This is a genomic window from Streptomyces sp. NPDC085481, assembly GCF_044541845.1.
GTDB lineage: Bacteria > Actinomycetota > Actinomycetes > Streptomycetales > Streptomycetaceae > Streptomyces.
This window is the reverse complement of sequence record NZ_JBITTJ010000012.1, coordinates 230,687-287,576: the sequence shown is the minus strand read 5'-3', so window position 1 is coordinate 287,576 and position 56,890 is coordinate 230,687. Positions and strand designations below refer to the sequence as shown.

Sequence of the window (56,890 nt, the reverse complement as noted above, 5' to 3'; positions counted from 1 at the left end):
CGGCCCCGGTCGGACGATCCGCCCTCGTTCAGGAGGCCCGCCTTGCGCAGGGCGTCGGCCATCGCGCTGTTCGACGGCGCCGGGGCCGAGGACTGGCCGCGGTCACGGTCACGCTCCCGGCCGCGGTCACCACCGCCTCCTCCGCCGCTCCCGCGCCGCTGCTGCGGCGGACGCCCCGTACGGTCGCCGCGCTCGGCCCGGTCCCGCTTCGGCGCGCGCTCGCCGGAGCCCGAGCCGGACGCCGCCGTCGCCTCGTCGTCCAGGCGGAGCGTCAGGGAGATCCGCTTGCGCGGGATGTCGACGTCGAGGACCTTCACCTTCACCACGTCGCCCGGCTTCACCACGTCCCGCGGGTCCTTGACGAAGGTCTTCGACATGGCCGAGACGTGCACCAGACCGTCCTGGTGCACACCGACGTCCACGAACGCCCCGAACGCCGCCACGTTGGTGACGACGCCCTCCAGGACCATGCCCGACACCAGGTCGCCGATCTTCTCGACGCCCTCCTTGAAGGTGGCCGTACGGAACGCGGGGCGCGGGTCGCGGCCCGGCTTCTCCAGCTCCTTCAGGATGTCGGTGACCGTCGGCAGACCGAAGGTCTCGTCGACGAACGCGTCCGCCCGCAGGGAGCGCAGCACGCCGGTGTTGCCGATCAGCGCGCCGACCTCGCCGCCCGCCGTCTTCACCATCCGGCGCACCACGGGGTACGCCTCCGGGTGCACGGCCGAGGCGTCCAGCGGGTCGTCGCCGCCACGGATGCGCAGGAAGCCCGCGCACTGCTCGTACGCCTTCGGGCCGAGCCGGGAGACGTCCTTCAGGGCGCGGCGGGAGCGGAACGGGCCGTTGGCGTCCCGGTGGGACACGATGTTCTCGGCGAGGCCGGCGCCGATGCCCGAGACCCGCGAAAGCAGCGGCGCGGAGGCCGTGTTGACGTCGACGCCGACTCCGTTCACACAGTCCTCGACGACGGCGTCGAGGGAGCGCGAGAGCTTCACCTCGGACAGGTCGTGCTGGTACTGGCCGACGCCGATCGACTTCGGGTCGATCTTCACCAGCTCGGCCAGCGGGTCCTGCAGCCGCCGCGCGATCGACACGGCGCCGCGCAACGACACGTCCAGGTCCGGGAGTTCCTGCGAGGCGAACGCGGAAGCCGAGTACACCGACGCGCCGGCCTCCGACACCATCACCTTGGTGAGCTTCAACTCCGGGTGCTTGGCGATGAGTTCACCGGCCAGCTTGTCCGTCTCGCGGGACGCGGTGCCGTTGCCGATGGCGACCAGCTCGACCGCGTGCTCCTTGGCGATCCGGGCCAGCTTGGCGAGGGACTCGTCCCACTTGTTGGCCGGCACGTGCGGGTAGATCGTGTCGGTGGCGACCACCTTGCCCGTCGCGTCGACCACGGCCACCTTCACACCCGTACGGAAACCGGGGTCGAGGCCCAGCGTGGCTCGCGTGCCCGCGGGCGCGGCGAGCAGCAGGTCGCGCAGGTTCGCGGCGAAGACCCGGACCGCCTCGTCCTCGGCGGCGGTGCGCAGCCGCAGCCGCAGATCGATCCCGAGGTGGACCAGGATCCGGGTCCGCCAGGCCCAGCGGACCGTGTCCTGGAGCCACTTGTCGCCGGGGCGGCCGCGGTCCGCGATGCCGAAGCGGGCGGCGACGATCGGCTCGTACGAAGACGACGCCGCGGATGCCCCGGGGCCCTCGGCGGGCTCCTCCGGCTCCAGGTCCAGGGTGAGGACGTCCTCCTTCTCGCCGCGCAGCATGGCGAGGACGCGGTGCGAGGGCAGCGCGGTGAACGGCTCGGTGAAGTCGAAGTAGTCGGCGAACTTCGCGCCGGCCTCCTCCTTGCCCTCACGGACCTTCGCCGCGAGCCGGCCCCGGCTCCACATCCGCTCCCGCAGCTCGCCGATCAGGTCGGCGTCCTCCGAGAACCGCTCGGCGAGGATGGCCCGCGCGCCCTCCAGGGCCGCCGCCGGATCCGCGACCCCCTTGTCCGCGTCCACGAACGCGGCGGCCGCGGCGGCCGGTTCCACCGACGGGTCGCCGAGCAGCCCGTCGGCCAGCGGCTCCAGACCGGCCTCGCGGGCGATCTGCGCCTTCGTCCGCCGCTTCGGCTTGAAGGGCAGGTAGATGTCCTCGAGCCGCGCCTTGGTGTCGGCCGCCCGGATCTGCGCCTCCAGCTCGGGCGTGAGCTTGCCCTGCTCGCGGACGGAGTCGAGGACGGCGCTGCGCCGGTCCTCCAGCTCGCGCAGATAGCGCAGCCGCTCCTCCAGGGTGCGCAGCTGCGCGTCGTCGAGCATCTCGGTCGCTTCCTTGCGGTAGCGCGCGATGAACGGCACGGTGGAGCCGCCGTCGAGCAGCTCGACGGCCGCCTTCACCTGTCGCTCGCGTACGCCGAGCTCCTCGGCGATCCTTGCCTCGATGGACTGCGTCACGGTGTGCCGACCCGCCTTCTCGTGCCTCAAGCTTGCGGAAGCATTCTGCCGGGTCGCTCACCCGTACGCGGCAACCGACCCGCCCCGGACCGGCCCAGGACCGGCCCAGGGCCGGCACAGGACCCGTCCCGGACCGGCCCCAACCCGCCGGGGACCGTCCTAGGCCTTGCCGGTGAGGTCGGCCGGGAAGGCGCCCGCGCCCACCGCCGCCACCAGGAAGCCCTTGGCCAGCTGGGTGAGCCGGGCCACGCCCTCCGCGCCGAGGTGCTCGTACGGGGCGCTGTCGAGCCGGTCCGTCTCGGCCTCCAGGGACTCGCGCAGGGCGACACCAGCCTCGGTGAGCTCGCCCTCGGCGTCCAGCAGCCCGCGCCCGCGCAGCCGCTCCACCGCCGCGTCCCAGTCGGCGCGCTGCCAGCCGCGGGTGCCGAGGACCCAGCGCGGGGCCATGCCCTTGCCGGTCGCGGTGTGGCTGGCGAGGGCCTCCACCGGGTCGAGCCCGGCGCTCAGCAGGGCCACCAGGTGACCGTCGCCGCGGTGCTCGCGCAGTAGCGTCGACGCGTGCCACAGCCGCAGGTGTGGGGCCTCGGGGGTGGCCAGGTCGGCGTTGCCGGCGTACAGCGGGCGGGCGTGCCGGGTGCAGGCCTCGGCGGCGCGCAGCGCGAGCTCGGCGGCCTCGGCCATCTCGGGCGAGGCGACGGCCTCGTCGCCGAGCAGCCGGCGCAGGGTCACGTCCATGACCCGCAGCCGGGCGTCGAGGACGGCGGCGGGGGAGGCGGTCTCCCAGACGGCGGGCAGGTGCCGGGCGAGCAGCTCGTGGTTGTAGTTGTAGAAGGCCGCGGCGACCGTTCCGGCACCGACGGCTCCCAGCGGAGCGCTGCGCGCGGCCAGCCGCATCGCGCCCGGGTCCTCGATGCCGAGCTCCTGGAACGCGGGGTCCAGGTCGGGCGAGAAGAACAGCGTCGCGTGCAGCAGGTTGATCGAGTGGGCGCAGCGGCGGCCCGCGCGGGGCGGCAGGTTCGTCATGCTGCCGCACCTTACCTACCGGTCGGTACGGAGGAAACGCCCGGGCGAGGACGAGCTGCGGCGCGCATGGCAGAAAAGGTGGGGAGCTCGTCGTTGCGGCCATCCACGGCCGCGCCAAGGATGGAGGACATGACGCAGCGATCCGTCCTCGTCGTCCTCTTCGAGGGCGCACAGAGCCTCGATGTCACCGGCCCCTACGAGGTCTTCGCCGGTGCCGCCCAGGCGTCCGGGCGGCCCGACGCGTACGCGATCCGCACCGCCTCCCTCGACGGCGGCCCCGTCCGCACCCACAGCGGATTGCGGATGCTGCCCGACACCTCGCTCGCGGAGGCCGTCGCCGACGGCCCCCCGCACACCCTGCTCGTCCCCGGCGGCGAGGGCACCCGCGCCCCCGACCCGGCGCTGGTCGCCTGGCTGCGCCGGCACGCCCCCGAGGCGGATCGGCTGGTCTCGGTCTGCACCGGAGCACTGCTGCTCGCCGCGGCCGGACAGCTGGACGGCCACCGGGTCACCACCCACTGGACGGTCTGCGAGCACCTGGCCCGCAACCACCCCGAGGTGACCGTGGAACCGGAGCCGATCTTCGTACGGGACGGCCGGCTCGCCACCTCCGCGGGCGTCACCGCCGGCATCGACCTGGCGCTCGCCCTGGTCGAGGAGGACCTGGGCCGTGAGGCCGCCCTGACCGTCGCCCGCCACCTCGTCGTCTTCCTGCGCCGCCCGGGCAACCAGGCCCAGTTCAGCGCCCAGCTCGCCGCGCAGACCGCCAGCCGGGCGCCGCTGCGGGACCTCCAGCACTGGATAGCCGAGCACCCCGGGGGCGACCTGTCGGTCGAGGCCCTGGCCGCCCGCGCCCGGCTCTCTCCGCGGCACTTCGCGCGCGCCTTCCACGCGGAGACGGGCACGACCCCGGGCCGCTACGTGGGCCGGGTACGGCTCGAACACGCCCGCCGGCTCCTGGAGGACTCCACCCAGGGCGTCCAGGAGGTCGCCCGCGCCGCCGGATACGGGACTCCCGAGGCCATGCGCCGTGCCTTCGTCAAGGCGCTCGGCACCGCGCCCGTCGACTACCGCCGCCGCTTCCACGCCCCGGTCGACCGACCCCGGGCTGCCACCGACCCGACCGCATGACGCACCACGCTCGCACGTCGCACCACGCTCGCCTCATCACGCTCGCATTGCTCACCAAGACCGCGCTGCGCGCCAAGAGCGCATTGCTCACCAAGACCGCGCTGCGCGCCAAGGCCGCAGCACGTCTCACGACACCCCCACAGCAAGGGACCACCATGCAGATCGCCATCCTCCTCTACGACCGCTTCACCTCGCTCGACGCCGTCGGCCCCTTCGAACTGCTCGCCCGGCTCCCCGGCGCCGAGACCGTCCTCGTGGCCAAGGAGGCGGGCCCGGTCCGCAACGACCAGGGCAACCTCGCGCTCGTCGCCGACCGGAGCCTCGCCGAGGTGCCCCGCCCCGACATCCTCGTGGTCCCCGGCGGCCCCGGCTCCCGGGTGGCCATGCACGACCCGGAGATCCTCGCCTGGCTCCGTACCGCCGACGCGTCCAGCACCTGGACCACCTCGGTCTGCACCGGCTCCCTGGTGCTGGCCGGAGCGGGCCTGCTCAAGGGCCGCCGGGCCACCTCCCACTGGCTCGCCCTCGACGAACTGGTGCCGCTGGGCGCCGAGCCCACCGGCGAGCGGGTCGTCTTCGACGGCAAGTACGTGACGGCGGCCGGGGTCTCCTCCGGCATCGACATGGCCCTGCACCTGATCGGCCGGGTCGCGGGCGACGCGACCGCCCAGACGATCCAGCTCCTCACCGAGTACGACCCGCAGCCGCCGTACGACGCGGGCTCCCCGGACAGGGCCCCGGCCGCGATCGTCGCGCACTGGCGCGACCGGTCGGAGAAGGTCCTCGCGGAGCAGCAGGACTGAACTCGTCAGAGCCCGTACGTGAACCGGGGCGCGCGCCGCTCCAGGAAGGCGGCGACGCCCTCGGCCGTGTCGCCGCTGCGGTGCGCCTGCTCCGTCCAGTGCGCGTCGCGGTCGGTCCGCCCGTCGGCGAAGTCCTTCGCCGCGGCCTGGGTGAGCAGGGAGCGGGAGACGAGGGTGCGGGTGAACTCGGCCACCCGCTTGTCGAGTTCGCCCGCCGGGTGGACCTCGTCGACGAGCCCGGTGCGCAGCGCCCGCTCGGTGTCGATCAACTCGCCAGAGAACAGCAGGTACTTGGCGGCGGATGGGCCCACCAGGGCGGCGAGGCGACGGGTGGAGGAGGCCGGGTAGACGATGCCCAGCTTCGCCGGTGTGACCCCGAAGCGCGCGCCGTCCTCGGCGAACCGCAGGTCGCAGGCGGCGGCGAGCTGGCTGCCGCCGCCCACGCAGTAGCCGCGGACGGACGCCAGGGTCGGCTTGGGGAAGGAGGCGAGCGCCTCCTCGGCCCGTACCGCGAGCGCCTGTTGCTCGTCGCCCGGCTCGCGCAGGGTGGAGATGTCGGCGCCGGCGCAGAAGGTCGCGCCCTCACCCGTCAGGACGAGTGCGCGCACGGCCGGGTCGGTGGCGAGCGGGGCGAGGAGCTCGGGCAGCGCCCGCCACATCCCGGCGGTCATGGCGTTGCGCTTGGCCGGGTTCGCGATGACCAGGGTGGCGACCCCGTCGGCGACGGTCGACGTCAGCCGGGGAAGCGCGGGTCCGGTCGGCTCGGTCGGCTCGGTCGGCTCGGTGGGCTTCATGCGCCGGATGCTATCCGGGCACCTCCTCCGTACGATCAGGAAGGGGGCGGGAGTGGGGGCGCATGGCCTCGGACGTCGGCCTGGTCGCGAGGGGGTCGGGGGGGCCGCCGTAGACCTTCGGCCAAGCCTCCGAAGCCGTCAGCGGAGGATCAAGAGCAGTCGAACAACTGACGTTGGCATACTCACCCGATCAGAAGTCGGTCGATAAGTGTCGACTTCTGGTCAGTAGCCCGGTGGGCACCCCCGGATTATCAAGACTCGACCTCGTGGCGACAATCGAGCACGAGGGCGGGAGCCGGACTATGGAGAGCCGCGGGAGCGTCCCCGCCCGGCCACCGTCCTACGAAGGGGTCTGGCGCTTCACCGCTCCCGCGGTCGACGTCTCCGTGCCGCAGGCCCGGCACGCCGTACGCGACCTACTGATCCGGCAGTCCGTCCCGGTCCATGACGACTCTCTCCAGGGACTGCTCCTCATCGTCTCCGAGCTGGTCACCAACGCGGTCAAGCACGCCGCGTTGCTCTCCCCGGAGATAGCGGTGGAGGTGGCGATCGGGGCGGAGTGGATCCGGGTGTCCGTCGAGGACAACCATCCCTACCGTCCCAAGGCGCTGGAGGCGGACTGGGGCCAGACCGGCGGCCGCGGCCTGCTCCTGGTGCGCGAGATCGCCAAGGAGTCCGGCGGAGCCTGCGACGTCGAGCACACCGCGAGCGGCGGCAAGATCATCTGGGCGGCGCTGCCCATGAACCCGTTCGTCCCGGGCCGGGCACCGGCCGGGCCGGTGGTGCCGAGTGCGGTGCCGGGGCCGATGCCCGGCACCGCGCGGGGGATCCCCGGGGTCACCAGCCCCCAGCCGGACCCGTCAGCTCCTTGATCGCCGGACGCGCCGCGTCGAGCACCGTCATGAACCAGGCGGAGAACGGCGCGGACGCGTGGCGCTCGGCGAGCTCGGCCGCGGTCACGAAGGCGGTCTCCTCGACCTCCTCCGCGTCCGGCCGCAGCCCGGTCTGCACCATGCCGACGAAGAGGTGGTTGTACTCCTGCTCCACCAGGCCGGAGGCCGGGTCCGGGTGGTTGTAGCGGACCGTCCCCGCCTCCGCGAGCAGCGAGGGCGAGACGCCCAGCTCCTCGTACGTGCGCCGGGCGGCGGCCGCGAACGGTGCCTCGCCGGGGTAGGGGTGGCCGCAGCAGGTGTTCGACCAGACTCCGGGGGAGTGGTACTTGCCCAGCGCGCGCCGCTGGAGCAGCAGCCGGCCCGACTCGTCGAAGAGGAAGACCGAGAACGCGCGGTGCAGCTGCCCCGGCGCCTGGTGCGCGGCGAGCTTCTCCGCCGTGCCGATCGTCACGCCGTCCTCGTCGACCAGTTCGAGCATGATCGACGCCTCGGCCGCGGTCGGCTGGACGCCGTTCGACGAGTTGTGGGCCACGGTGGCTGGTGTGGTCGGCATACCCATCCTTCGCTTCGGTCCTCGCCCTGGTGGGGGCCACCTCAGTCTGCCGTACAAAAGCGGCTTGTCCGTACTTCGGCGGCCGGACATGACCGCTCCCACCACTCCGGAGTACACCCGATGCGGTGGGAGCGGCCCGTGCCTCAGACGCCGAAGGCCGCCGGATACGAGATCGTGCCCGGGGGAACGGCCCCGGAACCGTCCAGGTCGAGCGCCATCATGGCCTCGTCCGGAACCTCGAAGGTCGGCTTGATCCCGTACGCGGACGCCCGTACGAATCCGAACCTCGGGTAGTACTCCGGATGGCCGAGCACGAGGACGAGCCGCTCCCCGCGCAGCCGCGCCGCGTCGAGCACGGCGCGCACGACGGCCTGTCCGGCGCCCTTGCGCTGGTAGGCCGGGGCCACCGCGACCGGTGCCAGGGCCGCCGCCGGAACGCCGTCCACGTGGCAGCGGGTGATCAGGGCGTACCCGGCGACCGTGCCGTCCGGCGCCTCGGCGACGTACGAGAGGCCGGGCAGCCAGGCGGCCGGGTCCTCGCGCAGGGCGTCGACGAGACCGGCCTCCTCGGGTGTCGGGAAGGCCGCCGCGTTGACGTCCCGTACGGCGGGAATGTCGGCCGGGGTCTCCTCTCGGGTCCGCCAGAGGCGGTCGGGGGTATCGGGCTTGTCAGGGTTGTCGTGGATATCGGACACCGTGGGAATCCCTTGGGTGAGAAAGGACGGACACGTCGCTCAGAGGCAGAGCTTGGCCTCGTGCTCGGCGTGGCCGACCGGCTCCAGCTGGAAGGTGCAGTGTTCGACGTCGAAGTGGGAGCCGAGGCAGCCCTGCAGGTCGTGCAGCAGCTTCTCGTGCCCGACCTCGTCCAGGACCTCCTGGGTCACCACCACATGGGCGGAGAGCACCGGCATGCCCGAGGTGATCGTCCAGGCGTGCAGGTCGTGGACGTCCTGGACGCCCGGCAGGGCCAGGATGTGCGCCCGTACCTCCAGCATGTCCACGCCCTTGGGAGCCGCCTCCAGGAGCACGTCCAGGGTCTCCCGGAGCAGCTTCACCGTACGCGGGACGATCATCAGGCCGATCACGATCGAGGCGATCGGGTCCGCGTACTGCCAGCCGGTGGCCAGGATGATGCCGGCCGCGACGATCACCGTCACCGAACCCAGCGCGTCGGCGAGCACCTCCAGGTAGGCGCCGCGCACGTTCAGGCTCTCCTTCTGGCCGCGCATCAGCAGGGACAGGGAGACGATGTTGGCGACCAGGCCGATCACGGCGAAGGCGATGGCGAGCCCGCCGCGGGTCTCGGCCGGCTCGAGGAAGCGCTGGATCGCCTCGTACAGGACGTAGCCGCCCACACCGAGCAGCAGCAGGCAGTTGGCGAGCGCGGCAAGGATCTCGGCCCGTGCGTAGCCGAAGGTGCGGTTGCCCGAGGGGGGCCGGTTGGCGAAGTGGATCGCCAGCAGGGCCATGGCGAGGCCGACGGCGTCCGTCGCCATGTGCGCCGCGTCGGCGATCAGCGCGAGCGAGTCGGAGACGATGCCGCCGATGATCTCGATCACCATCACGGAAAGCGTGATGCCGAGCGCGATCCGCAGCCGGCTCCGGTAGGCGGCGCCCGCGGTGCCGGTCGGCGGCGGGCCGCCGTGGCTGTGCCCGTGGTCGTGTCCAGCCCCCATGACAAGGCCTCCCGGTCGTGTCGACAGTGTGCTCGGTGGTGGTCCCCGATTCGCAAGTGAACTACGGGTGGGGGGTATGTGCAACACGGTACTGAACACCGTTGTCATATGCTCTGACCTGCGGTTATGTGGTTCGCGTCGAAGGTGGTGCGAACCTCGTGCCGATCATGTCCGAATCCCTTCCCGCAACGCTGCGCGCGGCGCCGTGCGCCCTCGCCCCGCACGCGGTTTGTGAGGCGGGCCGCCGATCACCCATGATGATCTCCACAAGGACACGGCGCACGCGCGCGGACGCGAGTGGGCCCGGGGGAGTCCTGCCCGCGAAACCTCGGTGAACTCACGCTTCCGTTCATCCGATAGCCTCAGCCGACGTGCCGCCGCCCGGTGCCGGGCCGCATGAACGCGCCCGGGGCCGTGCCCCTGGCCCCGCCGGCCCGCCCGTCAGCTCCAAGGAGTGAGTTCGTCCTGTCGACCGCCATCCTCACCGGTCCGCCGGTACCCGGATCGTCGCTCGACGCCGATCTGCGGTCCCTCGGCTTCGACGTCGAGGTCGCCTCGGGCCCCCACGACACCGGCGCCCTGCTCGCCGCCGTACCCGCCGGACAGCGCGTCGCCGTCGTCGACCCGCGCTTCGTCGGCCACCTCCACGCCCTGCGGCTGGCACTCACCGACCCCCGCTTCCCGGCCGCCTCGGCCCCCGGAGCCCTCACCGCGCAGCCCGAGGCCCGCCCGGCCCTGGCCCGCGCGCTCGCAGCGGCCCCCGGGACGACCGTGGCCGCCGGCGGTACGCACGCCGTCGTGGTCAACCTCCCCGACACCCTCGCCGAGGCGCTCGACGCCGACGGCGTCGCCGTCCACCGGCCCCCGCTCGGCTCGCTCGTCGCCGCCGTCCCCGCCGACGCCGAGGCCCGCCACGAGGCGCGCGCCGCCGTCGCGGCCGTCGACGACGAGGCCGTACGGCTGCGCTCCGCGGTCAAGGCCCACGACGGGTTCTTCACCACCTTCTTCATCAGCCCGTACTCGCGCTACATCGCCCGCTGGTGCGCGCGCCGCGGCCTGACCCCCAACCAGGTCACCACCGCCTCGCTGCTCACCGCGCTGCTCGCGGCCGGCTGCGCCGCCACCGGCGAGCGCGGCGGCTACATCGCGGCCGGCGTGCTGCTCCTGGTCTCCTTCGTCCTCGACTGCACCGACGGGCAGCTCGCCCGCTACTCCCTGCAGTACTCGACGATGGGCGCCTGGCTCGACGCCACCTTCGACCGCGCCAAGGAGTACGCCTTCTACGCCGGTCTCGCCCTCGGCGCCGCCCGTGACGGCGACGACGTGTGGGCCCTCGCACTCGGCTCGATGGTGCTCATGACCTGCCGGCACGTCGTGGACTTCTCCTTCAACGAGGCCAACCACGACGCCACGGCCAACACCAGCCCCACCGCGGCCCTCTCCAGCCGGCTCGACAGCGTCGGCTGGACCGTCTGGGTCCGCCGCATGATCATCCTGCCGATCGGCGAGCGCTGGGCGATGATCGCCGTCCTCACCGCCACCACCAGCCCCCGGATCGTCTTCTGGGCGCTGATCATCGGCTGCGCCTTCGGCGCCTGCTACACCACCGCGGGCCGCGTGCTGCGCTCGCTGACCCGCAAGGCCGAGCGCACGGACCGGGCCGCGCAGGCGCTGGCCGACCTCGCCGACAGCGGGCCGGCCGCCGGACTCCAGGCCCGGCTGCTGCACGGCCGCGCCGGCGTCGTCGGCCCGGTGTACGCCGCCGCCCTGGGCGCCGCGCTGATGATCGCCGGCGCGCTGTACCTGCCGTTCGGCGACGCACGGCTGATCGCCGTCGCCGTGATCTACGCGATGACCGCGGGCGTGGCCGCCTCCCGCCCCCTCAAGGGCGCCCTCGACTGGCTCGTCCCGCCGGTCTTCCGGGCCGCCGAGTACGGCACGATCCTGATCCTCGCCGCCAAGGCCGGCTCCGCCCAGGCGCTGCCCGCCGCATTCGGGCTGGTCGCGGCGGTCGCCTACCATCACTACGACACGGTGTACCGCATCCGCGGCGGCACCGGCGCCCCGCCCGCCTGGCTGGTGCGCACCATCGGCGGCCACGAGGGACGCACCCTCGTGGTGGTCGTACTCGCCGCTCTGCTGGCGAACCGCGGCAACGACTTCACCTCGGCGCTCACCGCTCTGGCGGTCGCCGTCGCCCTCGTGGTCCTCGTGGAGTCCATCCGCTTCTGGGTCTCCTCCGGAGCACCCGCCGTACATGACGAAGGAGAGACAGCATGATTGGCCTCGTACTGGCAGCCGGTGCCGGACGGCGTCTGCGCCCCTACACCGACACCCTTCCGAAGGCCCTCGTGCCCGTGGACCCCGCGGGGGACGGTTCGCTCACCGTCCTCGACCTCACGCTGAAGAACTTCGCCGAGGTCGGCCTCACCGAGGCCGCGATCGTCGTCGGCTACCGCAAGGAGGCCGTGTACGCGCGCAAGGAGGAGCTGGAGGCCAAGTACGGCCTGAAGCTCACCCTCATCGACAACGACAAGGCCGAGGAGTGGAACAACGCCTACTCCCTGTGGTGCGCCCGTGAGGTCATCAAGCGCGGAGTGATCCTCGCCAACGGCGACACCGTCCACCCCGTCTCCGTCGAGAAGACCCTGCTCGCCGCCCGCGGCAACGGCCGGAAGATCATCCTCGCCCTCGACACGGTGAAGAACCTCGCCGACGAGGAGATGAAGGTCGTCACCGCCGAGGGCAAGGGCGTCCAGAAGATCACCAAGCTGATGGACCCGGCCGACGCGACCGGCGAGTACATCGGCGTCACCCTCATCGAGGCCGAGGCCGCCGAGGAGCTCGCCGACGCCCTGAGGACCACCTTCGAGCGCGACCCCGACCTCTACTACGAGGACGGCTACCAGGAGCTCGCGAACCGCGGCTTCACCGTCGACGTGGAGCCCATCGGCGACGTGAAGTGGGTGGAGATCGACAACCACGACGACCTGGCGAAGGGCCGTGACATCGCGTGCCAGTACTGACCCGGCTCATTCCGTCGCCGGTCGTCGTCGACATTCGCGGAGGAGCGCTGGACGACCTGTCCGCGCTCCTCGCGGACCAGCGGATCTCCAGCAACGGCCGGATCGCCGTCGCCATGAGCGGCGGCTCCGGCCTGAAGCTGCGTGACCGCTTCGCCCCCGAGCTCCCGGACGCCGACTGGTACCCGGTCTCGGGCGGCACCATCGACGAGGCCGTGAAGCTCGCCGACGCGATGCGCGGCAAGCGGTACGACGCGGTCGTGGCCCTCGGCGGCGGCAAGATCATCGACGTCACCAAGTACGCGGCTGCCCGGGTCGGCCTGCCGCTCGTCGCGATCGCCACCAACCTGTCGCACGACGGCATCTGCTCGCCGATCTCCACCCTGGACAACGACAACGGCCGGGGCTCCTACGGCGTGCCGACCCCGATCGCCCTCGTCATCGACCTGGACGTGATCCGCGACGCCCCGGTGCGCTTCGTCCGCTCCGGCATCGGCGACGCGATCTCCAACCTCTCGGCCATCGCCGACTGGGAGCTCTCCCACCGCGAGACCGGCGAGAAGGTCGACGGCCTGGCCGCCGCCATGGCCCGCAGCGCCGGCGAGGCGGTGCTCCGCCACCCCGGCGGCGTCGGCGACGACGACTTCCTCGTCACGCTCTCCGAGGGCCTGGTGATGTCCGGCATCGCCATGTCGATCAGCGGGGACAGCCGCCCCTCCTCGGGTGCCTGCCACGAGATCAGCCACGCCTTCGACCTGCTCTACCCGACGCGCGCCGCGAGCCACGGCGAGCAGTGCGGTATCGGTGCCGCCTTCGCCATGCACCTGCGCGGGGCCCGCGAGGAGTCCGCGCAGATGGTCACGACGCTGCGCCGGCACGGTCTGCCCGTCCTCCCGGAGGAGATGGGCTTCAGCGTGGACGAGTTCGTCCGGGCCGTGGAGTTCGCTCCGCAGACCCGCCCGGGCCGTTTCACCATCCTCGAGCACCTCGACCTGTCCGCCGACGAGATCAGGGACGCATACGCCGACTATGCAAAAGCCATCGGTAGCTGAGCTCCGCCCGGTCGTTCACCCCGCGGGAGTGAAGGACCGCCGGAGCGGCGAACACTGGGCCGGCCGCCTGTACATGCGGGAGATCTCGCTGCGGATCACCCGGCACCTCGTGCGGACCCGGGTCACGCCGAACCAGCTCACGTACCTGATGACCCTCGCGGGCGTCCTCGCCGCCCCGGCCCTGCTGATCCCGGGGATCTGGGGTGCGCTGCTCGGCGTGCTCATGGTCCAGCTCTACCTGCTGCTCGACTGCGTCGACGGCGAGGTGGCCCGCTGGAAGCAGCAGTTCTCGCTGGGCGGCGTGTACCTCGACCGGGTCGGTGCCTACCTGTGCGACGCGGCCGTCCTCGTCGGTTTCGGCCTGCGCGCCGCCGACCTGTGGGGATCCGGCCGGATCGACTGGCTGTGGGCCTTCCTCGGCACCCTCGCCGCGCTCGGCGCCATCCTGATCAAGGCCGAGACCGACCTCGTCGGCGTCGCCCGGCACCAGGGCGGTCTGCCGCCGGTCAAGGAGTCGGCGTCCGAGCCGCGCTCCTCCGGCATGGCGCTGGCCCGCAAGGCGGCCGCCGCGCTGAAGTTCCACCGGCTGGTCCTCGGCATCGAGGCCTCCCTGCTCATCCTGGCCCTCGCGGTCGTGGACCAGATCCGGGGCGACCTGTTCTTCACGCGGCTCGGCGTGGCGGTCCTGGCCGGCATCGCCCTGCTGCAGACCGTGCTCCACCTGGTGTCGATCATGGTCTCGAGCAGGCTGAAGTGAGGGCCGCGACCATGACCGAACCGATGAAGCTGGGCGCCGTCGTCATCACGATGGGCAACCGTCCGGACGACCTGCGCGCCCTGCTGGACTCGGTCGCCAAACAGGACGGCGCCCCGGTCGAGGTCGTCGTCGTCGGCCAGGGCGTCGAGATCACCGACGTACCCGAGGGCGTCCGCACGGTGACCCTGCCCGAGAACATCGGCATCCCCGGCGGCCGCAACGTCGGCATCGAGGCCTTCGGCCCCGGCGGCGCCGACGTCGACGCCCTGCTGTTCCTCGACGACGACGGCCTGCTCGCCAACACCGACACCGCGGAGCTGGTCCGCCAGGCCTTCACCGCCGACCCGAAGCTCGGCATCATCAGCTTCCGGATCGCCGACCCGGAGACCGGTCTCACCCAGCGCCGGCACGTGCCGCGGCTGCGGGCCGCGGACCCGATGCGCTCCTCGCGGGTGACCACCTTCCTCGGCGGCGCCAACGCCGTGCGCACCAAGGTGTTCGCCGAGGTCGGCGGCCTGCCGGACGATTTCTTCTACGCGCACGAGGAGACGGATCTCGCCTGGCGGGCCCTCGACGCCGACTGGATGATCGACTACCGTTCCGACATGGTGCTGCTGCACCCCACCACCCCGCCGTCCCGGCATGCGACGTACCACTTCAACGTGGCCCGCAACCGAGTGTGGCTGGCACGTCGCAATCTGCCCGCGCCCCTGGTGCCGGTGTATCTCGGCGTGTGGCTGCTGCTCACCCTGGCACGGCGACCCTCCGTACCCGCTCTCAAGGCCTGGTTCGGCGGTTTCCGGGAGGGCTGGACGGCCTCCTGCGGACCTCGGCATCCCATGAGGTGGCGTACGGTGTGGCGGCTGACCCGACTGGGACGCCCGCCCGTCGTCTGACATCGTGGTACCCGACCTGCCGCGCATCTTGAACACGAAAGTTTCGACTTGTGAGTGACACATCCCAGGACGGTGGGGTCGTGACGAGCGCCCGGCCATCCGCCGACGACGGCCTGAGTCCGGCCGAGCTGGCCGCCAGGTACGGCCTCTCGGTCAGCGGCGCCCGGCCGGGTCTCGCGGAGTACGTCCGCCAGCTGTGGGGACGCCGCCACTTCATCCTGGCCTTCTCCCAGGCGAAGCTCACCGCCCAGTACAGCCAGGCGAAGCTCGGCCAGGTCTGGCAGGTGGTCACCCCCCTGCTCAACGCCATGGTCTACTTCCTGATCTTCGGCCTGATCCTCGAAGCGGACCGGGGCATGTCGCGGTCCGTGTACATCCCGTTCCTCGTGACGGGCGTGTTCGTGTTCACCTTCACCCAGAGCTCGGTCATGGCCGGCGTACGGGCGATCTCCGGCAACCTCGGCCTGGTGCGCGCGCTGCACTTCCCGCGGGCCTCGCTGCCGATCTCCTTCTGCCTCCAGCAGCTCCAGCAGCTGCTGTTCTCGATGGTCGTGCTCGTCGTCATCGCGGTCGCCTTCGGCAGCTACCCGTCGCTCAGCTGGCTGCTGCTCGTGCCCGCGCTCGTGCTCCAGTTCGTCTTCAACGCCGGCCTCGCCATGATCGTGGCGCGGATGGGCGCCAAGACCCCCGACCTCGCGCAGCTGATGCCGTTCATCATGCGCACCTGGATGTACGCGTCGGGCGTCATGTTCTCCATCCCGATCATGCTCCAGGACAAGCCGGCCTGGATCGCCGACCTGCTCCAGTACAACCCGGCCGCCCTCCACATGGACCTGGTCCGGTTCGCGCTGATCGACGGCTACGGCGGCGCCAACCTTCCGCCGCACGTCTGGTTCGTCACCGTGGCCTGGTCCGTCGTCATCGGTGTGGGAGGCTTCGTGTACTTCTGGAAGGCGGAGGAGAGGTACGGCCGTGGCTGACCACGACACCGAGGGCCGGGTGCCCACCGTCATCGCGGACGACGTCCACATCGTCTACCGGGTCAACGGCGCCGGCGGCGGCCGGGGCAGCGCCACCGCGGCGCTGAGCCGGATCATCCGCAAGCGCAAGGGCGTCGCCGAGCGGGGCGTGCGCAAGGTGCACGCGGTGCGGGGCGTCTCCTTCACCGCCTACCGCGGCGAGGCCATCGGCCTCATCGGCACCAACGGCTCGGGCAAGTCGACCCTGCTGCGCGCCATCGCCGGACTGCTCCCCACCGAGAGCGGCAAGGTCTACACCGACGGCCAGCCCTCGCTCCTCGGCGTCAACGCGGCGCTGATGAGCGACCTGACCGGGGAGCGCAACGTGATCCTCGGCGGGCTCGCGATGGGCATGAGCCGCGAGGAGGTCAAGAGTCGATATCAGGACATCGTCGACTTCTCCGGGATCAACGAGAAGGGCGACTTCATCTCGCTGCCGATGCGGACCTACTCGTCCGGCATGGGCGCCCGTCTCCGCTTCGCGATCGCGGCCGCCAAGCAGCACGACGTCCTCATGATCGACGAGGCCCTCGCCACCGGCGACCGCAAGTTCCAGATCCGTTCCGAGGCGCGCATCCGTGAGCTGCGCAAGGAGGCCGGCACGGTCTTCCTGGTGAGCCACAGCAACAAGTCGATCAGGGACACCTGTGACCGTGTGCTCTGGCTGGAGAAGGGCGAGCTGCTCATGGACGGCCCGACCGACGAGGTCATCGCCGCCTACGAGCGCGAGACCGGCAAGTAGCCGGGAGCACCCCGCCGCCACGGCTCACAGCCGTCTTCGCCGGTCATACCGGTGGAGGCGGCTGTCGCTTTTTGCGCGTCGCGAACCCACCCGGAATGTTCATGCGGTCAACATCGGGCAGGATGAGCGCATGGCAGCGATCTCCGGAGGAAAGAACTACCACCACGGCGATCTGCGCAACGCCCTCATCGGCGCAGCCGTCGACCTCGCCACCGAAGGCGGCCCCGAACGGGTCGTGCTGCGCGAGGCGGCCCGCCGGGTCGGCGTCTCGCCCACCGCCGCCTACCGGCACTTCGACGGCCGCGGAGAGCTCCTCGCGGCCGTCCGGGAACACGCCCGCCGGGTGCTCGCCGACTCCATGGAACGGGCCGCCGTCCGCGCCCCCGGCGCCGACGACCCCGCCCTCGCCGCCGAGGCCCGGCTCGCCGCCCTCTGCCGCGGCTACGTAGCCTTCGCCGTCGACCACCCCGGCCTCTACCGGTCGGCCTTCAGCACCCCCCGTACCGCCTCCGGCCACAGCGACCACGACGCCGACGCCTCCGGCGCCGAGGTGCGCGCCTTCACGCTGCTCACCGACGCCCTCGCCGCCCTCGCGGCGACCGCCCGCCCGCCGCGCCCCGCCCGCCCCGCCGCCGAGGCCGCCGCGTGGTCGGCCGTACACGGACTGTCACTTCTGCTGCTCGACGGCCCCCTGTGCCGGCTGCCGGCCCAACGCCGTGCCGACGTCGTCGAGTCCACCCTCGCCATGGTGGTCTCCGGCACCCGCGCCGACTGAAAGTCAAGAAAAGGTGAACTACCCGTCCGTACGGGAAGGTTGACGCGGCCCCGGACGTTGTCCGCGAAGCGCCCGGCCCCCCGGCGCGGCACCCGGCCCCGTTCAACGTAAGCTGTACCGGTCTGTTTCGCGGCAAGTGGGGCGATACCCCTCGGCGTCCGGGCCACCGGGCGGTGAGCCACGGGCAGGGCTCGGCGGCGTGTCCGAAATAGGATGGATTCGATCCGCAGTGTAGAACGGGAGATGTGACGGCCATGACGCAGAATCTCCAACTCCACGAGGGTGTCGCCGTCCCCGCGTCGGGCAGCGGCCGGTGACGGGAACCCGGCAGGTGCGCCCCGACGCCACAGCGCGCACCACTCTCGGCAAGGCCGCGGACGAGAACTTCCCCGTGGCGCCCTTCTTCCTGCCGCGCGCGTGGCGCGACGACCTCATGGCCGTCTACGGCTTCGCCCGCCTCGTCGACGACATCGGCGACGGCGACCTCGCCCCCGGCGGCGCCGACGCCCGCCACCTGGGCGTTCCCCCCGAGCATGCCGACGACCGGCTCCTCCTCCTCGACGCCTTCGAGGCCGACCTGCGACGCGTCTTCGACCCCGCGGACGGCGCCCCCGGCCACCCGCTGCTGCGGGCCCTCGGCCCCACCGTCGCACGCTGCGGCCTCACCCCGGAGCCGTTCCTCGGCCTGATCGCCGCCAACCGCCAGGACCAGCTGGTCGGCCGCTACGAGACCTACGACGACCTCGCCGCGTACTGCGAGCTCTCCGCCAACCCCGTCGGCCGGCTCGTCCTCGCCCTCACCGGCACCGCGACCCCCGAGCGCATCCGCCGCTCCGACGAGATCTGCACCGCGCTGCAGATCGTCGAGCACCTCCAGGACGTCGCCGAGGACCTGGGCCGGGACCGGATCTACCTGCCCGCAGAGGACATGAAACGTTTCCACGTCACCGAGGACGAGCTCGCCCGGCCCACCGCCGGCGCCTCGGTGCGCGCCCTGATCGCCTTCGAGGCCGACCGCGCCCGCTCCCTGCTCGACGCGGGCGCCCCCCTGGTCGGTAGCGTCCGCGGCAGACTGCGCCTGCTGCTCGCCGGCTTCACCGCCGGGGGGTACGCGGCGCTCGACGCGATCGCGGCCGCCGGGTTCGACGTCCTGTCCGGACCTCCCAAGGCCGCCAAACCGAGTCTGATGCGCCGGGCGGGCGGCGTCCTGCTCGCGGCGCGGAGAGAGGGGTGAGCAGGACAGTGGAGGGACAGCCGCAGCCGTCCGCGCCGGTCCAGGCCGCGTACAGCTACTGCGAGGCCGTGACCGGACAGCAGGCCCGCAACTTCGCCTACGGGATCCGGCTCCTGCCGACCGAGAAGCGCCAGGCCATGTCGGCGCTCTACGCGTTCTCGCGCCGGGTCGACGACATCGGCGACGGGCCGCTCGCGCCCGGGGCCAAGCAGGACCGCCTGGACGCGACCCGCGCGCTCCTCGGCCGGATCCGCGACGGACACGTCGAGGAGGACGACACCGACCCGGTCGCCGTCGCCCTCGCCGACGCCGCCCGCCGCTTCCCGATCCCGCTCGGCGGGCTCGACGAGCTCATCGACGGCGTCCTCATGGACGTGCGCGGCGAGACCTACGAGACCTGGGACGACCTCAAGGTCTACTGCCGCTGCGTGGCCGGCGCCATCGGACGGCTCTCGCTCGGCGTCTTCGGCACCCAGCCCGGCGCCCCGGGCGCCGACCGCGCCGCCGAGTACGCCGACACCCTCGGCCTCGCCCTCCAGCTCACCAACATCCTGCGGGACGTACGCGAGGACGCCGCCAACGGGCGCACCTACCTGCCCGCCGACGACCTGGCCAAGTTCGGCTGCTCCGACGGCTTCGTGAGCGACACCCCGCCCGCCGGAGCCGACTTCACCGGCCTGGTCCACTTCGAAGTCCGCCGCGCCCGCGCCCTGTTCGCCGAGGGCTACCGGCTGCTGCCCATGCTGGACCGCCGCAGCGGTGCCTGCGTCGCCGCCATGGCCGGCATCTACCGCCGCCTCCTCGACCGGATCGAACGCGACCCCCAGGCCGTGCTGCGCGGCCGCGTCTCGCTGCCCGGACGCGAGAAGGCGTACGTCGCCGTCCGCGGCCTCTCCGGACTGGACGCCCGCCACATCTCCCGGCGCACGGTCAGGAGGCCCGCGTGAGGCGCGTACGAGGCGTTCGCCGGGCCGCGGCCCCGCACGCGACGACCCGCGGAGGCGTACCCGTCACCCCGGACCCGGGCCGGACAACCCCCGACGGCGTTCCGGCGTCCCTGAGCACGACGTACCGAGGGGAGACGCGATGACCGCGGACGACATCCGCGTCACGGGCGGCCACGCCGCCCTGCGGCCGCACGGCGGCGAGCGGCCGCACGCCGTCGTCGTCGGCGGCGGCCTCGCCGGAGTCACCAGCGCGCTGCAACTCGCCGAGGCCGGCGTGCGCGTCACCCTCCTCGAAGGACGGCCCCGGCTCGGCGGCCTCGCCTTCTCCTTCAGACGCGGCGACCTCACCGTCGACAACGGCCAGCACGTCTACCTGCGCTGCTGCACCGCCTACCGCTGGTTCCTCGACCGCGTCGATGGCGCCCACCTCGCGCCCGTACAGCCCCGGCTCGACGTACCCGTGCTCGACGTCGGACACCCGGCAGGACCCCGGCTCGGCCGGCTGCGGCGCACCGCGCTGCCCGTACCGCTGCACCTCGCCAAGAGCCTCGCCACCTACCCGCACCTCTCCCTCGCCGAACGCGCCGGCGTCGCCCGTGCCGCGCTCGCCCTGAAGAAGCTCGACCCCGCCGACCCCGCCCTCGACGGCATCGACTTCGCCACCTGGCTCGGCCGGCACGGCCAGTCCGCCCGCGCCATCGAGGCCCTGTGGGACCTCGTCGGCGTCGCCACCCTCAACGCCACCGCGCCGCACGCCTCCATGGGCCTCGCGGCGATGGTCTTCAAGACCGGACTGCTCTCCGAGAACGGCGCCGCCGACATCGGCTGGGCGCACGTCCCGCTCGGCGAGCTCCACGACACCCTCGCCCGCAAGGCCCTCGACTCCCTCGGCGTGCGCACCGAACTACGCACCAAGGCCGAGCGGATCACCCGCAGCGACGACGGCCGCTGGAGCGTCCAGGTGCCCGGCGAGACCCTTCGGGCCGACGCCGTCGTCCTCGCCGTACCCCAGCGCGAGACCCGCGAGCTGCTGCCGGACGGCGCCCTCGACGACCCCGACCGGCTCCTCGACATCGGCACCGCGCCCATCCTCAACCTGCACGTCGTCTACGACCGCAAGGTGCTGCGGCAGCCCTTCTTCACCGCGCTCGGCTCCCCGGTCCAGTGGGTCTTCGACCGCACCGAGTCCTCCGGGCTCACCGGCGGCGGTCAATACCTCGCCGTCTCCCAGTCCGCCGCCCAGGACGACATCGACGAACCCGTCGCCGTCCTGCGCGAGCGCTACCTCCCCGAGCTGGAGCGGCTGCTGCCGGCCGCGCGCGGCGCCGGGATCCGGGACTTCTTCGTCACCCGGGAGCGGACCGCCACCTTCGCCCCGACCCCAGGCGTCGGCCGGCTCCGCCCCGGCGCCGGCACCCACGCCCCCGGCCTGTACCTGGCCGGCGCGTGGACCGCCACCGGCTGGCCCGCGACCATGGAGAGCGCCGTCCGCAGCGGCTTCAGCGCCGCGGGCGCCGCACTCCGCGCCCTCGGCCGCCGCCATGACCATCCGCTGCAGGAGGCGGCATGAGTGTGAGTACCGGAACTAGAGGAGAGACCGTGCCGACTGTGCCCCCGGGAAATCCGGCCGTCGACACCGCGGACGTCGCCGCACTGCTGGAACGGGGCCGCGCCCTGTCCACGCCCGTCATGCGGGCGGCGATCGACCGCCTCGCGCCGCCCATGGACACCGTGGCCGCCTACCACTTCGGCTGGATCGACGCCCACGGCAAGCCGACCGACGGCGACAGCGGCAAGGCCGTCCGCCCCGCGCTCGCCCTGATCTCCGCCGAAGCCGCGGGCGCCGCCCCCGAGGTCGGCATCCCCGGCGCCGTCGCCGTCGAGCTCGTCCACAACTTCTCGCTGCTCCACGACGACCTCATGGACGGCGACGAGCAGCGCCGCCACCGCGACACCGTGTGGAAGGTGCACGGCCCCGCCCAGGCCATCCTGGTCGGCGACGCCCTCTTCGCCCTCGCCAACGAGCTGCTGCTCGAACTCGGCACCGTCGAGGCCGGCCGCGCCACCCGCCGCCTGACCACCGCCACCCGCAAGCTCATCGACGGCCAGGCCCAGGACATCTCCTACGAGCACCGCGAACGGGTCACCGTCGAGGAGTGCCTGGAGATGGAGGGCAACAAGACCGGCGCGCTGCTCGCCTGCGCCGTCTCCATCGGCGCCGTCCTCGGCGGCGCCGACGACTGCACCGCCGACAAGCTGGAGGAGTACGGCTACCACCTCGGCCTCGCCTTCCAGGCGGTCGACGACCTGCTCGGCATCTGGGGAGACCCGGAGGCCACTGGCAAGCAGACCTGGAGCGACCTGCGCCAGCGCAAGAAGTCCCTTCCGGTCGTCGCCGCCCTCGCCGCCGGCGGCCCCGCCTCCGAGCAGCTCGGCGAACTGCTCGCCGCCGACGCCAAGAGCAGCGACTTCGACTCCTTCTCGGAGGAGGAGTTCGCCACCCGCGCCGCTCTCATCGAGGAGGCCGGCGGCCGCGAGTGGACCTCCCAGGAGGCCCGCCGCCAGCACGCCATCGCCATCGAGGCCCTGCACGACGTGGACCTGCCGGCCCACGTCCGGGCCCAGCTCACGGCGCTGGCCGATTTCGTCGTCGTACGGAAGAGATGATCACCATCGCTCTGATATGAGTTCGCAGTCGCCGGCCGGTGCCACCGCGCACCGGCCGACGGCAGACCCGAAGAAGCAGAAGTACACCTACTGCACGAAGGGGAAGCCATGACAGCGACGACCGACGGAAGCGCCGGGGCCGTGGGACCCCGGGCAGCCGCGGCCAGCGAGACGACCGACACCGCGCCCGCTCCCGGAGCGGGCGGCCTCGACGAGGCCGCCAAGCGGGCCGCGGAACGCTCCGTGACACACCTGCTCGGCCGACAGGACGCCGAAGGCTGGTGGAAGGGCGACCTGGAGACCAACGTCACCATGGACGCCGAGGACCTCCTGCTGCGCAGGTTCCTCGGCATCCTCGACCCGGACACCACCCGCGCCGCCGCCCTCTTCATCCGGGGCGAACAGCGCGAGGACGGCACCTGGGCCTCCTTCTACGGCGGACCCGGCGAGCTCTCCACCACCGTCGAGGCCTATGTCGCCCTGCGGCTCGCCGGGGATCCGCCCGACGCCCCGCACATGGCCCGCGCCGCGGCCTGGATCCGCGAGCGGGGCGGCATCGCCGCCGCCCGCGTCTTCACCCGGATCTGGCTCGCCCTCTTCGGCTGGTGGCGCTGGGACGACCTGCCCGAGCTGCCGCCCGAGCTGGTCTTCCTGCCCAAGTGGTTCCCGCTCAACCTCTACGACTTCGGCTGCTGGGCCCGGCAGACGATCGTGCCGCTCACCGTCGTCTCCGCCAAGCGCCCGGTGCGGCCCGCGCCCTTCCCGCTGGACGAGCTGCACGTCGACCCGGCCCGCCCCAATCCGGCGAAACCCCTTGCCCCCGTGGCCAGTTGGGACGGCTTCTTCCAGCGCGTCGACAGGGGACTGCACCTCTACCGCAAGCTCGCCCCGCGCCAGCTGCGCAAGATCGCCATGGACGTCGCCGCCCGCTGGATCGTCGAGCGGCAGGAGAACGACGGCTGCTGGGGCGGCATCCAGCCGCCCGCCGTCTACTCGATGATCGCCCTCCACCTGCTCGGCTACGACCTCGACCACCCCGTCATGCGGGCCGGCCTCGAGTCCCTCGACCGGTTCGCCGTGTGGCGCGAGGACGGCGCCCGCATGATCGAGGCCTGCCAGTCCCCGGTCTGGGACACCTGCCTCGCCACCATCGCCCTCGCCGACGCCGGCGTCCGCCCCGACCACCCGGCGCTCGTCAAAGCCGTGGACTGGATGCTCGACGAGGAGATCGTCCGCAAGGGCGACTGGGCGGTGCGGCGGCCCGGACTCCCGCCCGGCGGCTGGGCGTTCGAGTTCCACAACGACAACTACCCCGACATCGACGACACCGCCGAGGTCATCCTCGCCCTGCGCCGGGTCAGGCATCCCGACCCCGCGCGGGTCCACGCGGCCGTCGTCCGGGGCGCCCGCTGGAGCGCCGGCATGCAGTCGAAGAACGGCGCATGGGGCGCCTTCGACGCCGACAACACCAGCCCCTTCCCCAACCGGCTGCCGTTCTGCGACTTCGGCGAGGTCATCGATCCCCCCTCGGCCGACGTCACCGCCCACATGGTCGAGATGCTCGCCTACGAGGGCAAGACCGCACACCCCCGCACCCGCCGCGGCATCGAGTGGCTGCTCGCCGAACAGGAGCCCAGCGGCGCCTGGTTCGGCCGCTGGGGCGTCAACTACGTCTACGGCACCGGCTCGGTGGTCCCGGCCCTCACCGCCGCCGGCCTGCCCGGCACCCACCCGGCGATCCGGCGGGCCGTCGCCTGGCTGGAGTCCGTACAGAACGAGGACGGCGGCTGGGGCGAGGACCTGCGCTCGTACAAGGAGCGGCAGTGGATCGGCCACGGAGCCTCGACCGCCTCGCAGACCGCCTGGGCGCTGCTCGCGCTGCTCGCGGCCGGCGAACGGGACTCCGCCGCGGCCCGGCGGGGCGTCGCCTGGCTGGTCGAGACGCAGGGCGAGGACGGCTCCTGGGACGAGCCGTACTTCACCGGCACCGGCTTCCCCTGGGACTTCTCCATCAACTACCACCTCTACCGGCAGGTCTTCCCGCTCACGGCGCTTGGCCGCTACGTGAACGGGGAGCCCGTGCTGTACGGCCTGGAGGGCGGCTGATGGCCCGGGAGCAGGCCGCGGGAGCGGCCGTACCGCCGCTGCTGATCGCCTGCGCGCTCGGCATCGAGCAGCTCGCGCTGCGCAGCGGCGACCGGGGCGGGGCGCCCGCGCCCGTCACCGTGGTACGGACCCGGATGGGCCCGGCGCACGCGCGCAGGGCCGTCTCCCGGGCCCTGGAGAAGGAGCCCTGGCGGGACGCGGCCGTCATCGCCTCCGGCTTCTGCGCCGGCCTCGCGCCGGGGATGCACCCCGGCGACCTGATCGTCGCCGACGAGACCCGTGGCCCCGACGGGACCACGCCCTGCACCGGGACCGGGCTCCTGGCCGAGGCGCTCGTCCGGGCCGTACCCGGCCGCACGGTCCACACCGGGCCGCTGACCGGCTCCGACCACGTGGTGCGCGGCCCCGAGCGGGCCGCGCTGCGGGCCGGCGGGGCGATCGCCGTCGACATGGAGTCCGCCGCCACCCTCCGTACCGCCGTGGCCGCCGGACCCCGCCCGGTTGCGGCCGTACGAGTGGTCGTGGACGCTCCAGAACATGAACTGGTCCGGATCGGCACGGTGCGCGGTGGAATATCGGCTTTCCGCGTTCTTCGTGCCGTCCTTCCCGCATTCTTCGAATGGCACCGTTCTTTGCTGCTCCCCAGGAGGTGAGCGAGTTATGGCCATGCCGCTCCGTCAGTCCATCCGGGTCGGGACCTACCTCTTCGAACAGAAGCTCCGCAAGCGGGAGAAGTTCCCCCTCATCGTCGAGCTGGAGCCGTTGTTCGCCTGCAACCTCAAGTGCGAGGGCTGCGGCAAGATCCAGCACCCGGCGGGCGTGCTCAAGCAGCGCATGCCGGTCGCCCAGGCGGTCGGCGCCGTCCTGGAGTCCGGGGCGCCGATGGTCTCCATCGCCGGCGGCGAGCCGCTGATGCACCCTCAGATCGACGAGATCGTTCGTCAGTTGGTGGCCAAGCGGAAGTACGTCTTCCTGTGCACCAACGCCATGCTGCTGCGCAAGAAGCTCGACGAATTCACCCCCTCGCCGTACTTCGCCTTCGCCGTGCACATCGACGGGCTGCGCGAGCGGCACGACGAATCCGTCGCCAAGGAGGGCGTGTTCGACGAGGCGGTGGCCGCGATCAAGGAAGCCAAGCGGCGCGGCTTCCGGGTCACCACCAATTCGACCTTCTTCAACACCGACACCCCGCAGACCATCATCGAGGTGCTCAACTTCCTCAACGACGACCTCCAGGTCGACGAAATGATGATCTCGCCCGCCTACGCCTACGAAAAGGCCCCCGACCAGGAGCACTTCCTCGGCGTCGAGCAGACCAGGGAACTCTTCAAGAAGGCCTTCGCGGGCGGAAACCGGCGCCGCTGGCGGCTGAACCACTCGCCGCTCTTCCTCGATTTCCTGGAAGGCAAGGCCGATTTCCCGTGCACCGCGTGGGCGATCCCCAACTACTCCCTCTTCGGGTGGCAGCGCCCCTGCTATCTGATGAGCGACGGCTACGTCCCCACGTACCGCGAGCTCATCGAGGAGACGGACTGGGACAAGTACGGCCGCGGCAAGGACCCGCGCTGCGCCAACTGCATGGCGCACTGCGGCTACGAGCCCACCGCCGTCCTCGCCACCATGGGCTCGCTCAAGGAGTCGCTGCGCGCGGTCCGGGAGACCGTCTCCGGGAACAACGGGTGAGCGAGTCATGAAGGGCGAGTTCGACCTGCGGGCGCTGCTCGCCGAGCGCGGCGGCGAGCGTTACGAGCTGCACGCCCGCCACCTCAACCACCAGCTCCCGCGCATGCTCCACACCATCGGCTTCGACAAGGTCTACGAGCGGGCGGAGGGCGCCCACTTCTGGGACGCCGACGGCGCCGACTACCTCGACATGCTCGCCGGCTTCGGCGTCATGGGCCTCGGCCGGCACCACCCCGTCGTCCGCAAGGCCCTGCACGACGTCCTCGACGCCCAGCTCGCCGACCTCACCCGCTTCGACTGCCAGCCGCTGCCCGGACTCCTCGCCGAGCGGCTGCTGGCCCACAGCCCCCACCTCGACCGGGTCTTCTTCGGCAACAGCGGCACCGAGGCCGTGGAGACCGCGCTCAAATTCGCCCGGTACGCCACCGGCCGGCCGAGGGTCCTCTACTGCACCCACGCCTTCCACGGCCTCACCACCGGCTCCCTCTCCGTCAACGGAGAGAGCGGCTTCCGGGACGGCTTCGCCCCGCTGCTGCCCGACACGGCGATCGGGCTCGGCGACCTCGACGCCCTGGAACGGGAGCTGCGCAAGGGCGACGTGGCCGCCTTCGTCGTCGAACCCATCCAGGGCAAGGGCGTCCACGCCGCCCCGCCGGGCTTCCTGCGCGCCGCACAGGAGCTGCTCCACCGGCACGGCGCCCTTTTGATCGCCGACGAGGTGCAGACCGGCCTCGGCCGGACCGGCGACTTCTACGCGTACCAGCACGAGGACGGCGTCGAGCCGGATCTGGTCTGCGTCGCCAAGGCGCTCTCCGGCGGCTACGTGCCGGTCGGCGCCACCCTCGGCAAGGACTGGATCTTCAAGAAGGTCTACTCGTCGATGGACCGGGTCCTGGTCCACTCGGCCAGTTTCGGCTCGAACGCGCAGGCCATGGCGGCCGGGCTCGCCGTGCTCTCGGTGATGGAGTCCGAGGGGACGGTCGCCCACGTCCGCCGGATCGGCGACCTGCTCGCCTCCCGGCTGCGGGAGCTCGTACCGCGCTACGAGCTGCTGCACGAGATCAGGGGCCGCGGACTGATGATCGGCATCGAGTTCGGCCGCCCCTCCTCGCTGGGCCTGCGCAGCCGCTGGACGATGCTCCAGACGGCCCGCAAGGGCCTCTTCGCCCAGATGGTCGTGGTGCCGCTGCTGCAGCGGCACCGGATCCTGACACAGGTGTCGGGCGACCACCTGGAGGTGATCAAGCTGATCCCGCCGCTGATCATCGACGAGGAGGACGTGGACCGCTTCGTGACCGCCTTCACGGCGGTGATGGACGACGCCCACGGTGGCGGCGGCCTGATGTGGGACTTCGGGAAGACGCTGGTCAAGCAGGCCGTGGCGCAGCGCTGACCGGATCCGTACGCGCGGCCGCGCGCGGGTTTTGCCTCTGGGGCAAGAAACTTGCCCCAGAGGAAAGATCCTGGCGGAATGGAGGCATGGACCACCACCCCGGGGAGCAGTCCCCGGAACCAGCCCCGCCCGGTGACACGGGAGCGGTAGCCGCTTCCGGTGTCGAGGATGCTCCCGGTGCCGCTTCCGGTGCCGGGGATGTTTCCGGCGGCCTGCCGGACGTCGCCCCGCAGCTGCGCGGGCTGCGCCGCCGGCGCGGGCTCACCCTGGAGGCCGCGGCCCAGCGGGCCGGTCTCTCCCCGGCGCACCTTTCACGGCTGGAGACGGGCCGTCGGCAGCCCTCGCTGCCCATGCTGCTCGCCCTCGCCCGTACCTACGGTACGACCGTCTCCGAGCTGCTGGGCGAGGTGCCCCCGGAGCGTGACCCGGTGATCCGGGCCGGGCGGGCCGAGGCCGTCGAGGCCGACGGCTGGACCTACCGCCCCGCGGGCGGTGCCGGCCGTGCCATGCAGGCGCTGCGCGTCCATGTGCCGTACGCCACGAGCGCCGACATCGTGCGGGTCCATCCGGGGGAGGAGTGGATCCACGTCCTGGAGGGGCGGGTGCGGCTCGCGCTGGGAGACGCCGTACACGTCCTCGACCCGGGAGACGGTGCGCACTTCGACTCGCTCACCCCGCACCGCATCGGCGCCGCCACCCGCGGCGGCGCCGAGCTGCTGTTCGTCCACACGCTGATGCAGAGCCCCGTCGCCGAACTGTGCCTCGGCGGCGGGGCGCGGCACCGGCGCTGATCCTTCGCGCCGTTCCTTCGCCGCCCTTCCTTCGATGCCATTCCTTCGGAAAGGACCGACATGTCCGAGAAGTCCGCACCGGTCACCGGCGAAGAGCGCGGTGGCGGCAAGTTCCCCAAGGGGCTGGTGCTCCGCCTCTTCGCCTATCTGATCGCCGGACACCTCTTCGCCGGCTTCCTCTACCTGCTGTTCATGCTCGGCGGGCAGAACCAGTAGCCGCGAGGGGCGGTGGCCGGGACTACGCCTCGGCGAGCAGCCGGTCCCGCAGCTGCTCCCGGGTCTCCGGGGCGAGCCGCAGGCCCTCGACCAGGTAGGCGTCCACCGAGCCCCAGGTCTCCTCGATCGTCTCGAAGGCGGCCCGCAGATAGTCCACCCGTGCGTCGAAGAGCGGGCTCAGCAGCTCCATCACCTCGGGCGACATCCCGTCCGGGGCGGTGGAGCTGCGCTGCACCTTGTAGCGGCGGTGCGGCGCGTTCGACTTGAGGTAGTCCTCCTCGATCGCCTCGCGCTCCACGCCGACCGCGAGCAGCGAGATCGCGATCGCCAGGCCCGCCCGGTCCTTGCCGGCGGCGCAGTGCATCAGCGCGGGGACGCTGTCCTCGGCCATCGCGTGCAGGATGCGGCTGTGCTCCGCCGTCCGCTCGACAATCATCTTCTGGTACGAACCAGACATTCGGGCCGCTGCCTTGCCGTCCGCCAGGATCTCGCGAAGCTGCGGCAGGTCACCCGAATGCACCAGCTTCCAGAACTCCTTGCCGTCGGCCGGATCGTTGAGGGGTACGTTCACGTTCCGTACGCCCGGAAGCTCCACGTCCGGCCCCTCGACGCGCCGGTCGGCCTCGTTGCGGAAGTCGAAGACGGTGTGCAGGCCCAGCGTGGCCAGAAACGCGGCGTCCTCCGGCGTGGCGTGTGCCAGGTGGCCGCTGCGGAAGAGCCGCCCGGGGCGCACGGTCCGGCCGTCCGCCGTCGGCAGCCCGCCGAGGTCGCGGAAGTTGCGTACGCCGGTGAGCTCGGGCTCGGTCGTCGCTTGCGTCACGGATGCTCCTGGTCTCGAGATCGGTTCCTGGGGCAATCATCCAGGTGAGACGCCCTGCGCGCACCCCCTCGGGCGGGAATGAGAAAACTGTCCGAATTGAGGGTTTAGGGATAACGCGCCCTGGTTGCTGGGGAGATGGGATTCGGTGCGTGAGCAGCGTCATAACCGTGACGGACCGTGCCTGATCGTCTTTCCCAAATTCCCTCCTGGAAAGGGAAATCGAGGGGTCGTCATCCACGGAGGGTGACCGGAATTCCGGCCGAATTTCACGCATGCGAAGGGGTGGTGAAAACAGTGGCTTGTTCGCGCCTACCCCGCTCGTCTAGCGTCGCGCTCAATCCGGACGGACCGCCGAATCCTGCCACCGCCCGGAATCCGCACCCACCCGTGTAAGGCAGGAGCGGGGGACCCAGGTAGTACGCCGATCCCTCGATGAAGGACGGCTTTGGGGTGAAGTCGCGTCACCACGCGACCGGACATCTCCAGTCCGAACCCGACAGCTCACCTCGCAGGCGACGGAGAGGAATTCGCCATGCCCGCGAAGGGTAAGCACCGCCGTCCCAAGGTCAACCCGATCACCCGCGGGTTCGTCGCCGCCGGCACCGGTGGCGCCGTCGTTGCCCTGCCGCTCATCGGCGCGACCGGCGCGCACGCCGCCGAGAAGGCCGCCCCGGCCGTGACGCCCCAGCAGGCCGTCGCCGCCGCGGTTCCCGCCAAGGCCCCTGCCGCCGCCCCCGCCGCCGCCTCGAAGACGTACTCCGTCGTCCGCGGCGACTACCTGTCCAAGATCGCCGCCGAGCACCACCTCGCGGGCGGCTGGCAGAAGCTCTACCGCGACAACCGCCAGGTCGTCGGCGACAACCCCTCGCTGATCCTCCCGGGCATGAAGCTCACCCTCGGCGCCAAGAACACCGCCAAGGGCGACCACGCGCCGAAGGCCGCCGCCCCGGAGCGCGCCTCCAAGAGCTCAGCCGACACCTCGCGCGCCTCCCGCGGCAGCGAGCGTCCGGCCGCCGCGGCAGCCACCTCGGCGGACTCGTCGGCGCCCTCTTCTTCCTCCTCCTCTTCCTCCTCCTCGTCGTCCTCGGCCGGTGCGGCCTCCTCCTCCGGCTGGGTCGCCCCCGTCGCCGGCGGCGGCATCTCGACCCCGTACCGGGCCGCCGGTGCGATGTGGTCCTCCGGCTACCACACCGGTGTCGACTTCATCGCCTCCTCCGGCACCACCGTCCGTGCCGTCGGCGCCGGCACCGTCTACTCCGCCGGCTGGAGCGGCGCGTACGGCAACGAGGTCGTCATCCAGCACGCCGACGGCAGCTACTCGCAGTACGCCCACCTCTCCTCGCTGTCCGTCTCCGCCGGCCAGTCCGTGAGCGGCGGGCAGCAGATCGGCCTGTCCGGTTCGACGGGCAACTCCACCGGCCCGCACCTGCACTTCGAGATCCGCACCGGACCGAGCTACGGCTCCGACGTCGATCCGCTGGCCTACCTGCGCCAGCACGGCGTCAGCATCTGACACCCGCTTCACCGCGGAGGGCCCGGCACCTGTGTGCCGGGCCCTCCGGCGTATTCCGGCTTGGTGCAATCTTTATCGGTGGCATATGTCACCCGGCGTCAACCCCTCCTTACGGTCGCGTAGGTCACACCCGTAAGGGAAAGATGTGCTCCCGTGGCAGACGATTCGAGATCAAGAGACAAGAACGCATTCGGGTCGTACGCGGCGATCGGTGACAGCTTCACCGAGGGCGTCGGAGACCCCGGGCCCGACGGGACCTACGTCGGATGGGCGGACCGGTTCGCGGTCCTGCTCGCCGACCAGCTGCCGGAGCACGACGAGTTCCGCTACGCGAACCTGGCCGTACGCGGACGGCTCCTGGACCAGATCGTGGCGGAGCAGGTCCCCCGGGCGAAGGAACTCGCCCCCGACCTGGTGACCTTCTGCGCCGGCGGCAACGACATCATCCGCCCCGGCACCGACCCCGACGACGTCGCCGAGCGCTTCGAGCGCGCCGTGGCCGACCTGACCTCCGCCGTCGGCACCGTCATGGTGACCACCGGCTTCGACACGCGTGACGTCCCCGTCCTCAAGCACCTGCGGGGGAAGATCGCCACCTACACGGCGCACGTGCGGGCCATCGCCGACCGCTACGACTGCCCCGTGCTCGACCTCTGGTCGCTGAAGTCCGTCCAGGACCGCCGTGCCTGGGACGACGACCGGCTCCACCTGTCGCCCGACGGCCACACCCGGGTCGCGCTGCGCGCCGCCCAGGTCCTCGGCCTGCCCGTGCCGGCCGACCCGGACCAGGCGTGGCCCCCGCTGCCGCCCCGGGGCACCCTGGAGGTCCGCAAGGACGACATCTACTGGGCGAAGGAGTACCTGGTCCCCTGGATCGGGCGCCGGCTGCGCGGCGAGAGCTCCGGCGACCACGTGGAGGCCAAGCGCCCCGACCTCATGCCGCTGTAGCGGTCAGGGGTTCTTCGCCGGTATGCGCTCCAGGACGCCGCCGGCGAACACGTCGTACAACGGCAGCGTCTCCAGGTGGACATAGCCGATGTGACAGTCGCACGCGGCGAGCGGGCAGGCGCGCGGGCGCAGCGCCGCACGGTACGAGCCGTCGTACAGGTTGCCCAGCTCGGACGTGACGAAGTGGCAGCGCCGCACCGTCCCGTCGCCGTCCACCGAGACGACCGACTCGCCGGTGCGGCACGGCAGCCCCGCCGAGCGGTGCGGGCTGCGGCTGTACGGGAAGAGGGGGTCGAGGACCGTCCAGGCCTCGGCCTCCTCGTCCGTGTAGCTGTGACCCTCGGCCGCGTTCACCCACAGATAGACATCGTCCGGCAGCTCGGCCCGCAACCGCCTCGCGTGCTCCCGGTGCTCCGGCAGGCCGACGATACCGACGCTGAAACGGATGCCCTGCTCCGCGAGTGCCAGGCACTTGCCGAGGAACCGCTCGTACGGCGTCTGGCCCGGGTGGTACGTACACCACAGCGCCACCGTCTGCGGGTCCGCCTCGGCCAGCCACTCCGTACGGCAGCTCAGATTGGTCTGGATCGCGACCCGCTCCACGTGCGGCAGCCGGGACAGCTCGACCATCGCCCGCCGGTACCAGGACCGCACCAGGCCCTCGCCCCACGGCGTGAACAGGATCCGCAGCCGGTCCTCGCTCTGCGCGCCCGCCCAGCCGGCGAAACGCTCGAGCGCCGCGCGGTCGGCGCGCAGCTGCTCACGGCTGTCGCGGCGCTTGGCGAAGGGGCAGTACGGGCAGTCGTAGTCGCAGGAGGCGAGCGGGCCGCGGTAAAGGAGCGTCAGATCCATGGCGTGCCCCGCTACTTCGCCTCGTACGCGGCCATCGCCGCCCGCACGGACGGCGAGAACAGCTCGGGCCCGAGTCCGTCCGCGTGCGCGAGGCCCTCGGGGGAGAGCCGCAGCAGCCCGGTCGGCGCTCCGGTGTCCAGCCAGCCGAGGGCCGCGAAGCGGGCCAGCTCGGCCGCGAAGTCCGTGAACGGCGAACCGCCGAACCGCTCTGCGTAGCCGGCCAGGGTCATGCCCTCGGCCTGGAGCAGCGACTGCAGCAGATGGCGGCGGCGCGCCTCGTCCGCGTCGACCCGGCGGCCCACCTCGGCCCGGGAGAAGTCCGTCGTCTCCGTGTACGTGTCGATGATCGAGCGGATCTGCGGCATCCCGACCGCGTAGTCGAAGGAGTAGTGCAGCTCCGAGGTGTAGGAGCGGGCCCCGCAGCCGAGACCGATCATGCCGTCCGTCTGGCAGGCGTAGTCGTCGGGGCCGAGCGGCGGCGCGTCCGCCCGGCGGAACATGCGCATCGACACCTGCTCGTAGCCGTGGGCGAGGAGATGGTCCCGGCCGTGGCGGTAGAGCCGGAGGCGCTGCTCGTCCCACGCGCGGTCGGCGGCGGGGCCAGGCTCGCCGGCCTGGCGTCCGAGGCCGGTGAGGGGACGGACGTACAGCGGGTAGACGTACAGCTCCTCGGGGCGCCAGGCGAGCGCGGCGTCCAGCGAGCGGCGCCAGGACTCCTCGGTCTGGCCGTCGATCCCGTAGATCAGGTCGATGTTGAGGACCGGGACGCCCGTGTCCCGGATGCGGCCGAGGGCCGCCTCTACGTCCGCGCGGCGCTGCGGGCGCACGGCGGCGCGGGCCTCCGCCTCGACGAAGCTCTGCACCCCGATGCTCAGCCGGGTCGCGCCCCGCTCGGCGAGCACCGCGAGCCGGTCGGCGGTCGCCGTGGACGGCGAGGTCTCCACCGACAGGGGCACCGCCCGCAGGTCGACGCCCATGCGCCGCTCAGCGATGTCGCAGAGCCGCTCCAGCTCGCCGGCGGTCAGGAAGGTGGGCGTGCCGCCGCCGAACGCGGCCGTGGCGAACCGCACCGGCGCCGCGTCCCCCAGCGCCTCGCGCACCGCCGCGGCCTGCCGGTCGAGAGCGTCGAGGTAGCGGGTGGTCAGCTCGTCCGGGGCGCCGATCCGGGTGAACAGATTGCAGAAGCCGCAGCGGACCTCGCAGAACGGTATGTGTGCGTAGAGGGAGAGCGCGTCCTTCGGCTCGTCCGCCCAGAGTCCGGCGAGCGGGGGCCGGTCGGGCAGCGGACGGTAGGCGGTCTTGTGGGGGTACGCGTAGACGTAACTGCGGTACGGGCGGGGGGTCCCGGTCTCGTTGCCGGACTCGGTCTCGGAGACGGTCTCGGTCTCGGTCGTGGTCATGCGGTGGTCTCCAGGACGAACTGGGCGTACGGCACCGTCCACACGGCCTCGTGCCCCAGCCGGTGGCCGGTGAAGCCGTCGTCCCCGTACGCCGTGCCGTGGTCGGAACAGACGATCGCGAAGCATTCGCGGCGGCTGCTCATCGCCGCGAACAGCCGGCCGATGTGCCGGTCCACGTACTCCAGGGCGGCGGCGTGGCTGGCGCGGGAGTCGCCGGCCTCAACGGTCGCGCCCGGCAGGTGGAACCAGTTGGGCTGGTGCAGGGCGGAGACGTTGACGAACAGGAACAGCCGCCGGTCGCGGGGGAGCGCGGCGACGACCTCCTCCGCCCGGGCCACCTGCGACTCGAACGAGGTCGGCGAGGCCACCCCGAACGACGGCTCCCAGTGGCTCTCCTGGAACAGACCGGGGAGCACGCTGCCGAGCGGCGGCCGCCCGTTGAAGAAGCCGACCCCGCCGACGCACACGGTCCGGTAGCCCTCGTGCGCGAGCGCCGAGACCAGGTCGGGGGTGTCGTGGAAGACGTACGTGCCGTCGGCGGTGGTCTCGCTGCCCGCGAACCGGGCGGCGAACAGCCGGGGGTGCGGCCCTGGCGTGGCCGGAGTGGGCAGGAAGCCCGCGAAGATCGCCTGGTGGGAGGCGTAGGTGAAGCTGCCGGGCGCGTGCCGGCGCTCCCAGACGCCACCGGGCAGATGGCGGGCCAGGTTCGGGATGCGGCCCTGGGCGGCGAGCTCGGCGGCGACGTCGTAGCGGAGGGTGTCGAGGGTGACCAGGAGCAGGTCGTGGCTGCCGACGATGTCGTTCATGTCGAGCTCGGCTGACGGCGCGGGCGGTGCGGGGGCCGGTGCAGGAGCCGGTACGGTCTCGGCCGCGGGTGCGGGCGGGGGGATCACGGGGTGCTCGTTCCTGTGGTGGTGCTAAGGGTGCGAAGGGTGCGGTGGTGCGGGCGGCCGGGGCCGTCGCCGAGCCGGAGCAGGTCGGCGACCTGGGCCGCGTAGGTGTCCTGGTCCTCGGCGCCGCTGCCCGGCAGGCCGGTGAGGCCCGGCAGCAGGTCGCCGAAGGCGTTGACCTCGCCGACGGCGAACCGGCGCCAACCCGCCGTCGGCAGCAGGTCGACCCCGACGCAGCGGGTGCCGGGGAAGGCGGCCGCGGCCCGCTCGCAGACGTCGAGCGCGTCCGCCCAGCGGCTCCCGGCCCCCGCCACGGCGGCCCGCGCGGCGGTCAAGTCGCCCCGGGCGCCGCCGAGATGCAGGTTGGTCATGGGGGAGCGACTGGTGCGGACGACGGCGTGGGTGGCCCGCCCGCCGACGACCACCACCCGCAGATCGGCCGCCCGGCCGCCCTGGGCGGCCTTCGGCAGCCAGCGCTCGATGTGCAGCCCGTCCGGGGCCAGGGCGTCCACCAGCGCGGCCACCTCCCCCTCCGTGTGGTAGCGCCGCACCCGCAGCGAGTTGAACAGCCGTCCGTCCGGGGCCCGTTCCACCGACGTGGTGGCCTGCACCCGGCCCGCGCCGGCCGTCTCCACCGCGAGCACGCCCGAGGCGGAGGACCCGTGCGCGAGCTTCACGAACACCCGGCGCAGGCCGTCCCGCACCGTGAGCGCCCGCACGTCCGCCCAGCCGCGCACCTCGGGCGCGTCGGGGCCCGAGGTGGGGGAGTCGGGCACCGGCACCCCGGCCGCCCGCAGCCGCCCGTGGGTCAGCCGCTTGTCGAACAGCACGGCCGGCTCGGCCGGGTCGTCGACCAGCGTCGCCCCCGCCTCGACCACCTGGGCGGCGAGCTCCGGCAGGGCGGCGGTGAACCCCTCGTACCAGCGCAGCGATCCCTCCACCCGGGCCGGGTCGGCCGCGCCGCGCAGCAGCCGGTCGACCTCCGGGTCCTCCCCGGGCGTGTCGACCCGGACCGTCTCACCGGCGTGGAACTCCGCACGCCCGCGCAGCACGTCGAGCCACCGCACCACCCGCGCCTCCTGCAGCCCGGCGGCGCGCACCGCGTCGCGGAAGAACCGGACGCGGCGGCTCTCCGGGTTGCCGACGACGGCCACGCGAAGGCCCGCGGAGGTGGTCACTCGCCGACCGCGGTGTACCGGTTGAGCTCGCCGTCGTACTCGTCCGGCTGCTGCCGGTCGGCCACGTCCACGTCCACACCGTGCGGCGCGAGCGCGGCCACGATCCGCTCGCTCATCTCCTCCGACAGGTAGTGGTGCGACAGGTCGAGGCGCTTCAGATGGGCGAGCGACCGCTGCCCGTCGAGCAGTGCCTGCCCGCCCGCGTCGGTGAGCGTGCCCATCGACAGGTCGAGCTCGGCCAGCCGGGCGACGACCGGGGCGCCCGCGACGGCGGCCGCCACCGCGTCCTGCGTGACGCAGTTGCGCAGCCCCAGATAGCGCAGCGCGGGCAGCCGGTCACCGGCCAGGACCGGCTCCAGGTCCCCGGGCGTGCTGTCACCCCCGTACCAGTCGGTGCCGAGCCACAGCTCCAGGTGCTCAAGGGCGGGCAGGTCGCACGCGGCGATGTCCCGCACCAGCGCGGCCGGCAGCCCGCCCGTCTCCACGACCAGCCGGCGCAGCCCCTCGTGCCGGACCGGCGGGAACGCCAGCTCGGTGGAGCCCCGGACGCCCAAGGTGGTGAGCCGCGGATAGGCGGCCAGCAGCGGGGTCACGTCGGATTGCACGATCCACGAGATCTCGCAGTCCTCGGACAGCATGTCGCCGAGGAAGACCGCCTCCAGCGCGGGGAATTCGTCCTTCGCCCCCACCAGTGCCTCCACGATCCCGGCCGAGGACGTCTCGTACGCCTCGTCCCAGCCGCCCACGATCAGGGCCCGCACCCGCGTGGTGTCGACCGCCTCGACGAAGCGCGCGAAGCGCTGCTCCCACTGCTCGTCGCCTTCGTCGCAGTAGGTCGGCGTGGACAGCCGCCAGGCCACGGAGGCGGCGTCCGGCAGCGTGCCGTCGGCCTCCCGCTCCGGGAAGTCGAACGACGGCAGCCCGTCCAGCTCCTGCAGGTAGTGCGACACGGTCATGAGTGCTCCCCGTCCCCGACGGCGTTGATCGGCTGATGCGAGAAGTTCTACCAAGCGGCACTGACAAAGCCCCCGCCGGGCCCGGCGCGTGGACGTGCGGCGCGGCGTTCGCGTGTCCGCAGCCGATTGTTCCTCCTTGTCCTGTAATCATCTGAAGTGATGGAACCGTCGAGCGTCGACCGGTGTCCCCGGCCCGAGAGGAGGGGGCGTTCGTTGCCCGTCCGCCATGTCCTCACCGTCCTGCTGCTCGCCCTGAGCACCCTGCTCGGCACCACACCGACCGCCACAGCGAACGGCGGCGGCCGCACCCCCGGACCCGGCGCGCACCCGCGCTCGTTCACCATCTCGGGCATCGACCTCCACGACGCCCACATCGCCAAGTTCGACGGCGCCTACTACATGTACGGCTCGATGTACGCCTGCGGCTTCGAATGGAACGTGTACGGCACCCCCTGGTGCGGGTTCGGCGTCTCCACCGCCCCCACCCCGCGAGGTCCCTGGAGCGCCCCCAAGCAGCTGTTCGACCCGGCCACGGTCGACCCGTGGACCGACGACTCCTGGCAGGGCACCTGCGGCGGCACCGGCCAGGGCTGCTTCAACCCGCGGATGATCCGCCGCAGCGGATGGGGACTCGACGACGGCGCCTTCATCCTCTGGTTCAACAGCCCCCGGCACTACACGATCAGCCGGACCAACGCCTACAACGCGATGGGCTGCGCCTCGGCGGCCGGCCCCTGCGGCCCCGGCGTCACGCCGAACGGCTCGTACACCAAGCCCGAACTCGCCATCTGCAAGGGCAACGGCGACTTCGGCTTCATCGACTCCGGCACCCGCGGCGACCCTCCCGCCCTCGTCTGCACCCTCCCCGGCACCGCACAGCTCAACATCGAGCAGATCGACCCCTCGGGGACCGGCGGCCAGGGCATCGGCGTCCGCAAGGTCGCCGGCCTGCGGAACGTCGAGGGGCCGGGCGGCTATTGGGACCCCAGGACAGGGCAGTACATCCTCACGTACGCCGACCCCGCCTGCGGCTACTGCACCGGCACCCCCATCGGCTACGCCACCGCCCCCTCGCTGTACGCCGGCTGGAGCGCCCCCGACAACATCGGCTGGAGCGCACCGGCCAACGGCCGCCGCATCTTCAACGGCAACAGCTGCGGCGGCCAGCCCCGCACCGTCGCCGTCCTCGACGGGCAGCCCTGGCAGATCATCGACCTGTGGCTGGGCACCCGCAACGAAGCGGCGGCCGCCACCCATCTCGTCCCGCTCTCCTACCGCCCCGCACCGGGCGTCGCCGGCGACGGACTGGTCTGGCGGCCGCCGCTCGCCCTCCACTGCTGAGGACGGGGTACGGCGCCCGGGCCTCTCCGCGTCCGGAGAGGTGAAGGACGAGCCCGCCCAGGAGTGGCGCGGCGGTGGCGGGGCCGGGGACTGGTGGGATGTGCGCGCCGTCACACCGCCGAAGGGACCGCCCATGACGCCCCGTCACCCCGCCGACCGACCCGCCCGTTCCGTTCCCGCCGCCCGCCTGCTCGCCGTAGCCGCCACGCTCGGCGGACTGCTCCTCGGCGCCGCCGCACCCGCCGTCGCCGCCGCCCCGGGCACCACGGCCCGTCCCGCCGCCGTACGGGCCGCGGAGGCATCCACCATCTCCGTCAGCGGCAGCGGCCGGGCGTCCGCCGCGCCCGACCTGGCCGTGGTGTCGGTGGGCGTGGAGGCGACCCGTAAGACAGCCAAGGAGGCGATGGCCGCGCAGAGCACGGCGGCCAAGGCGCTCCTCGCCGGGCTGCACGGACAGGGCATCGCCGACCGGGACATCCGCACCGAGAGCCTGTCCCTGTCACCCGTCTACACCCAGAACAAGGCCGGCGAGAGCAAGGTGACCGGCTACCAGGCAGGGCAGAGCTTCTCCGTGAAGGTGCGCGACATCGACAGGACCGGCCAGGTCGTCGGCGCCGTCAACGACGCCACCGGGGACGCGGGCCGGGTCAACGGCGTCACGTTCGACGTCTCCGACCCGACCGCGCTGCGCGCCAAGGCCCGGGAGGCCGCCCACCACGACGCCTACGACAAGGCGGCCCAGCACGCCAGGCTCAGCGGCCGCCGGCTGGGCCGGCTGATCTCGCTGACCGAGGGCGAGAGCGCACGGCCCGGCCCCGGCGCCATGCAGAGCGCACCCGCCGACGGCGGCGAGGGCGTCGCGATCGCTCCCGGCGAGATCGAGGAGCACGTGACGGTCCAGGCGGTCTACGAGCTGATCTGACCCGTCGCGCCGGAGGTGGTGCCGGGCGCGTCGGCCGTTCCGGCGGTGTCCCGCCCGTCCGACCCGTCCGGCCCGGCCAGCCCGTCCGGCCTGTCCGAACCATCCGACCCGTCCGGCCCGGTCGCTCCGTCCAGGCCGTCCAGGGACGGCAGTCCGAGCTCCCGGGCGAGTGCCGCGTCCGCCCACTCCAGCATCGTGGTGCGGGCGAGCGAGCCGGTGTACGAGGTCATCTGGACGGCCAGGCCGTCCAGGAACGCGGTGAGCCGCCAGGCGGCGGCTGTCGGGTCCGGGCACGGGAACTCGCCGGCCGCCGCACCCTCGGAGATCACCGCCGTCAGCGCCGCCTTCCACTCCCGGTCCAGCGAACCGGCGACCTCGCGCAACGCCGGTTCGCGCAGCGCGGCCGCCCAGCCCTCGATCCACAGCCGCCAGCCCTTGGCCTGGCCGGTCGGGGCGTACCAGCGGACCGCCGCCCGGAGCCGGCGCACCGCCGTGGAGCGGCGGCCGAGCAGTGTGCGCAGCCGGTCCAGGTCCTTCTCGGCCGCGTACGCGAAGGCCGCTCCGACGAGCTGTTCCTTGGTGGCGAAGTGGTAGAGGACCAGGGCGTTGCTCACGCCGAGGTCGGCTGCCACGTCGGCGATCCGGACCGAAGCGACGCCCCGGGCCTCGATCTGACCGACGGCCGCCTGGAGCAGCGCCTCCCGCCGCTCGGCCACGCTCAACCGCACTCTCGCCACGCTTCGCACCCTACACAGCGCACGGCGAGACGATATTGGATCCAATATCCAATACTCGTATCCCGTATTCGATATCCACGATTCGATATCCGGGGTCAGTACCAGCCGTACCGCTCCGCGATCTCCGGCAGCCGCTCCTCCACCAGCGCGTGCGCCGCCGCCCGCGGTGTCGTGCCATCCGCCTCCGCCCGGTCGAGCATCCGCCCCACGAGCCCCCGCATCGCCCGCCGCACCTGCGCGAACGCCGCGTCCGCGTCCGCCTCCACGTCGCCGAAGAGCGTCCACCACCACCAGGCGTTGGTCCCCGAGTTGACCACCACGTCCGGCAGCACGGTCACCCCGCGCGCCGCGAGCAGCCGCTCCGCCTCCGGCAGCACCGGCATGTTCGCGGCCTCGACGACCAGCCGGGCGCGCACCCGGTCCTGGTTCTCCGCGTCCACGGCGTACGAGACCGCCGCGGGGACCAGCACCTCCGCGTCCACCGCGAGCCAGGCGTCCCCGCCCTCCTCCCGGTCCCCGGGCCGCAGCGCCGCCCGGTCCACCGCGCCGTGCGCGTCGCGCGCGGCGAGCAGCGCCTCGACGTCCAGGCCGTCCTGACTGACGATCGTGCCCTTCACGTCGGCGACGGCCACCACCCGCAGCCCCGCCCGGGCCAGGAAGCGCGCGGTGGCCCCGCCCATCGTCCCGAAGCCCTGCACCGAGACCCGAGCCCCGGCGTATGGCCTCCCCGCCCGCTCCAGCGCCGTCAGCGCCGCCTCCGCGACCCCGCAGCCGCCGACCAGCTCGTCCAGGCCGATCCCGTCCACCTCGAGGGCGAACGCGTCGGCGAGCCGCGTACGGGCTGCGGCCTCGTCGTCGAGCAGCGGGTACACGGCCTGGATCGAGGAGACGAGCCCGGCCTCGGCGGCAGCCCGGTCCACCAGGTCCTGGGTGAGGCCCAGGTCCTCGCCGGTGGTCCAGAAGCGCTCGATGTACGGGCGCATGGCCCGCAGGTAGCGCACCAGCACGCCGTACGCCTCGGGGGAGCGGGGATCGCAGTCGATGCCGCCCTTGGCGCCGCCCAGAGGGACATAGCGGGCCGCCGGGTCGTAGTGCAAGGCCTCCTTCATGGTCATCCCGCGGGCGAGGCCGGCGACCTCCTCGGCCGTGCACCCCTCGCGCATCCGCAGCCCGCCACTGGCCACCCCGCGCACGAGCCGGTCCACCACGAGATGGCCGCGGCGGCCCGTGACGTGGTCGGTCCATCCGACGGACAACAGCGGGGCGGTGCTCATCGGCGTACTCCTCGGTACTCCCGGGGGCGGAATCCGGGGCCACGGCGACCCCATCCTTACTGAACGATGATTCAGTATCGCTGATCGTCAGGGCGCCGGACGCCGCGGGCCGCCCATAATGAAAAGATCCTCGACTTTCAGGAGGTCCTGTGACCGGCACTGGCCCCGACCACTCGCTGCGGGCACGGCTGCGCGCACTGCGCCCCGAGGCGTTCGGCGCCGACCCGACGGGGGAGCGCATGGAGCGCATCCGCCGCTCCCCGAACTTCGCGGACGGCGTCTTCCGGAATCCCGAGACGGCCCGGCACCGGCCGTCCGGGTCGACCGTCGAGTTCGCGAAGATCTACTTCGAGAAGGAGGCGCGGGCGCGCCGGGCCCCCGTCGGCACGATCCCCGTCCACCCCACCACCGTCGCCGACCTGGCCCGCCCCCCGGCCTCCGGCCTCCGGCTCACCTGGATGGGGCACTCCAGCGTGCTCACCGAGATCGACGGCCGGCGGGTGCTCTTCGACCCGGTCTGGGGCGACCGCTGCTCGCCCTTCGCCTTCGCCGGCCCCAAGCGGCTGCACCCCGTCCCGGCCTCCCTCGCCGCCCTCGGACCGGTCGACGTGGTGGTGATCTCGCACGACCACTACGACCACCTCGACCTGCCGACGATCAAGGCGCTCGCCACCACCGACACCCTCTTCGCGGTGCCGCTCGGCGTCGGCGCGCACCTGGAGCGCTGGGGTGTGTCCGCCTCCCGGATCCGTGAGCTGGACTGGACCGAGTCCACCGAGGTCGACGACCTGCGGCTCACCGCGACCCCCGCCCGCCACTTCTGCGGCCGCGGTCTGCGCAACCAGCAACACACCCTGTGGGCCTCCTGGGTCGTCGAGGGCCCGGACCACCGCGTCTACCACAGCGGTGACACGGGCTACTTCTCCGGCTTCAAGGACATCGGCGCGGCCCACGGCCTTTTCGACGCCACCATGATCCAGATCGGTGCGTACTCCGCGTACTGGCCCAAGAACCACACGGACTATACGCCGCTGCCTGGTGCCTGGCCAGACATTCACATGTCGCCCGCCCAGGGGGTGCAGGCCCACCTTGACCTGCAGGGAGGCACCTCGGCCGGCGTGCTGCTGCCGATTCACTGGGCCACGTTCAACCTGGCACCGCATGCCTGGGCGGAGCCGGGGGAGTGGACGAAGTACGAGGCCGAGGAGGTGGGGCAGGCGGTGGCTTTCCCCCGTCCCGGCCAGCCGTTCGAACCTGGAGGGAAGCTGCCCTCTGACCCGTGGTGGCGTGGGGTGTCCCAGCCCATCGCTCACCCATGGCGCCGGCCCCAGCCGACGCAGGCTCCTTCTGAGGTGCCCACGCACGATCTCGACCTTGCCGGTGATCGGTGACGGCGAGCGAGGACGACCTCGGCGGGATCGTGCACCTGCTGGCACGTGTTCCGAGCGAAGAACGAGACCGCCTGGTGCATGCGCTGGACGGTGTGCCCCGCCGGGAGCATGCGGCGGATGCCGAGCAGTTCAGGCCCTTGCCGACTCAGAAGGGGCTGTTCCCGGTCGACGTCCGAACACGAACCGTTGGTTGCTGAGCCAGCCTATGGACCGATTCCCGCAGATGCTGTTCCCGTCCGAGGTGTAGTTATGGGCTCGTAACACGATCTTGCTGAAGAGTCCTGGTCAGCCGTGACCGGTGTGACGATTCGGCCGTTCGGGATGGTGTGACTACACGGCCGTGGATCGTGGACGATGACCTGTGGGCGCTGATCGAGCCGCTGCTGCCGCCCTGGCCCGAGAGGTCGCCTGAGCCGCGGCCGGTGCCGGACCGTCTCTGCCTCCAGGGCATCCTGTTCGTCCTCTACAACGACATAGCCTGGCAACTCCTGCCCTCGGAGCTGGGGTTCGGCTCCGGGCAGACCTGCTGGCGGCGTCTGGACCGGTGGCAGAAGGCCGGGGTCTTCGACCAGCTCCACCGCATTCTGCTCGCCGAGCTGAACGCGGCCGGCGAGCTGGACTGGTCCAGAGCGTGCGTCGACGCTTCCCATGTCCGCGCGAAAAAAAGGGGGAGCCGACACCGGTCCGTCGCCGGTCGGCCGGCGGAAGGCGGGCAGCGAGCACCATCTGATCTGCGACGGACGCGGTACCCCGTTCAAGGTCATCACCATCGCGGCCAACGTCAACGACGTCACCCAGACGCTCGCCCTGGTCGACGGCATCCCGCCCGTCGCCGGACGCCCCGGCCGCCCGCGGCGGCGTCCCGAGGCTCTGCTCGGCGACAAGGGCTACGACTCCGACCCCAACCGTCGCGAACTGCCAAGTGCCGGATCCTGCCGGTCATCTCCCGCAGGGGTGCCCCGAACATCGAGGGGCTGGGCAAGCTCCGCTACGTCGTCGAGCAGACCTTCGCTCTCCTCCACCAGTTCAAGCGCCTCGCCGTCCGCTGGGAACGTCGTACCGAACTCCACGACGCCTTCGTCTCCCTGGCCTGCGGCTCATCTGCTGGCGACGACTCAAGAAGCATCGATCACGATCGTGTTACGAGCTCTATGGGTCTCAGAGAGAGTTCGCGCTTGGCCGAAGCCGGTTCGCCGACGCCCGCGGCCTGAAGGCTTATGCCGGCGCCTCACCGATCACCAGAGCCTCCGGCAAGAAGTCGAGCATCATCCGGCGGAGGGTGAAGAACGACCGGCTCAACCACGCTGGCTATCTGTGGGCCTTCGCGGCCCCCAACGGATCGCCTCGTGCCAAGGCCCACTACCGGCGCCGACGTGACATCCACGGGGACTGGCACGCGGCCGCCCTGCGCAACCTCTTCAACCGATGCTCGGCCAGCTCTATTGTTGCCTACAGGAGCACACGATCTTCGATGAACTGGTCGCCTTTCCGGCCCCGACCCTGGTTGCGGAGAAGGCAGCAGCGTGATCTCCAACCGTCGAGAAGTGCTCTGTCAGTACCAGGTGACATGCTCAGCCACCATGAACAAGCAGCAGTTCTGGGAGCTCATCGCGGCGGCCCGTGACCAGGCGCTCGCCCCACACGAAAGCGAAGCGGTCGCTCGCGAGTCGACCTCGCTGCTGGCCAAGCGGCCGGTCGAGGAGATCGTCGCCGCTGAGCAGGTGCTGTGGGACCTGATGGTTGAGTCCTACACCAACCCTCTGTGGGCCGCTGCCTACATCGCCAACGGTGGATGCTCTGACGACGGCTTCGACTACTTCCGCGGCTGGCTGATCGCTCAGGGTCGTGAGGTCTTTGAGCGTGTAGTTGCTGATCCTGATGCCCTCGCTGAACTGCCCATCGTTCAAGCCTCTGCGGCCGCCGGTGTCGACCTGGAGGGGGAGGACATGCTGGTCATTGCCTGGAACGCACACATCACGGCGACCGGTGATCAGCTCCCTACAGACGCTTTCACCATCCGCTACCCCCAGCTGGACCCTGCGTGGGGCTTCGACTTCTCTGACTCAGGCGAGATGGCTCGCCGCCTGCCGCGACTGGCTGCTCTCTACCTGGAGTAAGTTGCGGCCGGAGCCGCCCCCATCGAGACGCTCTACGAGCGATCGCTGTTCGAACACCGCAGCCGGGCCTTGACGAGTTCAACCTCAGTAACGCCTCGGGCCAGACATGCAGATCAGGAGCCCCGGGGTGAAACTGGACTTCGATGGTGCTTCCTGAACCCGCTGTCAGGCCAGGTTTGGTCCATGGCTGAAATGGGGCCTTCGTGGATGCCCTGGATGTTGTGCTGCTCATCGCAGTCGCCGTGGCGCTCGGCATTGCCGTCTGGGGCCTAGTGATCACCAGCAGGGCGCGACGGGGCCGCGATGGGAAGACGTTCGACCGGGACGTCTCCCGTTCGGTCACAGGCTTGATTGCGGTAGTGGCCAGTGACATTGCGGTCGTCGTGGCCGGGATTTGGGGCATCACGAAGGCGGGGCAGAGCGAACACGTCGTCCCTATTCTCACGAGCGCTTTCACCGCCGTCACGGCGATTACGACGTCGTACTTCGGGATCAAAGCGGTCGCGAACACGGCCAAGGAGGTCATCGAGGCCGAGGCCGAGGCCGCGCCCGGTCAGCAGGGACCTTCCGGGCCCCAAGGGGATCCCGGCCCTCGGGGCGAGCGGGGGCCGAGGGGAGATAGGGGCCCGGAAGGGCGCCGGGGGCCGCCCGGGGCCCCTGCAGAACCCGCCAAGAAGCCGGCACCCAAGAAGGGGCGGCGGGCTGGTGGCAGGTACACAACGTCTTCGGCGGCCGGGTATTCGGGATACAAGCGGACCAAGATTCGTAGCGATACCTAATCCCAGTCGGTCGCCGAAGCGCTCTGGTCCTCCAAGACCTTGTGCGCGTAGTCGGCGAGCCGGCCCGCGGCTGCGGGCAGGGCGTCCGCGTCGGTGATGACGACGATGCCGGCGAGGTGGTCGGTGACCCAGGCCGGAGGGGTTCGGCCTTCCAGTACGTCGCGTGCGTAACTGGGGACCTCGGCGCGTAGGCCGCGCAGCATGTGAGCGAGGTAGGGCACCGAGAAGTGGCCCCTGTCTGCCGGCAGGTCCGGGAAGAGGGCTCCAGCGACCGGTTTGGCGCGCTCCAGGACCGCGGTGGTGAACTGCCCGATCCTGATCTGCTCGACCGGGCGGAGGAGTTCCTTGGCCACGCGCCGTGCGCCGCGCTGAGGCTGCCGAAGGAAGCGGGCTAGATCCTCGGGCAGCCCTCGGGTGAGTGGCACGATTGGCGTGTCCAGGTTGTCGGGTCCGGCTATGTCTTCGAGGGGGATGGCGGCATGGAAGGCGGCCACGCCCGCGTCCTTCCCGTAGTAGTTGACGGCGTTCTCCGCGACCAGGGCGGAAAATGAGGACACCCCGACCCGGTCCCGCTCTCGGCACGGGACGCCGGCGTGCCTCCGGTCGCACTCCAGGGTCGCGCGGTACTGCGCGTCACCGCAGTACAGGATGTAGGCCGCGGCGGCTTCGTAGCGGTCCGAGGCGGCGATCAGCTTGGAGATCTGCGGTCGGTTGTCACCTTTGCTCTTGTAGGTGAAGTCGATGCTCCAGCGCTTACCACGCGTCTTGAGGATCTTCGCCTGGACCAAGAGACAGAAGGTGGTGCCGTCCCGGTCCACCCAGCACCACAGCCAGTCGGCACCGTGCTCCTTCTCGTGGGCCGTGTTGAACTCCGCATATCGGATCCGCGGGGACGCGGTCGAGAGGAGGATGTCGGTCGCCGTTGTCTCCTTCCACATGTGGTCGTCGTCCAGTCGCTTTGCCATGTGGTGGTCGACGGCGATTCTGGCCAGCCGGAGCACGTCGTGGGGACTAGTCTCCTCAGCCGGCCCCCCGACGGAAGGCTGTGCGCCTCGTCCTGCGGATGAAGTCACGGGTCCTCCTTTGGTGCGGTCCGGCCGCGACGGCCCTGACATTCCTTCGGGCCGGTCACTGCACCCAGGGCGATCGAGAGGTGCGGCGGCGGGGCGGTTCGGGGGTGGGGGCGACGTCGCTGGAGATCGACCGCTGCCACACCCCGTCGCCGTCCTGAGCACGGCATTCCAGGTGCAGGCGGACCGTGGTCCGGGGGTGGTCGTAGTCGAGCACCACGCGAACCGTATGCGTCCCGTTCCCGGCGGCCATCGGGCCGATTTCGGCTTCGTCCAAGCGGCCATAGGAATCGGTGCCGCTGCGGTACTCGCCCCTCAGACCCTCGACGCCGTCGCCCTCCGCGGTGACGAGCACGGACGCGAGCGCGGGACCGGACTCCTGTCTGAGAACGAGCACGCCGTAGGGAGCGTGGTCAGGCGTTTCGGTGTGCGCCTGCTCGACCACGAACTGCGGGCCGGCAGCCTCGTGTCGATCGGCGTCCTCCGCGTCGAGCTGGCGACGCATCAGCGCAACCTGTTCCTGGGCAGCGTTCGCCTGAGTGCGTGCGTCCTTCGCTGTTCGTGCAGCAATACGCGACTGCCATGCGGCGACGCCGGCCGCGCCCGCGCTCACTGCCGTCGCTGCGATCGCTGCGATGAGTTCGCCGTCCATGCGCCCCGCCCTCTCCCCCTGAGGACTGCCTCGGCGGCGGCCCGTCACCAAGCCACAGATTAACCGTGACTATCCTGTGAGTTCCTTTGGATAGCCCGCGAACGAACGCGTGACGACGATGCTGTAGCGCTCCTGGTGGGCGGCCCTGGCCACCTTGCAGCGCGAGAAGGTCTCCCGTCCGGGGCGCCGTCATGTGAGGCACGTCGGCTCAGGTCTCACCGGCCCTCGACATCGGTGGCCCCGTGGTGAGAATGGGAGACCAAGCCACGCGATGAGTGCAGCGTGTCACGGTTCCTTGGTGCGGGTTGGTCAGTGGGGCGAGATGAAGCCGACTGACTGGTCGAAGTGGAATGGTGAGCCGGGCTTCTCGGGTGTCCAGCCGTCGGTGAGAGCGGTTCGGATGCTGTCAGCTACCTGAGCGGGCAGGACCGGGATGCTGGCTGTTCCGAACCAGCTACTCGGGTATGGCCGGTTGGTAGTGATCACCAGTGTGGTGCCGGGAGTCTGGGCGTGTTCGACCGCATAGGTAAGGGGTGACATGACTAGTCCCTGGTGGTAAGTCGGCCGTCCGCGGAGTCGCCACCGGTAGGTGGTGCCATCCACGGTGATGAGCCGCGATCCCTTTTGACCAGTGCCTTGTCCATATCCTTTCCCTTGCGACAGTAGTGAACGGAAGCTGCTCGCGTCGATTCCCATCAGACCGCGCCAGCTTCTGCGCATCGGGATGACGTCCGGGTTTGTCATCGGGATGGTGAGCCGTGCCGCTTCGGGAGTGGCCAGCAAGCGCTGCAGGTGCGCCCCGGCGGCGCGGGGCAATGACGGGCTACGGTGCGTAGAACGTGGACACGGGGCGAGGGCCCGGCGGCAGACGACAGTAGCCGGGACGCGGCCACCGCGGCACTGGCCCAGTGACGCGGCCGACGGCGGCCGGGACCGAACCTCCCCGCTCTCTCCCGGGGCCCCATGACCGCAGTCGAGCTGGAGCCACCAGCCCCGTCACTCCCTGCGAGCGATTGCGGGATCCAAGGCCCGGGCTCGTTCCGCCTTTTGCTCGCCCTGGGACGCGCGGGCCTTCCGGACGGACTCCTCCAGGACCGCCATCAGTCGACGACCGCGGTCGGCTCCGGCACTGCGGCAGGCTCTATACGACGCCCCTCCGCTTCGCCGCCAGCCGCTCCTGCCCGTCGATCTCACCAACATCCCTGAGTTCGAAGGCATCGGCTGACCACCGTCCACACGCGAAGGGGGGCTCACACCCCTCGTACGGGTGTGAGCCCCTCTCCGTAGTGCCTCTCCGCAGGGAGGTGTCCCGCGGGTTCAGGTACGGCCGTGTGCCCAGGTATCGGCGTGCGCCTGGGCGGCGACCCGGCGGAGCACCTCGCGCAGCTCGTCGCGGGACCGGCCCAGCGTCTTGACCCGGTGGCAATTCGGGCACAGCGCCACCATGTTTTCGGGGAGGTCCGCGCCACCCAGGGCGAGGTCGTCGATGTGGTCCACATCGAGCAGCGGCTGCCCGTCCAAGCCCTCGTCGTAGGGCTGGCCGCCACACAGCGGGTTCTCGCACTTCCCCCGGCTGCGCAGCACGACGGCCTCTCGAGAGGCCGGGATCCGTACAGGACGTGCGCTGGCCGCACGGCGCTTGCCTGTGGTGGTGGCGGCGCGACGCTCGGCGATGGCGACCAGGCGCCGGTACTCGGTGCTGAGTTCGTCCTCCGTCATCGGCGCGGTGGAAGCCGCGGGTTTCGGTGTGGCCGCAGGGGTACCGCCGATGCGGGGGTCGGGCTGGATCGGGGGATACGCGAGGGAGCTCGTGACCATCGGCGGGGTGTGGGCCGGCTGGGGTGAAGTCCGAGGCTTCTGCTGAGGGAGCGGGTGGGCGAACTCGTGGCGGGTTGCCTCGGCGCGGTCCCGTGCCTCGGTCTCGGCGGCTCTCAGGAGTGCTGTGCGTTCCTCGGCCGTCCGGCCGGGTTTCCGAGCAGGCGTAGTCCCCTCATGCTTCTGCTGCTTGTCCTTCGTGCGGCTGTTCGCAGGCGGCTGCGTGGGCTGTATCTGCGGCGCAAGGAACAGCGGCTTCGGGGCGGTCGGTCGGTCGGAGGGGGCTTCGGCCGGCTGCGCCGTGCTGCGTCGGGCGACTGCGTCGCGGAGAGCACTGCGGATGGCGGGGTCTTCCCAGTAGTCCGGGTTGTTCTCATGGACATGCTTGGACCACTCGGGGTGATCGACGATCACAGCGATCTGCTCGGCGGAGTAGATCTTGACTTTTCCCGGCGCGGCTGGGTTCTCGGGTATTAGGGCGCTGCGTGCAGCATCGGACCAACCGTGCTTCTTCACGCCGACGCTCGTCACCCAGCTAGCGCCGTCCCACTCGGACGGGAGGGTGTCAGAGCTGCGGGCCCGGTCCTTCTTGCTGCGCCTACTCAATAGCCTCACCCGGGGCGGTGTCGCGGGCGGCCAACTGCTCCTCAGCGGCAGCCGGGCGAGCCACAGTGAGGTCGAGGGCCAGCACGGCGTCGGCCATATGGGCATCGAACACGGTGAGGTCGGGAAGGTCTTGGGACATGGGTACCTCTCTTGGCCGGGCCCGGCCAAGACACAGGGCTGCCAGCGGAGCCACCAAAACAGTGCGGGGCCAGTTAGACCGATCAGTGCGTACAGGCAAGCGGCGATGGTCAGGGTGAGGGTCCGGCCGCGTAGGGGGTGTGGTCAGTAGCCAGTCGCCTGGTTCACGGCGCTGCGGATGGCCATGTCCACGGCTCGCTCGCTTGCGAGTTCGTAGTAGAAGTGGGCGCTGCCGGGGTGGTCTCGAAGTGCGTTGGCGACGATCCGGGCCGCTTGGCCGTGTAGGCGGCGCAGCCAGTTGCGCGTTGCGGTTTGCTGGTCGAACTCGTTGCTGGCCTCGTCCCAGGTGCACATGCCGAGGGCGGCCTCCTCCAGGAGGTCCCACTGTTCTTCCTCGGCGGCGTGTCGGGCGACGCCGCGCAGCCAGGCGATGGCGCGCTTGGACTCGTTGTAGTGCGGCCACCCGGTTCCGTCGCCCCGGACGTGCCCGGTCATCGCCTCCACCAGGGTGCGCGTCTGCTCGGGGTGGTCCAGCAGGAGCGGCGCGATCGTCTCCATGTCCAGGCCGGTCAGGATGTCCAGGTAGAGCTCGTAGTCGTCGCCGTGGTCGGCGGCCAGGGCCAGCAGCCGGCGGGCGGCGTCGGTGTCTCCCTCCTGGGCAGCCGTCATGAGCTGTTGGGCCCGCGCGACGGGCAGGTCGATCAGGGGTGCGGTCTCCTGCTCGACCACGTCGAGGAAGTCGGCGATCGTCTGGGGGCGTTGGTGCGGATCGCGGTAGGTGCACCGCCGGACGACGCCTCTCCAAGGTCCGGATGGCAGCAGCGGCACGTTCACCTCTGGAGGAAGACCGGTGAGCAGCCAGCCGATGACCCTGCCCAGGCTGTAGATGTCGCTGGCGGGTGTGGCGTTGTGCGGGGCGATGGACAGTTCGGGGGCGCCGAACTCGACAGTCCCGATCTCGGTGCCGGTGCGCTTGGGGTTGGTCGTCTGTCCGCGGGGACGGCGCACGATGCCCCAGTCGCCGAGGACCCAGCGGCCGTCGAGATGGAGGATGTTGGCGGGCTTGATGTCGCGGTGTAGGTAGTCCAGACGGTGGGCGTCGGCCAGGGCGGAGGCGACCGCGTCGACCAGGGCCCGCAGCGCGATCGGATCGCGCTGCAGTTCAGGCTGGAGGTGTTCGGCGGTGTTCTGGGCCATCGGCATGACGAACCACTCGGCCCGCGGGCTGAAGTCGAGGACCGGCATCACGTGGCGGTTGGCGCCGAGCTTCTGCGCCACCTCGATCTCGCGCCGCATTCTCGCGGTCCGGTTCTCGCGCAGCGAGAGCGGCTTCTTGAATGCGACGACCGTCCCCGTTGCCTTATGCACGGCCTCGTGGACGATGCCCATGCCGCCCTGGCCGCCCGGCAGTGGGAACTTCTCCAGGGCGTAGTCCTGCCTCACTCCGCGGGCCAGACGGCGTACCTCGGCGTAGTTGTCGGCGGACGGCGGCTCAGGGGCTGGGGCGGCAGGTGAGGCGACGGCTGCATGTCCGGTGATCTTCACCAGCACGGGGTGGACGGCGTCGATGTCGTTTGTCGGCCGCACCCCCAGCAGATATGCGGGTCCGCCCGCCGGGCTTTGGACGAGTCCGAGGACGTCGCCGAGCTGCACCTCGGCGACCGTGTCGCTGGTGCGGCTAGCCGTGTCGAGGGCGTGCAGTTCTACTCCGACGCCCGCGCCGGCCCGCCCCGCCACCAGGACGGTGTCGCCGTCGCCGCGTGCGAGATGGCCCGGGTAGGACACTGGGGTCAGCATCCACTCCTCGTGCCTTCCGGCGCTGGTGCTGACGGCGAGGTCGACGACGGAGCTGTGTCCGCTGGCGGCGAGGAGGAAGCGCCGCTCGCCGAGCCAGGCGGCCGAGCGGACGGCCGCGTCGAAGCCGAGGGCGAAGCGCTGCTGGTCGCCCACCTGCTCGTCGAGCCGCGTGAGCGCCAGGGTCGAGCCAGTGCCGGCGCCGAGCATCGCCCCGGACCCGGACAGAACCCATACGCTCGAGTCGGGGCCGAGCAACAGGCTGGCGTTCGCCTCGAATCCGCCGCCGACCGCCCGCAGCACGCCGTCGCGCCACCTCACCACCGCCGGCCCGCACAGTACCCACACCGAGCCGTCCGCCGGCACCGCCGCATCGCCGTGTACGCCGGGCAGGGGCAGCCGCCACCTGGTCCCGCCCCGCTGCAGGTCCACATCGACGACACCCGCCTCGGTGGTGATCAGCGCGCGCTCGGCAGACTCCCAGGCCAGCCCGGATGGCCTGGCCGGCCAGGACTCGCCGGCAAGGACGATGGAGAGGTTGATGCCTGCCGGCGCCCGGGACGGCACGCTCGGCGCCGCGGACGGGCGGGCCGCCAGGGCCAGCGCCGGGGCAGGCTCCGAGGGTTCTTGCAGCAGGAGCTCGTGCAGCGGGGTGTGCGGTGGTCGCGGCGGCCGGAAGGCAGCGCGGATCAGGGCGGTGAGCTGGACGAGGTCGCAGACGGCGGCCTCAAGATGGTCGCGGTCCAGGCACACGCCCTGCGCCTGCATGACGGCGCTCACGTCGTTGCCAATCTCCTGGCCTGAGGCCCTCGCGTAGATCAGGACCCATCGCACCCCCGGCCCGAGGTCTCGCTCGCGGCCGGCCACCGCGGCGCGGGCCGCAGTGGCCGCCGCCTCGCCAACTGCGGTCGTGACAGTGATCGCGTAGTCGCGTCCGGAGAGTTCGAAATGCACGGCCGGTGCGTCGGGCGCGCGGTGGGCGACCGTCGCGCCAGGGTCGGTGCGCCGGATCAGCGCCGCCACCACGTCGACCAGGAGTTGGTGGCGGTCCTGCTCCGGCAGCTCGTCGCTGTGGACCTGGCCGTAGTCGGCCAGCAGTTCCCGTACGTCCTCCATCGCCCCGCCCGTGCGTCGTGCCCGCCCGGGCGCCGCGCCCGTCGGGACGATTGTCGCGTACGGCCCGGACTCGACGCGCGGGGTTAGCCAGATCAGCGGACGACCGGTTCCGGTGGGCTTGGAGCGCGTGACAGACGGTAAACCGGGGCCAGGTCGTGGTTGGTGGTCCCGATGGTCGTGGAGGCTCGGTGTAGATCTTGTGGCGTCGACGGGTTGATCACGTTCAGTCGTATCGCTACGGTGTGTCAATGGCTGTTGACGTTGGGGTAGACCGCTTTGCTGAAGCGGTCCGGCTTCTGCTTCTCATAGCTGCAACCTCTGATCCACTCGATGAAGTCGCCAGGCGCGCGGCGCCAACCAACGCGGTCGCGGTCCTTCATGCAGAGAGCCGGTTGCAGAAGCTGGACTTCTGGCTGCGTAATCCCGACTATCTCGCGGACGAACTCCTCAACGACTACGAGCGCGAACCAGACCCGTTGTTGTTGGACCTGGCTGGCCGGATCCTCGACTCGGAGGAACCGGAGATCTGCTCGATCCCGATGGTCCGCTACCTCTTCGGGGCGTTTGAACACCTGGATCGTGCATTGAGTGTCCTGGTGGCACCTCGGCTCCTCGTGGTGTCCAGCCAGCGTGGAGCGAGCGGTCAGGTGATCAAGGACAGCTACTACCTGACCCAGAAAGGCCAAGACGTCGCCGCACAGGCCACGGCGCAGTTTCCCGACCTGGCGTGGTACACCGAGCGGGCCGTGCTCGTCCGGGCATTGGCGGAGGCCACGGGGCACTCAGCATTGGCGCTACGTAAACGGCAGTACCTACAGCGAGACTACGCGCAGACGCCACTGGGCGACATCATTCCGTCGATCGCAGACAGGACGCGGGAACGGCTGCAGTGCCTTCGCGTGACCGCGTCGGGAGGGAACGCCGTATGACCGCGGACCTTGCGGTTCCATCGGAGGGCCAGCTTTACGAGCGCATCGCCAAACGGGTCGGTGTCGAAGCAGACCAGATATCCAGGGCATTGGCGTCCCACGGGCTGAAGCTGACGGGATCACTGCCCGCCAAGCGGGAGCTGGTCGTGCATCGCTTGATCTGCCAAGGCCGCAAGACCGGCACGACGGGCAGCGACGGCCCCTTCACCGTCGACATGCATCTGGGCCGCGGACCCTGGGCAATCTCAAGCAGCATCAACTCGGCCGGCAAGTCAAGCCTGCTCTGGGCCCTGAGTTTCGCCCTACGAGGCGAGGGGTTCGATGCATTCTGTCGTCCCGAGACCGTCAGTTGGTTCCGGTTCGTTCGTGCCGACATCCAGGTCGGAGGAGCGGCAGCTTCGATCCGTCTGTACTTCGACAAACCCGGGCGCCCCAGCGTCCGCCTCCTGACCGCCGACTCGATCGACGATCTACTGGCGCTCGAGGGCCAGGGCGAGGAGCGGATCGGGGTGCGCCTGGCGGCCACGGCTGAGCCTAGCGGCGTGAAGGCCCTGATCGGCCGGTTCATGATGGAGCGCCTTGGCCTGCAGTCTGTGTCGGTCTGGGCGGCGGAGGCCAACGCGCCGAAAGATGAGGACGGTAATCGGGACAGCGCCGAACAGGTTCATGGCTGGTCGAGCTTCTTCTACGCCATCGCGCTGAACTCTGCGAGCGACAGTCTCCTCCTTGGGCCGACGCTCGTCGGACAGCTCCCGGTCAAGCTGATGCAGCTGTTCCTGGACGTCCCCTACGCGCCGGAGCTGTCCCGCCTGGCCACGCTACGCAAGGCCGAGACGCAGGAGACGAACCGGGTCGCGCGACGCGCCAAAGAGGACGCTCGAGCACGCGAGGAGCAGGTCGCTCCCCTTTATAGAGCGCTTGAGGAAGCCCAGGGCCGCCTCCAGTGTCTGGAGGCCAGCCGGCCGGATGTCGGACGCCAGCTTGCCGCAGTGGACCAGGCGGCGGCCGCACTCACCACATGTCAGGCGGCGCATCAGGAGGCAGCTGACCAGCACCAGGCCGCCAAGAAGGGCCGCCAGTCGGACCAGCGAGCCGAGCGCCGCGCCAAGCAGAGCAGCGCTGCGCGGCTGTTGCTCGGGGCACTGGAACCGGAGGTGTGCCCACGGTGCGATCACGAGATTGACGACGAGCGCCGCGCTGCTGAGGAAAGCGAGCACCAATGCTCTGTCTGCACCCGTCCGCTGCCTCTCGTACCTGAAGACCCGCAGGCGCAGGCTGACGCCCTGGCTCGTATTGCAGCGCGACTTGCTGCCTCGAAGGCAGCCGAGGACAGCTGTGCGGCTACGCTCGCCGCCGCTGGTCAGCGACTCACGGCCGCACGGGCAGCCTACGACCAATCCGTTGCTCAACTGGCACAGGCCCGTGCCAGCGACTGGTTCACCCTCTTCGACAAGGCCCAACGCGAAGTTCACCAACTGCAGGGTGCCTTGACCTTGGCCACCGGCGGCAGCAGCGGCGACACTCCGCCGGCACTCGCGGCGGCATTGGCCGCTGTGAAATCCGCGACGAACACCTCTGACGAGCAGGGCCCGGATGACGAGACCCTGCTGGCTGCGGCAGCTGAGGTCCTCAAAGAGGTAGTTGATCGGCACAGCCGCGCGCTGTTCTCGGAATTGAACGACGAGATTGTTCAGGTTGCCCATGACTTGGGCGTCACGAACCTCACGAGTGTGAATCTCTCCCTTGGAGGCCAACTCAACGCCGTCAAGTCCGGTTCCAAGCACCGTTTCTCTGCATTCAGCCCGGTTGACCGGCTACGGATGAGAATCGCGGTCGTCGTCGGCATGATCAAGGTCAGCCGCAGGCGGGGCATCATGTCTCACCCCGGCCTCCTGCTGATCGACGCACCCACAGCTGACGAGTTGACTCCAGAGGTGACCCGCCAGGTGCTGGACACCCTCTATCGAACGGGCGAAGAGGTCCCGGGCTTGCAGATGATCATCACCTCGATTGAGGAAGTCATCTGGGACATCTTCCCCAAGGAACGTATTCTGACCGGAGCCGAGGGCCGAGAGCTGTTCTGACAGACGAAGGGGCAAGGCGGGAATCCAAGCGACGCTGGGGGTAGTCGTGCACGTCATGGACGAGCGAATCGCCGCGTGGGCGCGCACGGCCACTCCCGACCAGCATCGGGGCGGCCCCACCCTTGATGATCTTGGCGGGCTGAACGAGGTCCTCGCCCACAAGGACCACCTCACAAGTGGCCCGTTCTTGGGTTTCCTCGTCAGTGCCGCTGCACAGGAGGCGCAACAGGCTCCTCTTCCGCCCGCACTGAGCGAGGCAGTCATCGCAGGGCTAGCGTCCTCCACTCGGCATCTCGCCTTCGCGGAGGCCGTCGACACACTGGCAGCCCATCCTCGTCTGGTAGGCGACCTGGGACCCAAGGCCACCAGGACACTGCTACGCCGCCTCACCGACGCCCAGGATGCGGAGGACGACCCAGCAACCGCCTTGATTGGTGCGGAAGCTGCTGAGTGTCTCGTTCAGCTCACCCTGGCAGGTGTCACCACTCCTGCTCAGTTGCTGGGAGCGATGGACATGGTCACAGAGGACACAAACGCTCTGCCGACCGAGTTCGCGGCAAGACTCCCCCGCCTGCTGGGCGTTTTGGACGCGCATCATCCTGGCGCCGGCCTGCGGGAAGCCCTGGAACGCTGCCTCACCCCAGAGCACACCTTCCGCGACGCAGCCTTCGAACTCGCGCTCGGCGACGTCCGAACCGCCTTGGAGCAGGACGGCTACCAGGCGATGGCTGAGCAGTTGGCTGTCTGCAGACGGCGTCTCGCCGAGCTGACTGCAGTCGACCCAGACCGACTCGACGCACAGATCTACTCGGCCGGTATCGATGGCCTGCTCGGCTTGTCAGCCCCCGATGCCCCCGCTCGCGTGGCAGCGGCGGCTCAGGCGTTGCAGGATCGGCTACAGCACTATCGGGCCTGGCGCCTAGGGACAAGCACACCTGCGTGGGCCAAGGGGCGACAGG

The 56,890-nt window shown here is 71.3% G+C and carries 48 protein-coding genes, 3 pseudogenes and 1 riboswitch (2 of these 52 cut by a window edge); of the genes and pseudogenes, 32 read left to right on the top strand and 19 right to left on the bottom strand.

The features are described 5' to 3' along the window. Together ACIGEZ_RS24995 and ACIGEZ_RS24990 are read right to left on the bottom strand one after the other, a co-directional pair. Nucleotides 1–2,435 carry the 5' portion of a Tex family protein gene (locus tag ACIGEZ_RS24995; RefSeq protein ID WP_399834663.1) on the bottom strand. 16 nt of this gene lie to the left of the window's left edge, so the window shows 2,435 of its 2,451 coding nt (coding positions 1–2,435); it begins with the start codon at nt 2,433–2,435; the stop codon falls past the left edge of the window. A 159-nt stretch (nt 2,436–2,594) separates the two neighbouring features. Continuing rightward, nucleotides 2,595–3,458: a hypothetical protein gene (locus ACIGEZ_RS24990; RefSeq protein WP_399834661.1), complete on the bottom strand. Its 864-nt coding sequence runs from the start codon at nt 3,456–3,458 to the stop codon at nt 2,595–2,597. Between the two features lie 129 nt (nt 3,459–3,587). Between ACIGEZ_RS24990 and ACIGEZ_RS24985 the strand changes: the two genes are divergently transcribed. Together ACIGEZ_RS24985 and ACIGEZ_RS24980 are read left to right on the top strand one after the other, a co-directional pair. Further along, nucleotides 3,588–4,589, top strand: a complete 1,002-nt coding sequence (locus ACIGEZ_RS24985) for a GlxA family transcriptional regulator (RefSeq protein ID WP_399834659.1) — start codon at nt 3,588–3,590, stop codon at nt 4,587–4,589. 155 nt (nt 4,590–4,744) lie between these two features. Next, nucleotides 4,745–5,392, top strand: coding sequence for a DJ-1/PfpI family protein (locus ACIGEZ_RS24980; RefSeq protein WP_399834697.1), 648 nt, complete (start codon nt 4,745–4,747; stop codon nt 5,390–5,392). A gap of 5 nt (nt 5,393–5,397) precedes the next feature. Here ACIGEZ_RS24980 and ACIGEZ_RS24975 read toward each other — a convergent pair whose 3' ends face one another. Then, on the bottom strand, nt 5,398–6,186 hold the full coding sequence (locus ACIGEZ_RS24975; RefSeq protein WP_399834657.1) for an enoyl-CoA hydratase/isomerase family protein: 789 nt from the start codon (nt 6,184–6,186) through the stop codon (nt 5,398–5,400). A gap of 302 nt (nt 6,187–6,488) precedes the next feature. Here ACIGEZ_RS24975 and ACIGEZ_RS24970 point away from each other — a divergent pair. Then, a pseudogene (locus tag ACIGEZ_RS24970) lies at nt 6,489–6,932 on the top strand (ATP-binding protein); the annotation flags it as partial. Nucleotides 6,933–7,023: 91 nt separating this feature from the next. On the opposite strand, the gene idi reads toward ACIGEZ_RS24970, so the two are convergent. From idi to ACIGEZ_RS24955, 3 genes are all read right to left on the bottom strand, one after another. Continuing rightward, nucleotides 7,024–7,632 (bottom strand): isopentenyl-diphosphate Delta-isomerase, encoded by a 609-nt coding sequence (gene idi / locus ACIGEZ_RS24965; RefSeq protein ID WP_399834655.1) that lies wholly within the window; start codon nt 7,630–7,632, stop codon nt 7,024–7,026. Between the two features lie 143 nt (nt 7,633–7,775). Continuing rightward, the gene (locus ACIGEZ_RS24960; RefSeq protein WP_399834695.1) at nt 7,776–8,318 is read right to left on the bottom strand and encodes a GNAT family N-acetyltransferase; all 543 of its coding nucleotides are present in this window, start codon (nt 8,316–8,318) and stop codon (nt 7,776–7,778) included. A gap of 48 nt (nt 8,319–8,366) precedes the next feature. After that, complete coding sequence (locus ACIGEZ_RS24955) at nt 8,367–9,308, bottom strand: cation diffusion facilitator family transporter (RefSeq protein ID WP_399834653.1); 942 nt, start codon at nt 9,306–9,308, stop codon at nt 8,367–8,369. A 465-nt stretch (nt 9,309–9,773) separates the two neighbouring features. On the opposite strand from ACIGEZ_RS24955, the gene ACIGEZ_RS24950 reads away from it, so the two are divergent. From ACIGEZ_RS24950 to ACIGEZ_RS24865, 18 genes are all read left to right on the top strand, one after another. Further along, nucleotides 9,774–11,588, top strand: coding sequence for a DUF5941 domain-containing protein (locus ACIGEZ_RS24950; protein WP_399834693.1), 1,815 nt, complete (start codon nt 9,774–9,776; stop codon nt 11,586–11,588). After that, nucleotides 11,585–12,334: a sugar phosphate nucleotidyltransferase gene (locus ACIGEZ_RS24945; protein WP_399834651.1), complete on the top strand. Its 750-nt coding sequence runs from the start codon at nt 11,585–11,587 to the stop codon at nt 12,332–12,334. The genes ACIGEZ_RS24950 and ACIGEZ_RS24945 overlap by 4 nt, the downstream gene beginning before the upstream one ends. After that, the gene (locus ACIGEZ_RS24940) at nt 12,322–13,383 is read left to right on the top strand and encodes an iron-containing alcohol dehydrogenase family protein (RefSeq protein ID WP_399834649.1); all 1,062 of its coding nucleotides are present in this window, start codon (nt 12,322–12,324) and stop codon (nt 13,381–13,383) included. The genes ACIGEZ_RS24945 and ACIGEZ_RS24940 overlap by 13 nt, the downstream gene beginning before the upstream one ends. Continuing rightward, nucleotides 13,361–14,140 carry a CDP-alcohol phosphatidyltransferase family protein gene (locus ACIGEZ_RS24935; protein ID WP_399834647.1) on the top strand — a complete coding sequence of 260 codons (780 nt, stop codon included), beginning with the start codon at nt 13,361–13,363 and terminating at the stop codon, nt 14,138–14,140. The genes ACIGEZ_RS24940 and ACIGEZ_RS24935 overlap by 23 nt, the downstream gene beginning before the upstream one ends. Before the next feature lie 11 nt (nt 14,141–14,151). Further along, nucleotides 14,152–15,036 (top strand): glycosyltransferase family 2 protein, encoded by an 885-nt coding sequence (locus tag ACIGEZ_RS24930; protein ID WP_399834645.1) that lies wholly within the window; start codon nt 14,152–14,154, stop codon nt 15,034–15,036. Between the two features lie 50 nt (nt 15,037–15,086). Continuing rightward, entirely contained in the window at nt 15,087–16,016 is a 930-nt protein-coding gene (locus ACIGEZ_RS24925) for an ABC transporter permease (RefSeq protein WP_399834643.1), read from the top strand. After that, the gene (locus tag ACIGEZ_RS24920; RefSeq protein ID WP_399834641.1) at nt 16,009–16,797 is read left to right on the top strand and encodes an ABC transporter ATP-binding protein; all 789 of its coding nucleotides are present in this window, start codon (nt 16,009–16,011) and stop codon (nt 16,795–16,797) included. The genes ACIGEZ_RS24925 and ACIGEZ_RS24920 overlap by 8 nt, the downstream gene beginning before the upstream one ends. Before the next feature lie 130 nt (nt 16,798–16,927). Further along, complete coding sequence (locus ACIGEZ_RS24915) at nt 16,928–17,572, top strand: TetR/AcrR family transcriptional regulator (protein ID WP_399834639.1); 645 nt, start codon at nt 16,928–16,930, stop codon at nt 17,570–17,572. Nucleotides 17,573–17,885: 313 nt separating this feature from the next. Then, nucleotides 17,886–18,806, top strand: a complete 921-nt coding sequence (hpnC, locus tag ACIGEZ_RS24910) for a squalene synthase HpnC (RefSeq protein ID WP_399834637.1) — start codon at nt 17,886–17,888, stop codon at nt 18,804–18,806. Beyond that, nucleotides 18,803–19,753, top strand: a complete 951-nt coding sequence (hpnD, locus tag ACIGEZ_RS24905) for a presqualene diphosphate synthase HpnD (protein ID WP_399834635.1) — start codon at nt 18,803–18,805, stop codon at nt 19,751–19,753. The genes hpnC and hpnD overlap by 4 nt, the downstream gene beginning before the upstream one ends. A gap of 139 nt (nt 19,754–19,892) precedes the next feature. After that, on the top strand, nt 19,893–21,323 hold the full coding sequence (hpnE, locus tag ACIGEZ_RS24900; protein ID WP_399834633.1) for a hydroxysqualene dehydroxylase HpnE: 1,431 nt from the start codon (nt 19,893–19,895) through the stop codon (nt 21,321–21,323). After that, nucleotides 21,320–22,420 carry a polyprenyl synthetase family protein gene (locus ACIGEZ_RS24895; RefSeq protein ID WP_399834631.1) on the top strand — a complete coding sequence of 367 codons (1,101 nt, stop codon included), beginning with the start codon at nt 21,320–21,322 and terminating at the stop codon, nt 22,418–22,420. Before hpnE ends, ACIGEZ_RS24895 begins: the two co-directional genes overlap by 4 nt. A gap of 108 nt (nt 22,421–22,528) precedes the next feature. Next, nucleotides 22,529–24,526: a squalene--hopene cyclase gene (shc, locus tag ACIGEZ_RS24890; protein ID WP_399834629.1), complete on the top strand. Its 1,998-nt coding sequence runs from the start codon at nt 22,529–22,531 to the stop codon at nt 24,524–24,526. Next, nucleotides 24,526–25,179, top strand: a complete 654-nt coding sequence (locus tag ACIGEZ_RS24885) for a 1-hydroxy-2-methyl-2-butenyl 4-diphosphate reductase (protein ID WP_399834627.1) — start codon at nt 24,526–24,528, stop codon at nt 25,177–25,179. The genes shc and ACIGEZ_RS24885 overlap by 1 nt, the downstream gene beginning before the upstream one ends. A gap of 7 nt (nt 25,180–25,186) precedes the next feature. Then, entirely contained in the window at nt 25,187–26,209 is a 1,023-nt protein-coding gene (gene hpnH, locus ACIGEZ_RS24880) for an adenosyl-hopene transferase HpnH (protein ID WP_399834625.1), read from the top strand. Nucleotides 26,210–26,216: 7 nt separating this feature from the next. Next, entirely contained in the window at nt 26,217–27,602 is a 1,386-nt protein-coding gene (locus ACIGEZ_RS24875; RefSeq protein WP_399834623.1) for an aspartate aminotransferase family protein, read from the top strand. Nucleotides 27,603–27,688: 86 nt separating this feature from the next. Continuing rightward, entirely contained in the window at nt 27,689–28,393 is a 705-nt protein-coding gene (locus tag ACIGEZ_RS24870) for a helix-turn-helix domain-containing protein (RefSeq protein ID WP_399834621.1), read from the top strand. Nucleotides 28,394–28,453: 60 nt separating this feature from the next. Beyond that, complete coding sequence (locus ACIGEZ_RS24865) at nt 28,454–28,609, top strand: DUF6126 family protein (RefSeq protein ID WP_399834619.1); 156 nt, start codon at nt 28,454–28,456, stop codon at nt 28,607–28,609. 22 nt (nt 28,610–28,631) lie between these two features. Here ACIGEZ_RS24865 and ACIGEZ_RS24860 read toward each other — a convergent pair whose 3' ends face one another. After that, nucleotides 28,632–29,429 carry a tyrosine-protein phosphatase gene (locus ACIGEZ_RS24860; protein ID WP_399834617.1) on the bottom strand — a complete coding sequence of 266 codons (798 nt, stop codon included), beginning with the start codon at nt 29,427–29,429 and terminating at the stop codon, nt 28,632–28,634. A 339-nt stretch (nt 29,430–29,768) separates the two neighbouring features. Continuing rightward, nucleotides 29,769–29,957, top strand: a riboswitch (cyclic di-AMP (ydaO/yuaA leader). A 4-nt stretch (nt 29,958–29,961) separates the two neighbouring features. On the opposite strand from ACIGEZ_RS24860, the gene ACIGEZ_RS24855 reads away from it, so the two are divergent. Next, nucleotides 29,962–30,942, top strand: coding sequence for a LysM peptidoglycan-binding domain-containing M23 family metallopeptidase (locus ACIGEZ_RS24855; protein ID WP_399834615.1), 981 nt, complete (start codon nt 29,962–29,964; stop codon nt 30,940–30,942). 153 nt (nt 30,943–31,095) lie between these two features. Continuing rightward, the gene (locus tag ACIGEZ_RS24850; RefSeq protein ID WP_399834614.1) at nt 31,096–31,890 is read left to right on the top strand and encodes an SGNH/GDSL hydrolase family protein; all 795 of its coding nucleotides are present in this window, start codon (nt 31,096–31,098) and stop codon (nt 31,888–31,890) included. Between the two features lie 3 nt (nt 31,891–31,893). On the opposite strand, the gene ACIGEZ_RS24845 is transcribed toward ACIGEZ_RS24850, so the two are convergent. From ACIGEZ_RS24845 to ACIGEZ_RS24825, 5 genes are all read right to left on the bottom strand, one after another. After that, nucleotides 31,894–32,742: an STM4011 family radical SAM protein gene (locus ACIGEZ_RS24845; RefSeq protein ID WP_399834612.1), complete on the bottom strand. Its 849-nt coding sequence runs from the start codon at nt 32,740–32,742 to the stop codon at nt 31,894–31,896. 11 nt (nt 32,743–32,753) lie between these two features. Further along, nucleotides 32,754–34,142, bottom strand: coding sequence for an STM4012 family radical SAM protein (locus ACIGEZ_RS24840; RefSeq protein WP_399834610.1), 1,389 nt, complete (start codon nt 34,140–34,142; stop codon nt 32,754–32,756). Beyond that, nucleotides 34,139–34,948, bottom strand: a complete 810-nt coding sequence (locus tag ACIGEZ_RS24835; RefSeq protein ID WP_399834608.1) for an STM4013/SEN3800 family hydrolase — start codon at nt 34,946–34,948, stop codon at nt 34,139–34,141. Before ACIGEZ_RS24835 ends, ACIGEZ_RS24840 begins: the two co-directional genes overlap by 4 nt. 83 nt (nt 34,949–35,031) lie before the next feature. Continuing rightward, entirely contained in the window at nt 35,032–36,210 is a 1,179-nt protein-coding gene (locus tag ACIGEZ_RS24830) for an STM4014 family protein (protein ID WP_399834606.1), read from the bottom strand. Beyond that, on the bottom strand, nt 36,207–37,166 hold the full coding sequence (locus ACIGEZ_RS24825) for an STM4015 family protein (RefSeq protein ID WP_399834604.1): 960 nt from the start codon (nt 37,164–37,166) through the stop codon (nt 36,207–36,209). Before ACIGEZ_RS24825 ends, ACIGEZ_RS24830 begins: the two co-directional genes overlap by 4 nt. 213 nt (nt 37,167–37,379) lie before the next feature. Between ACIGEZ_RS24825 and ACIGEZ_RS24820 the strand changes: the two genes are divergently transcribed. Together ACIGEZ_RS24820 and ACIGEZ_RS24815 are read left to right on the top strand one after the other, a co-directional pair. Continuing rightward, nucleotides 37,380–38,507, top strand: coding sequence for a hypothetical protein (locus tag ACIGEZ_RS24820; protein ID WP_399834603.1), 1,128 nt, complete (start codon nt 37,380–37,382; stop codon nt 38,505–38,507). A gap of 133 nt (nt 38,508–38,640) precedes the next feature. Further along, nucleotides 38,641–39,429 (top strand): SIMPL domain-containing protein, encoded by a 789-nt coding sequence (locus ACIGEZ_RS24815; protein WP_399834601.1) that lies wholly within the window; start codon nt 38,641–38,643, stop codon nt 39,427–39,429. On the opposite strand, the gene ACIGEZ_RS24810 is transcribed toward ACIGEZ_RS24815, so the two are convergent. Further along, nucleotides 39,414–40,166 (bottom strand): TetR family transcriptional regulator C-terminal domain-containing protein, encoded by a 753-nt coding sequence (locus tag ACIGEZ_RS24810; protein WP_399834599.1) that lies wholly within the window; start codon nt 40,164–40,166, stop codon nt 39,414–39,416. The genes ACIGEZ_RS24815 and ACIGEZ_RS24810 overlap by 16 nt on opposite strands. A 95-nt stretch (nt 40,167–40,261) precedes the next feature. After that, a complete protein-coding gene (locus ACIGEZ_RS24805) occupies nt 40,262–41,440 on the bottom strand; it encodes a Glu/Leu/Phe/Val dehydrogenase dimerization domain-containing protein (protein WP_399834597.1) in 1,179 nt (392 codons plus the stop codon). 149 nt (nt 41,441–41,589) lie between these two features. Here ACIGEZ_RS24805 and ACIGEZ_RS24800 point away from each other — a divergent pair, with 149 nt between their 5' ends. The 4 genes and pseudogenes from ACIGEZ_RS24800 to ACIGEZ_RS24785 all read left to right on the top strand — a co-directional run bounded on the left by ACIGEZ_RS24800 (nt 41,590) and on the right by ACIGEZ_RS24785 (nt 44,948). Then, a complete protein-coding gene (locus tag ACIGEZ_RS24800) occupies nt 41,590–42,831 on the top strand; it encodes an MBL fold metallo-hydrolase (protein ID WP_399834595.1) in 1,242 nt (413 codons plus the stop codon). Between the two features lie 326 nt (nt 42,832–43,157). Beyond that, a pseudogene (locus ACIGEZ_RS24795) lies at nt 43,158–43,954 on the top strand (IS5 family transposase); the annotation flags it as partial. A 57-nt stretch (nt 43,955–44,011) separates the two neighbouring features. After that, nucleotides 44,012–44,358 (top strand): annotated as a pseudogene (locus tag ACIGEZ_RS24790) (transposase); the annotation flags it as partial. A gap of 53 nt (nt 44,359–44,411) precedes the next feature. Further along, the gene (locus tag ACIGEZ_RS24785) at nt 44,412–44,948 is read left to right on the top strand and encodes a DUF4240 domain-containing protein (protein WP_399834593.1); all 537 of its coding nucleotides are present in this window, start codon (nt 44,412–44,414) and stop codon (nt 44,946–44,948) included. A gap of 775 nt (nt 44,949–45,723) precedes the next feature. On the opposite strand, the gene ACIGEZ_RS24780 is transcribed toward ACIGEZ_RS24785, so the two are convergent. The 5 genes from ACIGEZ_RS24780 to ACIGEZ_RS24760 all read right to left on the bottom strand — a co-directional run bounded on the left by ACIGEZ_RS24780 (nt 45,724) and on the right by ACIGEZ_RS24760 (nt 52,918). Beyond that, complete coding sequence (locus tag ACIGEZ_RS24780; protein WP_399834591.1) at nt 45,724–46,728, bottom strand: DUF6615 family protein; 1,005 nt, start codon at nt 46,726–46,728, stop codon at nt 45,724–45,726. A 127-nt stretch (nt 46,729–46,855) separates the two neighbouring features. Then, a complete protein-coding gene (locus tag ACIGEZ_RS24775; RefSeq protein ID WP_399834590.1) occupies nt 46,856–47,449 on the bottom strand; it encodes a hypothetical protein in 594 nt (197 codons plus the stop codon). A gap of 1,317 nt (nt 47,450–48,766) precedes the next feature. After that, on the bottom strand, nt 48,767–49,780 hold the full coding sequence (locus tag ACIGEZ_RS24770; RefSeq protein ID WP_399834588.1) for an HNH endonuclease: 1,014 nt from the start codon (nt 49,778–49,780) through the stop codon (nt 48,767–48,769). 82 nt (nt 49,781–49,862) lie between these two features. Continuing rightward, nucleotides 49,863–50,009, bottom strand: a complete 147-nt coding sequence (locus ACIGEZ_RS24765) for a hypothetical protein (RefSeq protein WP_399834586.1) — start codon at nt 50,007–50,009, stop codon at nt 49,863–49,865. Nucleotides 50,010–50,152: 143 nt separating this feature from the next. After that, a complete protein-coding gene (locus ACIGEZ_RS24760) occupies nt 50,153–52,918 on the bottom strand; it encodes a serine/threonine-protein kinase (protein WP_399834584.1) in 2,766 nt (921 codons plus the stop codon). A 248-nt stretch (nt 52,919–53,166) separates the two neighbouring features. Between ACIGEZ_RS24760 and ACIGEZ_RS24755 the strand changes: the two genes are divergently transcribed. The 3 genes in view from ACIGEZ_RS24755 to ACIGEZ_RS24745 are tightly spaced (at most 55 nt apart) and all read left to right on the top strand, a layout consistent with a single transcriptional unit that may run on beyond the window. Next, on the top strand, nt 53,167–53,847 hold the full coding sequence (locus ACIGEZ_RS24755; protein ID WP_399834582.1) for a hypothetical protein: 681 nt from the start codon (nt 53,167–53,169) through the stop codon (nt 53,845–53,847). Further along, the gene (locus tag ACIGEZ_RS24750) at nt 53,844–55,931 is read left to right on the top strand and encodes a hypothetical protein (RefSeq protein ID WP_399834580.1); all 2,088 of its coding nucleotides are present in this window, start codon (nt 53,844–53,846) and stop codon (nt 55,929–55,931) included. The genes ACIGEZ_RS24755 and ACIGEZ_RS24750 overlap by 4 nt, the downstream gene beginning before the upstream one ends. Before the next feature lie 55 nt (nt 55,932–55,986). Then, nucleotides 55,987–56,890, top strand: partial view of a hypothetical protein gene (locus ACIGEZ_RS24745; protein WP_399834578.1) — the beginning only. It continues 1,124 nt past the right edge of the window; 904 of the gene's 2,028 nt are visible here — the first part of the coding sequence; its start codon is at nt 55,987–55,989; its stop codon lies beyond the right edge, outside the window.

Coding starts and splice junctions, on each gene's coding strand:
- ACIGEZ_RS24825 (WP_399834604.1), bottom strand. CDS start 37,166: ATGACCGTGTCGCACTACCTGCAGGAGCTGGACGGGCTGCCGTCGTTC.
- ACIGEZ_RS24875 (WP_399834623.1), top strand. CDS start 26,217: ATGAAGGGCGAGTTCGACCTGCGGGCGCTGCTCGCCGAGCGCGGCGGC.
- ACIGEZ_RS24930 (WP_399834645.1), top strand. CDS start 14,152: ATGACCGAACCGATGAAGCTGGGCGCCGTCGTCATCACGATGGGCAAC.
- ACIGEZ_RS24785 (WP_399834593.1), top strand. CDS start 44,412: ATGAACAAGCAGCAGTTCTGGGAGCTCATCGCGGCGGCCCGTGACCAG.
- ACIGEZ_RS24805 (WP_399834597.1), bottom strand. CDS start 41,440: ATGAGCACCGCCCCGCTGTTGTCCGTCGGATGGACCGACCACGTCACG.
- shc (WP_399834629.1), top strand. CDS start 22,529: ATGACAGCGACGACCGACGGAAGCGCCGGGGCCGTGGGACCCCGGGCA.
- ACIGEZ_RS24945 (WP_399834651.1), top strand. CDS start 11,585: ATGATTGGCCTCGTACTGGCAGCCGGTGCCGGACGGCGTCTGCGCCCC.
- ACIGEZ_RS24885 (WP_399834627.1), top strand. CDS start 24,526: ATGGCCCGGGAGCAGGCCGCGGGAGCGGCCGTACCGCCGCTGCTGATC.
- ACIGEZ_RS24955 (WP_399834653.1), bottom strand. CDS start 9,308: ATGGGGGCTGGACACGACCACGGGCACAGCCACGGCGGCCCGCCGCCG.
- ACIGEZ_RS24815 (WP_399834601.1), top strand. CDS start 38,641: ATGACGCCCCGTCACCCCGCCGACCGACCCGCCCGTTCCGTTCCCGCC.
- ACIGEZ_RS24765 (WP_399834586.1), bottom strand. CDS start 50,009: ATGTCCCAAGACCTTCCCGACCTCACCGTGTTCGATGCCCATATGGCC.
- ACIGEZ_RS24980 (WP_399834697.1), top strand. CDS start 4,745: ATGCAGATCGCCATCCTCCTCTACGACCGCTTCACCTCGCTCGACGCC.
- ACIGEZ_RS24755 (WP_399834582.1), top strand. CDS start 53,167: ATGGCTGTTGACGTTGGGGTAGACCGCTTTGCTGAAGCGGTCCGGCTT.
- ACIGEZ_RS24975 (WP_399834657.1), bottom strand. CDS start 6,186: ATGAAGCCCACCGAGCCGACCGAGCCGACCGAGCCGACCGGACCCGCG.
- hpnH (WP_399834625.1), top strand. CDS start 25,187: ATGGCCATGCCGCTCCGTCAGTCCATCCGGGTCGGGACCTACCTCTTC.
- ACIGEZ_RS24855 (WP_399834615.1), top strand. CDS start 29,962: ATGCCCGCGAAGGGTAAGCACCGCCGTCCCAAGGTCAACCCGATCACC.
- ACIGEZ_RS24775 (WP_399834590.1), bottom strand. CDS start 47,449: ATGGACGGCGAACTCATCGCAGCGATCGCAGCGACGGCAGTGAGCGCG.
- ACIGEZ_RS24840 (WP_399834610.1), bottom strand. CDS start 34,142: ATGACCACGACCGAGACCGAGACCGTCTCCGAGACCGAGTCCGGCAAC.
- ACIGEZ_RS24985 (WP_399834659.1), top strand. CDS start 3,588: ATGACGCAGCGATCCGTCCTCGTCGTCCTCTTCGAGGGCGCACAGAGC.
- ACIGEZ_RS24760 (WP_399834584.1), bottom strand. CDS start 52,918: ATGGAGGACGTACGGGAACTGCTGGCCGACTACGGCCAGGTCCACAGC.
- idi (WP_399834655.1), bottom strand. CDS start 7,632: ATGCCGACCACACCAGCCACCGTGGCCCACAACTCGTCGAACGGCGTC.
- hpnE (WP_399834633.1), top strand. CDS start 19,893: ATGACCGCGGACGACATCCGCGTCACGGGCGGCCACGCCGCCCTGCGG.
- ACIGEZ_RS24990 (WP_399834661.1), bottom strand. CDS start 3,458: ATGACGAACCTGCCGCCCCGCGCGGGCCGCCGCTGCGCCCACTCGATC.
- ACIGEZ_RS24870 (WP_399834621.1), top strand. CDS start 27,689: ATGGACCACCACCCCGGGGAGCAGTCCCCGGAACCAGCCCCGCCCGGT.
- ACIGEZ_RS24915 (WP_399834639.1), top strand. CDS start 16,928: ATGGCAGCGATCTCCGGAGGAAAGAACTACCACCACGGCGATCTGCGC.
- ACIGEZ_RS24750 (WP_399834580.1), top strand. CDS start 53,844: ATGACCGCGGACCTTGCGGTTCCATCGGAGGGCCAGCTTTACGAGCGC.
- ACIGEZ_RS24845 (WP_399834612.1), bottom strand. CDS start 32,742: ATGGATCTGACGCTCCTTTACCGCGGCCCGCTCGCCTCCTGCGACTAC.
- ACIGEZ_RS24835 (WP_399834608.1), bottom strand. CDS start 34,948: ATGAACGACATCGTCGGCAGCCACGACCTGCTCCTGGTCACCCTCGAC.
- ACIGEZ_RS24895 (WP_399834631.1), top strand. CDS start 21,320: ATGAGTGTGAGTACCGGAACTAGAGGAGAGACCGTGCCGACTGTGCCC.
- ACIGEZ_RS24935 (WP_399834647.1), top strand. CDS start 13,361: ATGCAAAAGCCATCGGTAGCTGAGCTCCGCCCGGTCGTTCACCCCGCG.
- ACIGEZ_RS24865 (WP_399834619.1), top strand. CDS start 28,454: ATGTCCGAGAAGTCCGCACCGGTCACCGGCGAAGAGCGCGGTGGCGGC.